The sequence below is a fragment of the Clostridium beijerinckii genome, assembly GCF_008705175.1.
GTDB lineage: Bacteria > Bacillota > Clostridia > Clostridiales > Clostridiaceae > Clostridium > Clostridium beijerinckii.
Genome location: NZ_CP043998.1, coordinates 145,001 through 202,671, shown reverse-complemented (window position 1 = coordinate 202,671; position 57,671 = coordinate 145,001). Strand labels below are relative to the sequence as shown.

Sequence of the window (57,671 nt, the reverse complement as noted above, 5' to 3'; positions counted from 1 at the left end):
CGGTATTATGCAAATTTATAACTAAGCAACACTCTTTATTCTACTTAATCAGTGTTAATATTTCAGGTCCATCTGATAAAATTGCAACTGTATTTTCATAATGTGCCGATAAAGAAGAATCCGCTGTTACAACTGTCCATCCATCTTTTAATGTCTTAACCTTATAAGTACCAGCGTTAACCATAGGTTCTATTGCTAACACCATACCCTCCAGTAATTTCGGACCTCTACCAGACTTTCCGAAATTAGGTACATTAGGATCCTCGTGAACTTTTCGCCCAATCCCATGACCTACAAAATCTCTTACAACTGAGAAACCTGCTGCTTCTACGTAGCTTTGTATCTCATGTGATATATCAGTTAATTTATTTCCTTGTTTGGCAAACTTTATACCTTGGAAAAAACTTTCTCTTGTTATATCAATTAATCTTTGAGCTTCTACTGAAACTTCCCCTACAGAGAAAGTTCTTGCAGCATCTCCATGGAATCCATCAAAAAACGCCCCACAGTCAATACTAACTATATCGCCTTCTTTAAGAACATATTCTCCTGGGAATCCATGTATTACTTGCTCATTTACTGAAATACATAGTGACGAAGGAAAACCATATAAGCCTTTAAATGAAGGTTTTGCTCCATGCTTAGTTATAAATTCTTCTGCTATTCTATCCAAATTTGCAGTTGTTACTCCGGGTTTTACCTCTTTTTCAAGCAATAGCAATGTTTCTCCTACTATTCTACCTGCTTTTCTCATTATGGCTATTTCATAATGATTCTTTACAGTAATCATTATTTGTTGTTCCCTAACAATTCACATATTCCTCTGAAAACTTCATTAATAGCTTTTGTGCCATCCACTTCTGAAAGCAAGCCTTTTTCACCGTAAAATTCAATTAGCGGTTGTGTTTCCTTTTGATATACATCAAGTCTTTCCTTTACAGTCTCAACTGTATCATCTTTTCTCTGTATAACTTCACTTCCACACAAATCACATTTTCCTTCATTTGTTGGAGGATTAAATTTAACATGATAACTTGCTCCGCATGATGGACATACTCTTCTACCAGTCATTCTTTCTAGAATAAATTCATTAGGTACCTTTATAAGCAATGCGGTATCTAATTGTTCATTCTTATCTACAAGAAAGTTGTTAAGAGCATCAGCTTGAGCCACAGTTCTAGGAAAACCATCTAATAAATATCCGACCTTACAATCGTCCTGTTGCAGTCTATCCTTAACCATATTAATTGTTACTTCATCAGGAACTAATTGTCCGTTATCAATATAACCCTTTGCTTCTATTCCTAAGGGAGTGTTTTCAGAAATATTCTTTCTGAAAATATCACCTGTAGAAATATGTGGTATTGAATATTTATTGCTAATTGATTTAGCCTGTGTTCCCTTTCCAGCTCCAGGAGGACCTAGTAATACTATCTTCACTGGCTTCATCTCCATTTATTCTAATCTATTTAAGAAATCCTTTATAGTGCCTAACTACCATTTGTGATTCTACTTTTCTAGTAAAATCTAACGCAACATTTATAACAATTAATAATCCAGTTCCTGAAAAAGCTATATTTTGAAATTGTGTATAGTTTTGTATTATAACTGGAGTTACAGCCAATACCGCTGCTAATATACCTCCAATAAAAGATAGTCTGTTTAAAACTCTTTCAAAATATGTTGTGGTTTCTTCACCTGGCCTTACTCCAGGCACAAATCCTGCCGATTTATGCAAATTCTCAGACATTTCATCTGGTTTAAATGTAATCTGAGTATAAAACCAATTAAAGAATATTGTCAGTACTGCATATAGTACCATATACATCCAACTCTTTTGATTAAAGACAGATGTAGGATTATTTAATACCCACTTTGCCCACTCTTTTTGACTTTCACCTACTCCACCAAATAATGTGGCAATAGTTTTTGGAAAATCCATTACGGACATAGAAAATATAATAGCAAGAACCGCTGATCCAATTATACTTAATGGTATATGTGTTGATTGTGATTTAACCATATTACTATTGCCTGATGCAAATTTACCAGCATACTGCACAGGTATCCTTCTTTCTGATAAAGAAAAATATAGTATAGTCGCAAGTAGAAATACGGTAAATACTCCAAATAGTACAATTTCCACAATACTTGCACTTCCTGCTTGCTGAAGTGTCATCATTGAAGCAATTGTTGCTGGAACTCTCGAAATTATATTAACGAATATTAGTATTGAAGTACCATTTCCAATGCCCTTAACTGTAAGTTGATCACCTAACCACATACAAAATGTTGTTCCAACCACTAGTGCAAAAACAACAATAGTCTTTTGGATTGCAGTTAATCCAACTGTAGCTCCACTACTTGAAATTGTTGCAAAAATTCCATAAGCTAAGATAAAAGCTATTCCAAGAGATACATAACGTGTTGCATTTTGTATCTTTTTTCTGCCAGTATCTCCTTCTTTTGATAGTTGCTCCAATTGTGGGATAGCAACAGTTAATAATTGAATTATTATTGATGCATTAATGTATGGCATAACTCCTAATGCTAATATACTGGATCTGCTAAAAGCTCCTCCAGAAAGCATATCATAAAATCCTAATAGTCCACCAGACTGAGATAGATTTTTTAAAAAATCAGAGTTAATTCCAGGAAGAGGAATATGACTTCCCATCCTGAAAACTGCAACTAATAATACTGTCCATAAAATCTTTTTTCTAAGTTCAGGAACTTTGAATGCATTGTTTAAAGTTTGAAGCACTTTACATCACCTCAACTTTTCCCCCAGCTGCTTCAATCTTTTCTATAGCAGACTTAGAGAACTTACATCCTTTAACCGTTAAGCTTTTTTCTAATGTTCCGTTTCCAAGAATCTTTACTCCATCCAAAACTTTACTTACAACTCTTCTTTCAAGTAATAATTCTGGAGTAACTTCAGTACCATTTTCAAAGATATTTAATCTGTCAAGATTTATGCTAACAATCTTCTTTGCAAAAATGTTTGTAAAACCTCTCTTAGGAAGTCTTCTATATAAAGGCATTTGACCGCCTTCAAAACCAGGTCTTACGCCACCACCTGATCTTGCATTTTGACCCTTTTCACCTTTACCAGCATTTCTTCCTAATCCAGAACCAGTACCTCTACCAATTCTTTTAGGTGCTTTCTTGCTACCTGCTGCTGGTTTTAATTCGTGAAGTTTCATATTCAGTGCACCTCCTTGTTTTTATACTTCTTCTACTTTTAATAGATATTCAATCTTTTTTATCATACCTTGAACTTGAGGTGTTGCCTCAGGTTCTACTGTTTTTCTTATCTTTGTTAGTCCAAGAGCATTTGCAGTAGCGATATGGTCTTTTTTTCTACCTATTAAGCTCTTAACTAATGTAATTCTTAATTTAGCCATTGCAATATCTCCTTAACCTAATATTTCTTCAACAGATTTGCCTCTTAATTTAGCTATATCTTCTACTGTTCTTAAGCTAGCTAATCCGTTTATTGTTGCATTTACCATGTTATTAGGATTATTTGAACCTAATGATTTAGCTCTAACATCCTTTAATCCTGCTAATTCAAGTACTGCTCTTGCTGGACCTCCAGCAATAACTCCTGTACCTTCTTTAGCTGGCATAATTAGAACATTTGCAGTTCCGAACTTACCATTAACTTGGTGAGGAATTGTTGTTCCTACCATTGCAACGCTTACTAAGTTCTTCTTAGCATCTTCTATTCCTTTTTTTATTGCTTCTGGGATTTCGATTGACTTACCCATTCCAACGCCAACGTGTCCGTTCTCGTCTCCGACAACAACTAGAGCGCTGAATCTGAAGTTTCTACCACCCTTAACAACCTTAGTAACTCTGTTTATGAAAACAACCTTTTCTTTAAGGTCTAGTGTACTAGGATCGATTCTCATTTATTTCCCTCCTTGTTTAATTAGAATTTCAAGCCAGCTTCTCTAGCTGCTTGTGCTAATTCTTGAATTCTTCCGTGATATATGTATCCGCCTCTATCAAATACCACTACGTCAATTCCTTTTTCTATAGCTTTTTTAGCTACTAATTCACCTACAAGTTTAGCACCTTCTTTGTTTCCGCCTTTTGCAGCAAAATCTTTTTCTAAACTTGAAGCAGCTACTAATGTAACACCATTTATATCATCAATAACTTGTGCATATATATTCTTTTCACTCTTAAATACTGAAAGTCTTGGTCTTTCCGCAGTTCCAAAAACTTTTTTACGAACTCTAAGGTGACGTTTTTCTCTGCTCGCCTTTTTGTCTACCTTTTTGAACATAAAACTCACTCCTTTCTATTATTTCTTACCAGTCTTACCTTCTTTACGTCTGATCACTTCATTTTCATACTTAATACCTTTACCCTTATATGGTTCTGGTACTCTCCATTTTCTTATATCCGCTGCAGCAAATCCAACTTTTTCTTTGTCGATTCCACTAACTATTACTCTAGTTGCAGCTGGAGTTTCAAATGTGATTCCGTCAATAGGTTCAATTTCAACTGGATGTGAATATCCAAGGTTCATTACAAGCTTTTTACCTTGTAATTGAGCTCTATAACCAACACCAACTAAATCTAAAGTTTTTTGGTAACCTTGTTTTACTCCAATTACCATATTATTAATTAATGCTCTTGTTAAACCGTGAAGAGCTCTGTGATCTTTTTGTTCACTATGTCTAGTAACAATTACTTCATTGTTTTCAACAGCTATGCTAATATCTTTATGCATAGTTTTAACTAATTCACCTTTTGGTCCCTTAACTGTAACTAAATTGTCTGGTGTTACAGTAACAGTTACATCAGCAGGAATAGCTATTGGTAATCTACCTACTCTTGACATAATTGCACCTCCTGTATTATTTTAAAATTGCATTTTACAATTTTATCTAGTTTAATTTATCTGAGATATTACCAAACGTAGCAGATTACTTCTCCACCTAATCCGTTCTTTCTAGCTTCTCTATCTACCATTATTCCATTTGAAGTTGAAACAACAGCGATACCTAATCCATTAAGAACTTTTGGTACCTCGTCTTTCTTACAATAAACTCTTAATCCTGGTTTAGAAATTCTCTTAATACCAGTTATAACTCTTTCTTTATTAGCTCCATACTTAAGAGATAATCTTAACATTGGAACAACTCCATCGTTATATTCATTTATTTCTTTTATATAACCCTCTTGTAATAATATATTTGCAATTTCCTTCTTTACGTTTGAAGAAGGTACTTCTACCACTTCATGTCTTACAGCATTAGCATTTCTTACACGAGTTAATAAATCTGCTATAGGATCTGTCATAACCATTTAATGTGCCTCCTTTCGTTACATCGTATATCTTACCAACTTGCTTTTCTACAACCTGGAATTTCGCCCTTATAAGCAAGTTCTCTAAAACAAATACGGCATACTCCATATTTTTTTAATACAGCATGTGGTCTTCCACATATTCTACATCTTGTATAAGCTCTTGTCTTGTATTTAGGAGTTTTGCTCCACTTTTCAATAATAGCCTTACGTGCCAATGTGTTTCCCTCCTTATTATTGAGCGAATGGCATTCCAAGGAATCTTAATAATTCCCTAGCTTCTTCGTCAGTGTTAGCTGAAGTAACGAAGATTATATCCATTCCTCTAACTTTATCTATCTTATCATATTCTATTTCTGGGAATATTAATTGTTCTTTAATTCCTAATGAATAATTTCCTCTACCATCAAAAGCTTTGCTAGAAACCCCTCTGAAATCTCTAACTCTTGGTAGTGCGATGCTCATTAGTTTATCAGCAAACTCAAACATGTTAGCTTTTCTTAGAGTAACTTTGCATCCTAATGGCATGTTTTCTCTAATTTTAAAGTTAGCTACAGACTTTTTAGCTCTTGTTAATACAGGCTTTTGACCTGCTATTAAAGTCAAATCATTAACTGCTGATTCTAGCACTTTTTGATTTTCCTTAGCTTCTCCAACTCCCATATTGATTACTATCTTCTCTAGCTTTGGTACTTCCATTATGTTTTTATATCCGAACTTTTCAATCATAGCTGGAACTACTTCTTTTTGATATTTTTCTTGAAGTCTTGTCATATTAGTTACCTCCTTTCAAAATCTAGAATGTTTCTCCGCATTTTTTACATACTCTAACCTTAGTACCATCATCTAAAACTTTGTTACTAATTCTAGTCGCATTCTTACATTTGTTACAATATAACATAACTTTTGAGCTGTTGATCGCTGCTTCTTTTTCAATTATAGCGCTTTCAACTTGACCCTTATTAGCTTTTTGATGTTTTTTAACTATATTAACTCCTTGAACAAGAACTTTTCCTGTCTTTGGATACGCTTTTAACACTTCACCAGTTTTGCCTTTATCTTTTCCAGATATAACAATAACTGTATCATTCTTTCTTACATGTATCTTCAAGTTGGCCACCTCCTCTTATAGAACTTCTGGTGCTAATGATAAAATTTTAGTGAATTCTTTATCTCTTAGCTCCCTAGCAACAGGTCCAAAGATACGAGTTCCTCTTGGTTGCTTATCATCTTTGATTATAACTGCTGCGTTTTCATCAAATTTAATATATGAACCATCAGCTCTTCTTACACCTTTTACTGATCTAACTACAACTGCCTTTACAACATCACCTTTTTTAACAACTCCACCTGGTGTTGCACTTTTAACGCTAGCAACTATAACATCGCCGATATTACCAAACTTTCTTTTAGATCCACCTAATACTCTGATACACATAATTTCTTTTGCACCTGAATTATCTGCAACCTTTAATAAGGTTTGTTGTTGTATCATTAAATTACCCTCCTTTCAGTTTTAAAGCTTATTTAGCCTTTTCAACTATTTCAACAAGTCTCCATCTCTTATCTTTAGATAAAGGTCTAGTTTCCATTATTGATACTCTATCATTAATTTTAGCTTCATTATTCTCATCATGTACTTTAAACTTTGTAGTTCTATTAACTGTCTTACCGTATAATGGGTGTCTAACCTTAGTTTCAACGGCAACTACAATAGTTTTTTCCATTTTATCAGAAACAACCCTACCAATTCTTTTCTTTCTTAATGATCTTTCCATTAGGGCTTACCTCCTTCCAACTTTTATTGTTCCAATGCTTTTAATTCTTCTTCTCTTAAGATGGTTTTTATTTGGGCTATAGATTTCTTAACTTCTCTTATTCTCATTGGATTTTCTAATTGTCCTGTAGCTAATTGAAATCTTAAATTAAATAACTCCGCTTTAAGATCGCCCAATTTAACTGTTAAATCTTGAGGATTGCTTGATTTCAATTCTTTTAATTCTCTAGCCTTCATTATTCTTCACCACCCATTTCCTCAAAATCTCTTTTTGAAACAAATTTTGTTTTTACAGGAAGTTTATGTGAAGCAAGTCTCATTGCTTCTCTTGCAGTTTCTTCTGGTACTCCTGATAATTCAAATAGTACTCTACCTGGTTTAACTACTGCAACCCAGTATTCTGGTGATCCTTTACCTGAACCCATTCTTGTTTCAGCTGGCTTTTCTGTAACTGGTTTATCTGGGAAAATCTTTATCCAAAGTTTTCCACCTCTTTTAATGTATCTATTGATAGCAATTCTGGCAGATTCAATTTGGTTACTTGTTATCCATCCACAAGTTAGCGCTTGGATTCCGTAATCACCATAAGCTAAGAAATTACCTCTTGTAGCTTTACCTTTCATTCTACCACGTTGCACCTTACGATGTTTTACCCTTTTAGGCATTAACATGATCTATTCCTCCTTTCCTATGCGTTAGCCTCTTCCTTTTCTACTTTCTTAGTTGGAAGAACTTCTCCATTATAAACCCAAACCTTAACTCCGATTTTTCCATATGTTGTATCTGCTTCAGCAAATCCATAATCGATATCAGCTCTTAATGTTTGTAGTGGAATTGTTCCTTCATGATAATGTTCAGTTCTTGCTATTTCTGCTCCACCTAATCTACCAGAACAAGCAGTTTTTACACCTTTTATTCCGTGTTTCATAGCTCTTTGCATTGTTTGCTTCATAGCTCTTCTGAATGAAATTCTTTTTTCTAATTGTGCAGCAATATTTTCAGCCATTAATTGTGCATCAGCTTCTGCACTTTTAACTTCAACTATGTTTATTAAAACATTCTTATTTTCAACGAATTGAGTTAATTTATTTTTTAAAGCCTCAATTCCAGATCCACCTTTACCTATTATAACACCAGGCTTTGCTGTATATATGTTTAATTTTACTCTTTTCGCAGCTCTTTCAATTTCAATTTTAGAAATACCTGCAGAAAAAAGTTCCTTTTTCACAAATTTTCTGATCTTGTTATCTTCTATAAGATTATCAGCAAAGTTTTTCTTGTTAGCATACCATTTTGCGTCCCATCCCTTGATAACACCTACTCTAAGGCCATGAGGATTTACTTTTTGACCCACTTGCTTTTCCCTCCTTTTATCTTATTAAGCTCTTTCTTTAACAACTACTGTTATATTGCTTGTTTTCTTTAATATTTTAAATGCTCTACCTTGAGCATGAGGTTGGAATCTCTTTAATGTTGATCCTTGACCAACGAAACACTCTGAAACATATAAGTTATCAGCATTCAATTCCAAATTGTTTTCTGCATTAGCAACAGCTGATTTTAAAACTTTATTTATAACTACCGCTGCTTCTCTTGGAGTATATTGTAAAATAGCAAAAGCTTCGTTAACTTGTTTTCCTCTTATTAAATCAAGAATTACTCCTACCTTTGTTGGAGACATTCTAATATATTTTGCTATAGCTCTAGCTTCCATTTATGATCCTCCTTTCCAGGCTATCTTTTTGATGTTTTATCGTCATGACCTTTATAAGTTCTAGTTAATACAAACTCACCTAATTTATGGCCAACCATATCTTCTGATATATATACTGGTACATGCTTTCTTCCATCATGAACAGCAATTGTATGACCTATGAATTGTGGAAAAATTGTTGAACTTCTTGACCAAGTCTTAACAACCTTTTTTTCTCCATTACCATTCATTTCTTCTATTTTCTTAAAAAGTCCCTCATGAACAAAAGGTGCTTTCTTTGTTGATCTACTCACTAATATGCCTCCCTTCATAAACACTAAGGTCTAAGTTGTGAAGAGAACTTACTATTCTCCTCAAACTACTTAGCTCTTCTATCTTTGATAATAAATTTATCTGAATATTTCTTAGTCTTTCTAGTTTTGTATCCAAGTGCTGGTTTACCCCATGGAGTAACTGGACTTGGTCTACCAACTGGAGACTTACCTTCACCACCACCATGAGGGTGATCATTAGGGTTCATTACAGATCCTCTAACTGTTGGTCTCCATCCCATATGTCTCTTTCTACCAGCTTTACCGATATTAACAATATCGTTTGTCGCATTAGAAAGTGTTCCTATTGTAGCTCTACATTCGATTCTTACATATCTCATTTCACCTGATGGTAATCTAAGAGTTGCATAATCTCCTTCTTTAGCCATTAATTGAGCTGATCCACCTGCTGCTCTAACTAATTGACCACCTTTACCTCTTTGTAACTCTATATTGTGAATAACTGTACCTACTGGTATGTTCTTTAATGGAAGTGCATTACCAGGTTTGATATCAGCATTAACTCCAGACTCTATTACATCTCCAACTTTTAATCCTGCAGGCGCAAGAATATATCTCTTTTCTCCATCGCTATATATAACAAGAGCAATATATGCTGATCTGTTTGGATCATATTCTATAGTTGCAACCTTTGCTGGGATTTCATCTTTATTTCTTTTAAAGTCTATTATTCTATATTTTCTCTTAACACCGCCGCCACGATGTCTAACAGTAATTTTACCTTGAGCATTTCTACCCGCTTTACTCTTTAATGCAACAAGAAGTGACTTTTCTGGTTCTTGTGAAGTTATTTCTTCAAAAGTTGGCATAGTCATTTGTCTTCTTGCTGGTGTAATAGGGTTAAACTTTTTAACTGCCATTTAAAATTCCCTCCTTCTTCAAGCTTCTCTGGTGTTGATCACCAATAATGGCTTTATTCTACTATTATTGCATTCCCTCGAAGAATTCAATTCCATTACTTTCTTCAGTTAATGTAACTATAGCTTTCTTGTAATCTGATCTCTTACCTACATGTACGCCCATTCTCTTAGTTTTACCTAAGCCGTTTATAGTGTTAACAGATTCAACTTTAACATTGAAAACTTCTTCCACAGCTCTCTTTATTTGAGATTTATTAGCATCAACATGAACTATGAAAGTGTACCTTTTTTCGGCCATAGACGCCATACTTTTTTCAGTTATGATTGGCTTTCTTATTATATCATGGCTTGTTAATTTCATTATGCGTACACCTCCTCAATTTTTGATACAGCATCTTTAGTTATGATTAATTTTTCATATTTTAATAAATCATATACATTGATGTTGTTTGCAGGAATAACACTTATTCCTTGAATGTTTCTTGCTGACTTATAAACAACTTCATTTGATTCAGCTGTTATAATTAATGCTTTATTAGCTTCTAAAGCCTTTAGCATTTCTATCATACTCTTAGTTTTTGGTGCTTCAAAATTTAACGAATCAAGAACTATCATTTGATTATCTTGAACCTTGCTAGTTAAAGCAGATTTCATAGCAACCTTTCTCATACTCTTTGGAACTGAAACTCTGTAGTCTCTTGGCTTTGGTGCGAATACAATTCCACCTTTGATCCATTGTGGTGATCTGATAGAACCTTGTCTTGCTCTTCCAGTACCCTTTTGTCTCCAAGGCTTGATTCCGCCTCCTCTAACTTCAGATCTAGTTTTAGTTGATTGAGTTCCTTGTCTTTTGTTAGCTAATAATGCAACTACTACTTGGTGCAATGCATATTCATTAATTTCTGCTGCAAATACATTTTCATTTAATTCCATATCTGCAACTTTATTTCCTTCTTTATTAAATACTCCTACTGTAGGCATTTTATTTCCTCCTTTCTTCAAAGAAATTAAGCTCTAACTGTATCTTTAATTACTACTGTACCTTTATTAGGTCCTGGGATTCCACCCTTAATTAGTATTAAATTCTTTTCAGCTATTACTTTAACAACTTCTAAATTAAGTACTGTTGTATTTACAGATCCCATATGTCCTGGCATTCTCTTGTTTTTGAATGTTCTAGATGGATCTGATGAAGCTCCCATTGAACCTGGCGCTCTATGGAACTTAGAACCATGAGTCATAGGTCCTCTTTGTTGATTCCATCTTTTAATTGATCCTTGGAAACCCTTTCCCTTAGATACTGCAGATACATCAACTTTATCTCCTGCTCCAAATACATCAGCTTTTATTTCATTTCCAACTTCGTATTGACTTATATCGTCAAGTCTAAATTCTTTAAGAGTTCTTCTTAAAGTAGCTCCAGCCTTAGCAAAGTGACCTTTTCTTGGCTTATTAGCTAATTTTTCTCTTATTTCATCGAAACCAACTTGTATTGCTTCATAACCATCATTTTCTAATGTTTTCTTTTGAACAACAACACATGGGCCAGCTTCTACTACAGTTACAGGAATCACTTTTCCTTTTTCATCAAAAATTTGTGTCATTCCAACTTTTCTTCCAATTATAGCTTTTTTCATGTATTTACACCTCCCAAACTAATTAGCGGACTGTTAACAATCATAACTAGCCGTTTTTATATTATTTCCAGTACTAAAGCTTGATTTCTATATCAACACCCGCTGGAAGATTTAATCTCATTAATGCATCAACAGTTTTAGGTGATGGATTAACAATATCGATTAATCTCTTATGAGTTCTTATCTCAAATTGTTCTCTTGAATCTTTGTACTTGTGAACCGCTCTTAATATTGTAACAACATCTTTTTCAGTTGGTAGTGGCACTGGTCCTACAACCTTAGCTCCTGATGTTTTTGCAGTTTCAACAATTTTTTCAGCTGATTGATCTAAAATTGTATGATCAAAAGCCTTTAATCTAATTCTTATTTTTTGCTTTGACATTTCATTTCCCTCCTTTTATGTACGTTTTACTTCTAACGCACAACAGCGGCTATTCTGTAAACTGTTCCAGGTGTTTCGTGATATCCAAACCTAATACAGAATCCCTGTCGTCGGATTCTAGATCCAAACTTACTCATCAAGAATTACCCGGAAGTCCGGCAACCTCTTGAATCCTCGCTGTATGCTATGCAACTTCTTAATTATACTATTGTTATATTGTCTTTTCAAGCTTTTTTTTACATTTTCCTATTTTTTTTTAATTCCTTATATTGGGTGATTTTTTAATTATCTTTACTAAAAATTTTATATCAGTTTGTTATGATTTATTTTGCGATAATAAATAAATATTTGTGATAACAATCCGATTTTATTATGAAATACTAACTAAATTATATAATTCATAAAATAAAAGCAAGGAAATTATACCTTGCTTTTACCGTCAAATATAAATGTATCTTATTCTACTATTTTAGTAACAACTCCAGAACCTACAGTTCTTCCGCCTTCTCTGATAGCAAATCTTAATCCTTCATCCATTGCGATTGGAGTGATTAATTCAACATTCATATCAATGTGATCTCCAGGCATTACCATTTCCATTCCGTCTGGTAATTTGATTGATCCTGTAACGTCTGTTGTTCTGAAGTAGAATTGTGGTCTGTATCCATCGAAGAATGGAGTATGTCTTCCACCTTCTTCTTTCTTAAGTACGTATACTTGACCTACAAATTTAGTATGAGGATGTACTGAATTTGGTTTTGATAAAACTTGACCTCTTTCAATATCAGTTCTTTGAACTCCTCTTAATAATGCTCCGATGTTATCTCCTGCTTGCGCTTCATCCAATAACTTTCTGAACATTTCGATTCCAGTTACTACAACTTTCTTCTTTTCTTCACTTAATCCAACGATTTCTACTTCATCTCCTACATGAAGTACTCCAGCTTCAACTCTTCCTGTTGCAACTGTTCCTCTTCCTGTAATTGTGAATACATCTTCGATTGGCATTAAGAACGGCTTATCTGTTGCTCTTTCTGGAGTTGGGATATAGCTATCTACTGCTTCCATTAAATCCATGATTGGCTTAATTGCTTCTTCATCTGTTGGATTTTCTAATGCTTTTAATGCTGATCCTGTTATTACTGGAATATCGTCTCCTGGGAAGTCATATTCACTTAATAATTCTCTTACTTCCATTTCTACTAATTCTAATAATTCTGGATCGTCTACCATATCTGCTTTATTTAAGAATACTACGATATATTGGATACCAACTCTTGATCCTAGTAGTATATGTTCTCTTGTTTGTGGCATTGGACCATCTGCTGCTGATACAACTAAGATAGCTCCATCCATTTGTGCTGCTCCTGTGATCATGTTCTTAACATAGTCAGCATGCCCTGGACAGTCAACGTGCGCATAGTGTCTGTTTTCTGTTTGGTACTCAACGTGTGCTGTATTGATTGTGATTCCTCTTTCTTTTTCTTCTGGAGCCTTATCAATATCTGCATAGTTAAATGCTTCTGCAAATCCTTTATTTGCTAATACTGTTGTGATTGCTGCTGTTAATGTTGTCTTACCATGGTCTACGTGACCTATTGTTCCAATATTAACGTGTGGCTTACTTCTTTCATACTTTGCTTTTGCCATTATAATTTTCCTCCCTTGATAGACATAATTTAAAGAATCTTTTCGTAAATATTATAACTTATAGATATTTTAATATCTATATTTATTATTCAAGTTTTTTACCATATTATATAAAAATTATTAAAACACATTATATGCTCCGTAAAATAATTTAATATACAATATGATAAAAACTTTATATTACTCTTTATTTAGCTCTGCTACCTGCAATTTGTTCTTGAATATTCTTTGGAACTTCATCATAGTGATCAAATACCATTGAGTAAACTCCTCTACCTTGAGTTCTAGATCTTAAAGTAGTAGCATATCCAAACATTTCTGATAATGGAACAAACGCTCTAATAACTTGCGCTCCATTAAGAGCTTCCATACCTTCCATTATACCTCTTCTTGAATTGATATCTCCGATAACATCTCCCATGTATTCTTCTGGAACTGTTACTTCAACTTTCATCATTGGTTCAAGAAGTACAGGGCTTGCTTTAGCCATTGCATTCTTAAATGCCATAGAACCTGCTATTTTAAATGCCATTTCAGATGAGTCAACTTCATGGTATGAACCGTGTACTAATTTAACTTTGAAGTTAATAACATTATAGCCTGCAATTATACCATTTTTAGATGCTTCTTGAATACCTGCATCAATAGCTGGTATGTATTCCTTAGGAATAGCTCCTCCAACAACAGCATTTTCAAATACATATTCGCCTTCAGTTGGTTCCATTTCAATTACAGCATGACCGTATTGTCCTTTACCACCTGATTGTTTAGCATATTTAGCTTCTGCTTTAACAGCTGATCTAATTGTTTCCTTATAAGCAACCTGAGGTGCTCCAACATTACATTCAACTTTAAATTCCCTTTGAAGTCTATCAACAATTATTTCTAAGTGAAGCTCTCCCATACCCGCAATAATTGTTTGACCTGTTTCTGTATCAGTCCAAGTCTTAAATGTAGGATCTTCTTCTGCTAATTTAGCTAATGCCATACCCATCTTTTCTTGAGCATCTTTTGTCTTTGGTTCAATAGCTACTCTTATAACTGGTTCTGGGAACTCCATAGCTTCAAGAATTATTGGACTATTTTCTGCACATAAAGTATCACCTGTTGTAGTGTTTTTTAATCCAATTACTGCACCAATTTCCCCTGCTTCTAATGATTCAACTTCTGATCTTGAATTTGAATGCATCTTAACAAGTCTACCGATTCTTTCTTTCTTACCTTTTGTTGAGTTAAGAACATATGAACCACTCTGCATTACGCCAGAATATATTCTTGTAAATGCCAATTTACCAACAAATGGATCAGTAGCTATTTTAAATGCTAAAGCTGATAATGGTTCAGAGTCTGAAGAATTTCTATGATCTTCTTCTCCATCTAATGTTGTTCCTTTTATTGCTGGAACATCTAATGGTGATGGTAAGTAATCTACAACTCCATCAATCATTTCTTGAACACCTTTGTTTTTGTATGAAGAACCACAAATACAAGGATATATTTCGTTAGCAATTGTAGCTTTTCTTAAAGCAGCTTTTAATTCTTCAATTGTAAGTTCTTCACCTTCTAAATACTTTTCCATTAATTCTTCATCTGTTTCAGCAATAGCTTCTATCATTGCTGCTCTGTATTCTTCAGCTTGATCAGCATATTCAGCTGGTATAGCTTCTTCTCTCATATCTTTTCCAAGATCATCATAGAATATAAAAGCAACATTCTTTATAAGGTCAACCATTCCTTTGAAGCCTTGTTCGCTACCTACTGGAATCTGAATCGGAACTGCGTTTGCTTTTAATCTATCTTTAACTGTTTGAATACATCTAAAGAAATCAGCACCTGTTGCATCCATTTTATTTACATAAATCATTCTTGGCACACCATACTTATCCGCCTGTCTCCAAACAGTTTCAGTTTGTGGTTCAACACCGCTCTTTGCATCAAGAACTGTAACAGCTCCATCAAGTACTCTTAATGATCTTTCAACTTCAACTGTGAAGTCTACGTGACCAGGAGTATCTATAATATTAAGTTCATGTTCTTTCCAGAAACATGAAGTTGCTGCTGAAGTAATTGTTATACCTCTTTCTTGTTCTTGAACCATCCAGTCCATTGTAGCTTCACCATCATGAACTTCCCCTATTTTGTGACTCACTCCTGTATAGAACAATATACGTTCAGTAGTTGTTGTCTTACCAGCATCTATATGAGCCATTATACCGAAGTTACGGAATTTATCTAAAGGATATTTTCTAGCCATTTATTTGTCCTCCTCTCAATGAGTAAAATATAATTTAATTTGACAAAACTGCCTTAGCATAAGCCAAAACAGTTTTATAGATATTAGTATCTGTAATGAGCAAATGCCTTATTAGCTTCTGCCATTTTATGAGTATCTTCTCTCTTCTTAACAGCTGCTCCTGTATTATTAGATGCATCTAATAATTCACCAGCAACTCTTTCACTCATTAGCTTTTCGCCTCTTTTTCTAGCTGCTATTAACATCCATCTTATTCCTAATGTCTGTCTTCTTTCTGGTCTAACTTCGATTGGAACTTGATAAGTAGCACCACCTATTCTTCTAGCTTTAACTTCTAGTAATGGCATTACATTGTTCATAGCTTCTTCAAATACTTCTAAAGCTTCTTTTCCACTTCTTTTTGCTATTAATTCAAATGCTTCATAGCATATCTTTTGGGCTACACCCTTCTTACCATCTTCCATTATACTATTTATAAATTTAGTAACAACCTTTGAATTGTATACTGGATCTGGTAATACGTCTCTTTTTGCGATATGTCCTTTTCTTGGCACTTTTCTTCCCTCCTTAACATTTTAAATTTAAGTTCATCGGTACTCGGTATTTTTCATACCGTAAAGTGCTACATCTTTTACATCTATATAAACTCAAAATAAAATCTATAATTTCTGTTGAAGATAAGCACTATTCTTTGTTAAAATTCCTATTTCTTCTTAGGTCTCTTAGCACCGTACTTTGATCTTCCTTGTAATCTGTTAGCTACTCCAGCGCAGTCTAGCGCACCTCTTACGATATGGTATCTAACACCAGGAAGGTCTTTAACTCTTCCACCTCTTATAAGAACAACACTATGTTCTTGTAAGTTGTGACCTACTCCACCAATATATGCAGTTACTTCAAATCCATTTGTTAATCTAACTCTGGCAATTTTTCTTAACGCTGAGTTAGGTTTTTTAGGAGTTGTTGTTTTAACTACTGTACATACACCTCTTTTTTGAGGACACTCTTTAAGTGCTGGTGCAGTTGATTTAACTACTGCTGTTTTTCTGCCTTTTCTTACTAATTGGCTAATAGTTGGCATTTTTTCACCTCCTGAAATTTATTTATCTATTTTAAAATTAAGATAAACACTAATTTATCAAGTTATATGAATTAGTATATCATACAACTTATCAAATATACCTAAATTTTACACAATAAATCAATATCCTATGTATTAAGCTATAAATTTACTTTTATAAAATGATATATTCACATTAATTTGTGTGATTTCACATTTAAAATCACACAAATTGTATTTTATCATTTAATTTTACACATGTCAATATAATACATGCTTATTCTTCAACAGTTTCTCCAATAGTTTCTTCAACCAATTCACTATCTGTTTCCACCTTTAAAGATCTATATCTCATCATTCCAGTACCAGCTGGAATAAGCTTACCAATTATTACATTTTCTTTTAATCCAACTAAAGGATCAACTTTTCCTTTAATTGCTGCTTCTGTTAGAACTCTTGTCGTTTCTTGGAACGAAGCTGCTGATAGAAAACTATCAGTTGCTAATGCTGCCTTAGTTATACCTAGTAGAGTTTGTTCTCCTTTTGCTTCTTCTCCACCAAATTCTCTTACTCTAGCATTTTCTTCATAGAAATCAAACATATCAATCATAGTTCCTGGTAATAATTCTGTATCTCCCGAGTCAACAATTTTTATCTTTCTAGTCATTTGTCTAACAACTACTTCTAAGTGTTTATCATTGATATCAACACCTTGTAGTCTATAAACCTTTTGAACCTCCGAAAGTAAATATCTTCTTGCTCCATCTATTCCTTTTATGCTCATTATATCATGAGGATTTACTGAACCTTCTGTAATTTCATCACCAGCTTCAATATAATCACTTTCATTGACTCTCAATCTTGATCCAAAAGGTATATCGTAACTACGTTCTTCTCCATCAGCACCCATAATTATTACTGTTCTCTTCTTCTTCGTCTCTTCTATTCTCGCAGTACCAGCAATTTCACTTACTATTGCAAGCCCTTTTGGCTTTCTAGCTTCAAATAGTTCTTCAACTCTAGGTAAACCTTGAGTGATATCTGCTCCTGCAACTCCACCGGTATGGAATGTTCTCATTGTAAGCTGTGTACCTGGTTCTCCAATTGATTGTGCTGCTATTATTCCAACAGCTTCTCCAATATCAATCTTTTTAGCTGTTGCCATATTCATACCATAACATCTAGCACACACACCAACTTTACATTTGCAAGTGAACACAGATCTAATTTTTACTTTCTTAATTCCTGCTGAAACTATCTTGTCAGCTGCATACGGATCCATATATTCATTTTTTGGATGTACTATATCACCAGTTTTTGGATCAACAATATCTTCTGCTGTATATCTACCAATTAATCTTTCTCTTAATTCTTCGATAACTTCATTACCTTCTTTAATTTCACTTACAAATATTCCTTCATCTGTACCACAATCTTCTTCTCTTACAATAACATCTTGAGAAACGTCAACAAGTCTTCTAGTTAAATATCCAGAATCCGCCGTCTTTAACGCTGTATCTGCATTACCTTTTCTAGCTCCATGAGTAGACAAGAAATATTCTATTACATCTAATCCTTCTTTAAATGATGCTCTTATAGGCAACTCTATAATCTTACCTGACGGACTGGCCATAAGACCTCTCATACCAGCTAATTGCTTAATCTGAGATTTTGATCCTCTGGCTCCAGAATCAGCCATCATATATATCGGATTAAATTTATCAAGACTATCCATTAATGCATTGGCTACATCTTCAGTTGTCTGAGTCCATTTTTCTATAACTCTTTCATATCTTTCTTCATCAGATATGAAACCTCTCTTATACATCTTTTCAATCTTTTCGATCGTTTCATCTGCTTCCTTAAGTAAATCATATTTCACTTTTGGAACTATTATATCTGATGAAGCAACTGTTACAGCGCCGATTGATGAATAATGATACCCTAATGCTTTAATATTATCAAGCATTATAGATGTTTTAACCGGACCATGCTTCATGTAACATTGATCGATTATCGTTCCTAATGACTTTTTCGTAGCTAAGAAATCAACTTCTAAATTGAACATATCTTCTTCATTTTCTCTATTGATTAATCCCAAGTTTTGCGGAATTGATTCATTAAATATAATCTTTCCAACTGTAGTTTTAATTATCTTAGACTTAACTACACCATCAATTTCTCTAAACATTCTAACATTTATTTGAGCATGTATATCAATTTCTTTAACTTCATATGCCATTATAGCTTCATCTTTGCTTGAGAATGTCATTCCATCCCCTTTTGCACCATTCTTATCCATGGTTAAATAGTATGATCCAAGAATCATATCTTGTGTTGGAACACAAACTGGTTTACCATCTGATGGCTTCAAAATATTTGTTGCAGCTAGCATTAAGAATCTAGCTTCTGCTTGAGCTTCTACTGACAATGGAAGATGGACAGCCATTTGGTCCCCATCAAAGTCAGCGTTATAAGCTGTACATGCTAACGGATGAAGTTTTATTGCTCTACCTTCTACTAATACAGGTTGGAATGCTTGAATACCAAGTCTGTGCAATGTAGGTGCACGGTTAAGTAATACTGGATGATCTGCAATTACCTCTTCCAATACATCCCATACTTGTGGTAATACTCTTTCAACCATTCTCTTGGCGCTCTTTATATTATGAGCTATTCCATCTTGTACAAGCTTTTTCATAACAAATGGTTTAAATAATTCTATTGCCATTTCCTTAGGAAGTCCGCATTGATACATTTTTAATTCTGGACCAACAACGATAACTGATCTACCTGAGTAGTCAACTCTCTTACCAAGTAAGTTTTGTCTAAATCTACCTTGTTTACCTTTTAACATATCTGAAAGAGATTTTAAAGGTCTATTTCCAGGTCCAGTTACTGGTCTTCCTCTTCTACCATTATCAATAAGTGCATCTACTGCCTCTTGAAGCATTCTTTTTTCATTTCTCACAATTATATCTGGAGCACCTAAATCTAATAACTTCTTTAATCTGTTATTTCTGTTTATTACTCTTCTATATAAATCATTTAAATCAGATGTCGCAAATCTTCCTCCATCTAATTGAACCATAGGTCTTAAATCTGGTGGTATTACTGGTATCACATTTATGACCATCCACTGTGGATCATTGCCTGATTTTCTAAACGATTCTACAACTTCTAGTCTTCTAATAATTCTAACTTTCTTTTGTCCCGAACTTTGCTTTAATTCTTCTTTAAGTTCTTTTGAAGAAGTTACTAAATCAATTTCATTTAGTAAATCTTGAATTGCTTCAGCTCCCATGCCTGCTACAAAGCTTTCATCTCCATATTTATCTACAGCTTCTCTATATTCCTTTTCATTAAGAAGCTGCTTCTTCAATAGTGGTGTTTCCTTCGGATCTATCACTATATAAGATGCAAAGTATAAAACTTTTTCCAAAGCTCTTGGCGACATATCTAAAATCAATCCCATTCTTGATGGAATTCCTTTAAAGTACCAAATATGAGATACTGGGGCAGCTAATTCTATATGCCCCATTCTTTCTCTTCTCACTTTAGCTTTTGTGACTTCAACTCCACATCTATCACAAACTATCCCTTTATATCTTACTCTTTTGTACTTTCCACAGTGACATTCCCAATCTTTCATTGGTCCAAAAATTCTTTCGCAGAATAAACCATCTCTCTCTGGTTTTAAAGTTCTATAGTTAATAGTTTCTGGTTTCTTAACTTCTCCTCTTGACCATTGTCTTATTTGTTCTGGAGATGCTAAGCCAATTTGTATTGCATCAAAATTATTTAATTCAAACAAGGGTAAATCCTCCCTTCAAAATTAGTGTTCATCATTAAAATCATCTAGTTCTAATTCAGTTTCAAGATCAGCTATATCGACACTCTCATCATAATCAATTTCATCTATGTCTTCATCAGTGTTTTGATCATAACTATCGTCCTCTAATACATCTGGTTCCGGCACCATGATCTCTTCACTGCCTTCTATATTAACTTCTAAATTTGCCATATCCTCATCCACAAATTCTTTTAAAGTAACTTCTTCATGTGCATCATTTAATACTTTAATATCCAGACACAATGCTTGTAACTCTTTAATAAGAACTTTGAACGATTCCGGTACTCCTGGTTCAGGTATATTTTCCCCTTTTACTATAGCCTCATATGTCTTCACTCTACCTACAACATCATCTGACTTAACAGTTAATATTTCCTGAAGTGTATGTGCCGCTCCATATGCTTCTAATGCCCAAACCTCCATTTCACCAAATCTTTGACCACCAAATTGAGCTTTACCTCCTAATGGTTGTTGAGTAACCAATGAATATGGTCCTGTAGATCTAGCGTGAATCTTATCATCTACTAAATGGTGAAGTTTTAAAATATACATTATACCAACAGTTACTGGATTATCAAACGGTTCTCCAGTTCTACCATCATATAATATAGTTTTAGCATCTTCTCTAAATCCTGCTTTTATCATGCATTCTGTGATTTCAGGTTGTGTTGCACCATCAAATACAGGTGTAGCTATATGCCATCCTAAATGGCTAGCTGCCCAACCCAAGTGAACTTCAAGTACCTGACCTATATTCATACGAGAAGGTACTCCTAATGGATTTAAGCATATTTGAAGAGGTCTACCGTCCGGTAAGAATGGCATATCTTCTTCTGGTAATATTCTAGAGATAACCCCCTTATTACCATGACGTCCTGCCATTTTATCCCCAACTGAAATTTTTCTTTTTTGTGCAATATAACATCTTACAAGTTCATTTACTCCTGGGTTTAATTCATCCCCATTTTCTCTTGTAAATACTTTTATATCAACTATTATTCCAGCTTCACCGTGAGGTACTCTTAATGAGGTATCTCTTACTTCTCTTGCCTTTTCACCAAAAATTGCTCTTAACAATCTTTCTTCTGCTGTAAGCTCAGTTTCACCTTTTGGCGTTACTTTTCCAACCAATATGTCTCCTGATCTCACTTCTGCACCGATTCGTATGATTCCTCTGTCATCTACATCCTTAAGTGCATCATCACTTACGTTTGGTATGTCTCTTGTAATTTCCTCTGGTCCTAGCTTCGTATCTCTAGCTTCACATTCATATTCTTCTATATGCATAGATGTAAAGACATCTTCTCTGACCAATTCTTCTGAAATTAACATAGCATCTTCGTAATTATAACCTTCCCAAGTTATGAATCCCATTCTGATGTTCTTACCTAATGCAATTTCACCTAAATCTGTAGATGGACCATCTGCAATAACTTGATTCTTGTATACTATTTCTCCCGTATCAACTATCGGTCTTTGATTAATACAAGTTCCTGAGTTACTTCTCTTAAACTTTAATAATTTATATACATCTGTGCCACCATCTGAGTCTCTCTTAACACGAATCTCACTACCCGAAACATAAGTAACTACTCCAGCATTCTTTGCCTTTGGTAATACCCCTGAGTCAACAGCAGCTTTAAATTCGATTCCTGTTCCAACTATTGGCGCTTGAGGACTTAATAATGGAACTGCTTGACGTTGCATGTTTGAACCCATAAGCGCTCTTGATGCATCATCATTTTCAAGGAATGGTATCATCGCAGTTGCAACAGATACAATTTGTCTTGCAGATACATCTATTAAATCAACGTCAGTTGTTGGAACAACTAATATATCCTCTAAATGTCTTACTCTGACCTTTTTATTTATAAAGTACCCATTTTCATCCATGGGCTCCTTTGCTTCAGCTATTAAACATTGATCTTCTTCATCAGCAGTGAAATATCTTATTTCATCTGTAGCTCTTCCATTTTCTTTGTCAACAATTCTATATGGCGTTTCAATAAATCCATACTCATTAACTTTTGCGAAAGTTGCTAACGAATTTATAAGACCTATATTAGGACCTTCTGGTGTCTCAATTGGACACATTCTACCATAATGTGAATGGTGAACGTCTCTTACTTCAAAACCAGCTCTTTCTCTTGAAAGTCCTCCTGGTCCTAATGCCGATAATCTTCTCTTATGCGTAAGTTCTGATAATGGATTTGTTTGATCCATGAACTGTGATAATTGTGAACTACCAAAAAATTCTTTGATAGCTGCTGCTACCGGCCTTATATTAATTAACATTTGAGGAGTTATAGCTTCTTGATCTTGAATAGTCATTCTTTCCTTAACTACTCTTTCCATTCTAGATAGACCAATTCTAAATTGGTTCTGCAATAATTCCCCTACAGATCTCAATCTTCTATTACCTAAATGATCTATATCATCAACATAACCTATTCCATAAGTTAATCCTAGTTCATAGCTTATAGTTGCAAATATATCATCTCTTATAATATGTTTAGGAATAAGTTTACTAATATTCTTCTTGATTTCCTCTTTAATACTTACTTCATCAGAAAAATTATCTAATATTTCCTTCAAAGTAGGATAATGAACTAATTCTTTTATCCCTAGGTCTGAAATATCAAAAGAAACTTGTTTCTTCAAATCTACAAAGTTATTACTAATTACTCTAATAACTTTATCTTCTATTAATACATCAACCGATTTAACACCTGCATTCTGAATCTCTTCAGCTACTAATCTACTTATTTTCTGACCCTTCTCCACCATTATTTCTCCAGTTTGTGGATTAACAATATCAGTGGCTGCTACTTGGTTAGCTATTCTTAGATTTAATGCAAGTTTTTTATTAAATTTATATCTTCCGACTCTAGATAAATCATATCTTTTTGCGTCAAAGAATAATGTATCAATTAAAGATATAGCACTATCTACTGTTGGTGGTTCACCAGGTCTCAATCTCTTATATATTTCAAGTAGTGCTTCCTCTTTAGTTTTAGTATTGTCTTTTTCTATTGAAGCTCTAAATCTTTCTTCTTCGCCGAAGAAATCTAGCAACTCCTGATCACTGCCTAATCCCATAGCTCTTGCTAATATACTAATTGACAATTTTCTAGTTTTATCAATTCTTACATAAATTACATCATTAGAATCTGTTTCGTATTCCAACCATGCTCCTCTATTAGGGATAACAGTTGATGAATATAACTTTTTACCACTCTTATCTATAGAGTAGTTATAATATACACCCGGTGATCTTACTAATTGACTAACTATAACTCTTTCAGCACCATTAATTACAAAGGTACCTTGCTCTGTCATTAATGGGAAGTCACCCATAAATACTTCTTGTTCTTTAATTTCACCAGTTTCATTATTCTGCAATCTGATTGAAACTTTTAATGGCGCAGCATAAGTCGCGTCTCTTTCCTTACATTCTTCGACAGAATACTTGATATTTTCCATATCAAGTTTATAGTCTACGAACTCAAGTACTAAATTCCCCGTGAAGTTTGTGATAGGATTAATATCATCAAAAACTTCATGCAGCCCTTCTCTTAAAAACCATTCATATGAATCTAATTGAACCTCAATTAAATTCGGCATTTCAGTAACATCATTAACCTTACCGAAACTCATTCTTGTTCTTTTTCCAACTTGGACAGGATGTACCATGAATTTTCACCCCTTGTATAAAATAAACTAAAATAGCCAAAAGCATACTTTCCCTAAGGACTTTGCTTTCGGACAGCGTCTTTCTATAGTATAACCATTATTCACCAGATTATACTCCTTATTTCCACTATAAATATATAGTATTCCATAGAGAATAATACATTATATTATAATATCATAGGATATTTTTCTTGTCAATAAATATTATTAAAGAATCCTTTTTAGTTATAAAGCTATATAAAATACCTATTTACCTAACAAGCATTTTATATAGCTTTATAAATTTAGTTTAAAAAAGGTGCTATAAAGCACCTTTTTCTTTAAAACAAACTACTTAACTTCTGCAGTAGCTCCTACTTCAGCTAATTTAGCTTTCATATCTTCAGCTTCGTCTTTAGAAACGCCTTCTTTTAATGTCTTAGGAGCTCCATCAACTATTTCCTTAGCTTCTTTTAATCCTAATCCTGTTATTTCTCTAACTACTTTGATAACTTTAATCTTGTTATCTCCTGCGCTTGCTAATACTACGTCGAATTCAGTTTTTTCTTCAGCAGCAGCTCCACCAGCTACAGCTCCACCAGCTACAACAGCAGCAGCAGCACTTACTCCAAATTCTTCTTCACAAGCCTTTACTAATTCATTTAAATCTAAAACGCTCATTTCTTTTATTGCTTGAATTATTTCTTCTCTTGTCATTTTTAATAGCACCTCCGAATTTTTTCTTAAAATTTTAATTAATCTTTAAATTATTCTGCAGATTCAGTTCCCTTGCTATCAGCAATAGCACTTAATACACGTGCAAAGCTTGATATTGGAGACTTGATACTTCCAAGAAGTTTTGCAATAAGAACTTCTTTTGATGGTATTGTTGCAAGCTGTTTAATTTTAGCTTCATCATAGATTTCTCCTTCTATGATACCAGCTTTTAATTCCAACTTCTTATGATCTTTAGCAAAGTCATTTAAAAGTCTTGCAGCTAATGTTACATCTTCATAACTAAATGCAACAGATACTGGTCCTTCTAAATATTCTGCTATACCATCTAAGCCTAATTCTTTAGCTGCTAAAGCTACTAAAGTATTTTTATATACTTTGTATTCAACTCCAGCGTCTCTTAAACTTTTTCTAAGAGCTGTATCTTCTTCAACATTTAGACCTTGATACTTACTAAGAACAACAGCTTTTGATTTTTCTAATTTTTCCTTAATTTCAGCAACTTTTGCTTCTTTAAGTTGTCTGTTTTTATTCATTACTGTAGTCCACCTCCTCACAGTTATAAACTGCTTCTTTTATTAAAAAAGACCTTCCGCAGACATGGAAGGCCTATAATATAATCTATTATATACACCTAGGCGGGCAGTTATCTTTACGCTTTCGCACCCACTGTCTACGGAAAAAATATTTTCTTTTTACAACATTTGAAATTATACTACATAATTTCACTCAAGTCAATACTAATCTAAAGCTCTTGTAGGATTAACTTTTGCACTTGGCCCCATTGTACTTGAAACAGATACTGATTTTAAGTATTGCCCTTTTGCTGCTGCTGGTTTAGCTTTAACTAAAGCTTCCATTAATGCAGTAAAGTTTTCTTTTAATTTTTCAGTTCCAAATGATTTTTTTCCAATTGGACAGTGAACTATTGCTGTTTTATCTACTCTATATTCAACTTTACCAGCTTTAATTTCTTCAATTGCCTTAGCAACATCAAATGTTACTGTTCCCGACTTTGGATTTGGCATTAGTCCTTTAGGTCCTAACACTCTACCAATTCTACCTACAACTCCCATCATATCTGGTGTTGCAACAACTACGTCATAATCAAACCAGTTTTCGCTTTGGATTTTTTGAACTAGTTCATCTGCTCCAACGAAATCTGCTCCTGCTTGTTGTGCTTCTGCAGCCTTATCTCCTTTAGCAAAAACAAGTACTCTAACTGTTTTACCTGTTCCGTTTGGTAATACAACTGCACCTCTAACTTGTTGATCTGCATGTCTTGGATCTACTCCAAGTCTTACATGTAATTCGATAGTTTCATCGAAGTTTGCCTTTGCAGTCTTTAATGTAAGATCTAATGCTTCTACTGGATTATATAATGCACTCTTATCTATAAGCTTTGCACTTTCAATGTATTTTTTTCCCATAATTTGCCTCCTCTGTGGTGTTAACGGTTTTGACCTCCCACTTATTTTTACGAATTACTCTTCAATAGTTACGCCCATACTTCTAGCTGTTCCTGCTATCATTCTCATAGCTGATTCAACATTTGCAGCATTTAAGTCTGGCATCTTAGTTTCAGCAATCTTTCTAAGTTGATCTTGAGTTAATTTACCAACCTTTGTTTTATTAGGTACTCCAGAACCACTTTCTAATCCTATTTCTTTCTTAATTAGAACTGCAGCTGGAGGAGTCTTTAATATAAAACTAAAAGATCTGTCTTGGTAAACTGTAATAACTACTGGTATTATATACCCAGCTTGATTTGCAGTTTTTGCATTAAACTCCTTACAGAATCCCATTATATTTACACCGTGTTGACCTAAAGCTGGACCTACAGGTGGAGCTGGTGTCGCCTTACCTGCTTGAAGTTGAAGTTTAATCATTCCAGTTACTTTCTTAGCCATTTTTGTTATTCCTCCTATTACTGTGGTATAACGAACTCTTTTTAGTTCTCCCACTTAATTAAAATTAGTTCATTATAGTTAAACTAATTTTTCAACTTGATTAAAGTCTAATTCGGCAAGTGTTTCTCTGCCAAACATCTCCACTAAAGCTTTCACTTTGCGTTTATCCGGAATTATCTCTTGTATTGTGGCTACTGAATCTCTCAATGGCCCAGAGATAATTCTTATACTTTCCCCTACCTCTAAGTCAATCTCAACAGGAACTTCTAACACTCCCATTGATTCCACTTCTTCATCAGAAAGAGGAACTGGTTTAGATCCTGGGCCTACAAATCCTGTTACGCCTCTAGTATTTCTAACAACGTACCAAGCTTCATCTCCCATTAACATTTTTACAAGCACATATCCAGGAAATTTCTTCTTTAATGAGACTTTTTGCTTTCCATCTTTTTCTTCAACCACTTCTTCCATGGGTACTTGTATATCATGGATTAATGCTTCAAGATTTCTATTTTCAATTGCTTTTTCTAAGTTTGCTTTTACTTTATTTTCATATCCTGAGTATGTATGAACTACATACCATCGTGCTCTATCACTCATATTCGTCAGGCGATATAAAATCGCCCAAACCTCCCTTTTACTTGAAATTTAAAATCATTTTAAAGAGGTTATTGAAAATAGAATCCAATCCACCAACTAATATAGTATACATTAGTGTGAACACAATAACTGCAACAAATGCTTTCTTTGTCTCATCTTTTGAAGGCCAAGTTATCTTCTTAACCTCTACCTTAACCTCTCGAAAAAAACCAAACAAACCATTACTTTTAATAGCTTTTTCAGTTTTCACACTGTTCTTTGCTGACATATCTTCACATCCTTAAATTTAATAACTATATGTCATTACTTCGGCTAATTACTTTGTTTCTCTATGAAGAGTGTGCTTTTTACAGAATTTACAATACTTTTTCATTTCTAATCTATCTGGATCATTCTTTTTGTTTTTCATTGAATCATAATTTCTTTGTTTACACTCTGTGCATGCTAAAGTTACTTTTGTTCTCATGACTGCACCTCCAGTTTTCTTATATATTAAATAGGAATCTTGAGTTCCTATTCACTTCTAAAATTTACGTTGCTTAAAATGTCACTTTTATACAATATCATAGAATATTTGACTTGTCAATCATCCTTTAAATAGGACTAAGTTATACAACTTAGTCCTATTAGTAATAAATGTATCTTATTCTACTATTTTAGTAACAACTCCAGAACCTACAGTTCTTCCGCCTTCTCTGATAGCAAATCTTAATCCTTCATCCATTGCGATTGGAGTGATTAATTCAACATTCATATCAATGTGATCTCCAGGCATTACCATTTCCATTCCGTCTGGTAATTTGATTGATCCTGTAACGTCTGTTGTTCTGAAGTAGAATTGTGGTCTGTATCCATCGAAGAATGGAGTATGTCTTCCACCTTCTTCTTTCTTAAGTACGTATACTTGACCTACAAATTTAGTATGAGGATGTACTGAATTTGGTTTTGATAAAACTTGACCTCTTTCAATATCAGTTCTTTGAACTCCTCTTAATAATGCTCCGATGTTATCTCCTGCTTGCGCTTCATCCAATAACTTTCTGAACATTTCGATTCCAGTTACTACAACTTTCTTCTTTTCTTCACTTAATCCAACGATTTCTACTTCATCTCCTACATGAAGTACTCCAGCTTCAACTCTTCCTGTTGCAACTGTTCCTCTTCCTGTAATTGTGAATACATCTTCGATTGGCATTAAGAACGGCTTATCTGTTGCTCTTTCTGGAGTTGGGATATAGCTATCTACTGCTTCCATTAAATCCATGATTGGCTTAATTGCTTCTTCATCTGTTGGATTTTCTAATGCTTTTAATGCTGATCCTGTTATTACTGGAATATCGTCTCCTGGGAAGTCATATTCACTTAATAATTCTCTTACTTCCATTTCTACTAATTCTAATAATTCTGGATCGTCTACCATATCTGCTTTATTTAAGAATACTACGATATATTGGATACCAACTCTTGATCCTAGTAGTATATGTTCTCTTGTTTGTGGCATTGGACCATCTGCTGCTGATACAACTAAGATAGCTCCATCCATTTGTGCTGCTCCTGTGATCATGTTCTTAACATAGTCAGCATGCCCTGGACAGTCAACGTGCGCATAGTGTCTGTTTTCTGTTTGGTACTCAACGTGTGCTGTATTGATTGTGATTCCTCTTTCTTTTTCTTCTGGAGCCTTATCAATATCTGCATAGTTAAATGCTTCTGCAAATCCTTTATTTGCTAATACTGTTGTGATTGCTGCTGTTAATGTTGTCTTACCATGGTCTACGTGACCTATTGTTCCAATATTAACGTGTGGCTTACTTCTTTCATACTTTGCTTTTGCCATTATAATTTTCCTCCCTTATTATCTTCTAATAAACTTGGCCTAGTGTTTTTTTATTTTTTATTATTTGGAGCTCACAATCGGAATCGAACCGACGACCTCCACCTTACCAAGGTGACGCTCTGCCGACTGAGCTATGTGAGCGTTCAAAATTGCTATCTTCTTTGATATACCAATTATAAAGTTTACTATTATTCTTTTTATTTGTCAATATAAATTATCACTTTAAATCTAAGCATTTTTCTAATTTTCTCTTTACTCTTTGTAATGCATTATCTATCGACTTCGAATGTCGTTCTAAATCACTTGCAATCTCCTGATAAGATTTTCCATCTAGGTATGAAGTAAGAACCTCTAATTCCAAATCTGATAACACTTTCGAAATCTTTTTCTCGATATAATCCATTTGTTCCTTACTAATCATTAGCTCTTCAGGATCTGAAATTTTCAATCCTGCCAAAACATCAAGGAGAGTTCTCTCTGATTCCTCTTCATATATTGGCTTATTTAAAGAGACATAAGTATTTAACGGAATATGTTTCTGCCTAGTAGCTGTTTTTATTGCAGTTATTATTTGTCTGATTACACATATTTCTGCAAAGGCTTTAAATGATGTTGATTTTTCTGCATTAAAATCTCTGATAGCCTTATATAAACCTATCATCCCTTCTTGATAAATGTCTTCCTTGTCGGCTCCAATTAAAAAATATGATTTAGCCTTCGACTTCACAAAGTTCTCATATTTTGAAATCAAATATTCTTGCGCCCTACTATTACCACTCTTAGCTTTCGCAACAATTTCTTCGTCTGATTTATCTTTGAAATCTAAAAAACCTTTCAACTGCTTATTCTCAACTCTCTTCTGCATTAAACTAACCACTCGTTTAGACAATTATACCCCAGTAAAATTATGTTAGTCAACTGAATTTACTTACTTCTTCTGATTTCTTCTAATATTTTGACTATCCTATCATCTATATTATCACTTATTATATTTTTCTGTGAAATTCTGTTCTTATCTGCTTTATTTTTTATAGACTTCTCTATCCTTAGAACCTCATTATAAAATTCTAAAGATGACATTCTAACTGCACCTCTTTGAAAAATTGTTTGCTGCTCTAAGCTATCAGATGTTACAACAACTATTTCATGTTTCCTTCCTAGAGCATTTACTTGTTTCTCAATATAACTATCCGCAGTTTCTCCATCCTTTGTAAATACTACTGATATATTTCTATTTACCTCTTCTTTCTTTTCAATACTCCCAGTAACTTTATGAGCATCAAATACTAATATTATTCTACAAGCATTAAAAACTCCATAATTATGTAAAGTATCTATAAGAGTTTGTCTTGCACCCTCAAAGCTAGAATATTTTTTTTGTTTTAAATTAGGCCAACTATTTATAACATTATATCCATCTACAAAAATAGTTTTCACGATATACCTCTCTCTATTTCAATCGTCCTTTTAAAACTTCATACATAATTATACCACCAGCTACAGATGCGTTTAAAGAATTAATCTTTCCGACCATTGGTATTTTTATTAGCTTATCACACTTTTCCACCGTTAATTTTGAAATACCTCTCCCTTCATTTCCAATTATAACCGCACAAGGTCCTCCAAAATCTACTTGGTAGCTATATTCTTCTGCTCTTATGTCCGCCCCATAAATCCAGATCCCCTTTTCTTTTAGTTCCTCTATTGTCGAATTTAAATTTGTTACTTTGGCTATTTTTACATGTTCTATTGCTCCAACCGAAGATTTATAAACGGTTGTACTTACAGATGCACTTCTTCTCTTTGGGAGTATAATTCCATGAACTCCAAATAATTCTGCAGTTCTTACTATTGATCCTAAATTATGCGGATCTTCAACCTCATCCAATATAACTATGAACGGAGCTTCCCCTCTTTTCTCTGCTAAATCCAATATATCCGATACTTCTGAATATTTATATGGAGTTACTTTTGCTATTACCCCTTGATGTACTTCTCCACCACACATTGAATCAAGTTTTCTTTTATCCACTTCTTTTATTAATATTTTATTTTCTTTTGCCAAACCAACAATAGTTTTTATTGAACCTTCTAATTTACTATTAGATATATATAGTGTTTCGATCGTTCTTTCTCCTCTTAGAGCTTCAATTACAGCATTTCTTCCAATAACTATATCTTCTCTCTCTTCAATAGCGCTTGTTGATTTATCATTTCCTACCATATTATCTTTCTTAGTTTTATTTTTTACCTGATTATAGCTTTTAGCTTTACCTTTTGATTCAGTTACAGATTTATCTTTATCTTCCATAAACTTGCCATTTGAAATATTTTTTTTCAGTTTACTATTCATTATAAACCCTCCTTTTTTTAATTTTATACACTAATTAATAATTTCAATACTTCTATCAAATATAAATTCTAATCTTTCCTTATCCCCCACTAGGTATAGATAACCAATTAATGCTTCAAACCCAGTCGCCATTCTATAATCCCTTATCTCTGCATTCTTAGGTACAGTAGGTGATTTCGCATTTCTTCCTCTTTTATAAACCGCTTCTTCCTCCTCATTTAGGAGATTCTCAATTTCATGCATTATACACGCCTGACTTTTTGCTTTTACATATCCAATTGCCTTCACATGTATCTTATTTGCAGATAACGCTGTATTTTGAGTCAAAATATAATTTCTAATAAAAACTTCAAACACACCATCACCTATTAATGCCAATTGTAATGAATTCAACATTCTTACTTCATCTTTTGAAAATTTTCTAATTCTTAAGTCATCTAACATTATAATTCTCCTTTAAATAAGGGTTGCAAAAATGCAACCCTTCCTTTAATTAATCAATCTTTTTCCATCTAACACCCTGTGGTGTATCTTCCAAAATTATATTTCTGCTTTTTAAATCATCTCTTATTTTATCCGCAAGTGCAAAATCTTTATTTTTTCTGGCTTGCTGTCTCTTTTCAATAAGCTCCTGAATTTCTGTTTCCAAATCCTTCTCAATACGATCTTGAAGTATACCTAGCGGATTTCCTAGTTCTCTAACCATTGATTCTGCTTTCTCACATAATTCAGAGGATGAACTAATATTCACATTATTGTTAATATCTTTAGTCAAATCAAACAATACTGAAATAGCATCTGCTGTATTAAAATCATCATCCATCTTCTCAATAAATTTTTCTCTATATTTATCTAAAGACTTTAGATATTTTTCTTCCGCTTCATCCATTAATTTTTTAGTCACTTCATCTTTTAAATTTTCAAGATTATTTATGCAATTATATAATCTTTCTATTGATGATTTTGCTGAATCTAAAAGTTCCTTAGTAAAATTTATTTGTATTCTATAGTGTCCAGACAACATCAAAAACCTTATTGCATCCGAACTATATTCCTCAAGAACTTCTCTTGCGGTAAAGAAGTTATTTAATGATTTTGACATTTTCTTATTATCTACATTAACAAATGCTGCATGGAGCCAATAATTTGCAAATGGTTTTCCTGTTAGAGCTTCACTTTGAGCTATTTCATTTTCATGATGCGGGAATCTTAAATCCATACCACCTGCATGAATATCTATTGTATCTCCCAACAATTTCTTCGCCATGCACGAACACTCTATATGCCACCCAGGCCTTCCAGGTCCCCAAGGGCTTTCCCAAGCAGGTTCACCTGGCTTTTGTGCTTTCCACACTGCAAAATCCATAGGATCTTTCTTTCTTTCATCAACAGATATTCTTGCACCAACCTGCAAATCATCTAAGTTCTGTCCTACCAATTTTCCATAATTATCAAATTTTTTTGTGCTATAGTAAACATCACCATCAACTTCATAAGCAAATCCTGCTTCAATCAACTCTTCAACAAATTTGATTATATCATGAATATATTCTGTTGCTCTAGGATTTACAGTAGCTCTTTCAATCTTTAACGAATCGGCATCTTGGTAGTATTCTTTTATATATTTATCTCCAAGCTCTTTTACTGTAATTCCCTCATCATTAGCTTTATTAATCATTTTATCGTCTATGTCAGTAAAGTTTTGGACAAATCTAACCTTGTATCCTCTATACTCCAAATATCTCCTTATAGTATCAAAGACAATAAATGTTCTTCCATTACCTATGTGAAAAAAATTATATACAGTTGGCCCACAGACGTACATTTTAACTTCGCCAGGAATAATAGGGATAAACTCTTCTTTTTGTCTTGTTAAAGTATTAAATACCCTCATTAATTTACCTCCTAAAATTATTTTAGTTTTATTTTGTTTTTCTCAAATTCACCTTTTATTATATTATAAACATCTTCTATTTTGATTACTTCCATTTCTCCATCTCTAAGTTTAAATTCAATTTCTCCCTCATTAATCTTTTTACCTACTGTTATTCTCATTGGTATTCCCATTAATTCTGAATCTTTGAATTTCACTCCTGCTCTTTCATTTCTATCATCTAAAAGAGCTTCTATTCCAGCACTTGTTAATTTTTCATAAATTTCATTTGCAATTCTAGCTTGTTCCTCATCTTTTACATTAACAGGAATTACAGAAACATGGTATGGTGCAACAGACAATGGCCATACTATACCATTCTCATCATGATGTTGCTCAATTATAGATGCCATTGTTCTTGTAACTCCAATTCCATAGCATCCCATTATAAATGGCTTTTCTTTTCCATCTTCATCTATAAACTTAGCATTCATGGCTTCCGAATATTTAGTACCAAGTTTAAATATATGCCCTACTTCTGTTCCTCTTGCAATAGTAACCTTACCACCGCAAACTGGGCACTTTTCACCTTCAGTTACGTTTCTATAATCTCCTATTACACCTTCAAAGTCTCTTCCATAATTCACATTATTAATATGGTAACCTGTTTCATTAGCACCCACAATAAAGTTATACATATTAGCTACTTCTTCATCAACTAATAGCATATCTACTTTTATCCCCATTGGTCCCGCGAATCCTATTTCTGCTCCCGTTGCCTTTTTTACATCTTCTGAACTAGCAAGATCTAGATTAATCACTTCACCAATTGCATTGCTAACCTTAACCTCATTAATTTCTCTATCACCCCTAACCATAACTGCTACTATTTTGCCATCTGCATTAAACAAGATAGTCTTTGCGAATTTTTTTTCATTAGTACCGAAAAACTTAACCAATTCATCTATAGTTTTTGTATTAGGTGTCTCAACTTTATTTATTTCCTTAAATTCTTGTTTTAACTCTTTCTCTGCTGGTGATGAAGCTTTCTCGATATTTGCTGCATAGTTACATTCACCACAAAATACCACATCATCCTCTCCAACTTCCGATTTAACCATAAACTCTGCTGAATTTGAACCACCAATAGCACCAGAATCAGCAGCAACACATTTTGCATCCAAACCACATCTATTAAATATTTTTACATATGCATCATGCATTTTATCATAAGCTAAATCTAGCCCACCTTGATCTTTATCAAAGCTATAAGCATCCTTCATTACAAATTCCCTAGATCTCATCACCCCAAACCTAGGTCTACGCTCATCTCTATACTTTGTTTGGATCTGATATAAATTAAGAGGTAATTGCTTGTAAGACTTAATTTCATTTCTCGCTATATCTGTAAATACTTCTTCATGAGTTGGCCCTAAACAGAAATCTCTATCACCTCTATCTTTTAATCTAAACATTTCTGCTCCATATGCATCCCATCTACCAGATTCCTGCCATAATTCAGCTGGAATAATAGCTGATGCTAGAAATTCCTGCGCACCTGCTGCATTCATTTCTTCCCTAATTATATCCTCAACTTTTTTTAAAACTTTTAATCCAAGAGGCATATAATTATATACTCCTGCAGCCATTTTTCTTATCATTCCAGCTCTTAACATAAGCTTATGGCTATCAATCTCTGCTTCCGCTGGTACTTCTCTTAATGTTGATATTAACATACTAGACATTTTCATTTGGTGTTCCTCCTAAAATAATATTGGTTAAATTGCGAATAATATTTTATATATGATGTAATAAAATCTGAATATCAGATTTTACAAATAATTAATAGGTTAAAAATATATAATTAGATAAATAAAAAAGCCCCCCTAATAATATATATTAGGGCGAACTTTATATCGCGGTACCACCTAAATTTGTTCTCTAACAATGATAACGGTTTTAGACCGATAGTTTTTCCCTATACTCAAAAGCTGGTTCAAAGCCTGTTTAAAAGTCTTTCAGCCCACGGACTTTTTCTCTTATATAATCGGCTTCTACTATTCTTCATCAACGTTTTACAATCTTAATTAAATTTTATTTTAATATATTATAACTTCCTGAATTTAGCCTGTCAATACATTATCACTATACTATATCTTTTACAAAATACTCTGCAAGTATTAAATCTTCCGGTGTAGTTATTTTTATATTTTTATAATCACCCTCATAAATATAAACTTTATGCCCAAAAAGTTCTACCACACTAGTATCATCAGTAACTGATATACATCTTTTCTTTATCTCTTTATGGCATTCATATATCAGGTTAAAATCAAAAGCTTGTGGCGTTTGAATTGCAACAAGTTCACTTCTAACTAAAGTATCGACTGAAAAATTATTACCATCTTTAATTTTTATAGTATCTTTCGGCATAACTCCAGGTGCTGCAGCTTTATAGTGCTTAGCATATTCAACCGCATCATTTATTATTTTCTGAGATGCAAATGGCCTAGCTCCATCATGAATTAATACTATATCAGATTTTTCTAATTTCTCCAAGGCGTTATATACTGATTCTTGTCTTTCGCTCCCACCAGATACTAAATCATCTATTTTTAATCCATATTTATTTAATACTTCTCTTTTACAATAATCTTTTTCATCTTCAGGCACTACTAAAATGATCTTATCTATTAAATCATTTTCTATAAACTGTTTTAACGTGTAATAAAGAATGGGCGCACCATTCAAATCAATATATTGCTTGCTTTGAATATAACCCATTCTCTTACCTCTGCCTCCAGCTAATACTATCGCACTAACCATACAGAAAACTCTCCTTAACTTTTAATTATCTTTTGGTTTTGCAAAAATCATTCGTCCAGCTGCTGTCTGAAGAACTGATGTAACTATAACACTTGTTGTTTGTCCTATGTATTTTCTTCCACCTTCAACAACAATCATAGTTCCATCTTCTAAATACGCAACACCTTGGCTTGATTCTTTCCCATCCTTTACTATATCAATTGTCATTTCTTCACCAGGTAATACTACTGGTTTTATTGCATTTGATAATTCATTTATATTTAATACCGGTACTCCTTGAAACTCAGCCACTTTATTTAGATTATAATCATTAGTTATAACCTTTCCTTCCATCTTTTGTGCAAGTTTAAGCAACTTTGCATCAACTTCTGCAATTTTAGGAAAATCATCTTCTACAATTTGAGTTTCTATGGCTAGCTCTTTTTGTATTTTATTTAATATATCTAGACCTCTTCTTCCTCTATTTCTTTTTAGTGAATCAGAAGAATCGGATATATGCCTTAATTCATCCAATACAAAGTTAGGTATAACCAGTGGTCCTTCAACAAATCCAGTCTCACAAATATCAAATATTCTTCCATCAATTATAACTGATGTATCTAATACTTTCGGAATTCCTTTTATAGACTCTTTTATTACCTCTTTAACTTTTTTCTCTTTAATTACAGGCTTTTTCATATTAACAAGAAGAGCTGTTATATCTTCCTTTTTTTTAATCATTATTTCTGCACCTATTATAGCAGCTAACACATTTAATAAAATTAATAAAATTGGCCCAATTATATTTATATCATTTATTGGTTTTGCAATAAATGTCATAAGAATTAAAGCAATTACAGCTCCAAAAGTTCCATAAATGATTTCAGTTATGCTCATTTTTTGCATACTCTTTTCAATATACTCAATTAAATTAGAAATTCCTTTGTATATAATAGGAGAAATAATATAAAATATAAGTCCAAAGATAAAAGATATAATAATAATAAATAAAACTCTAGTAATAGTGGTTGAAATGTAAGTCAAATTATCAACCTGAGGGATTGTAAGTAATATTTCAGATATGAAATATCCTAGTATCAATCCAATTACAGAAAAAATTCCCCTTAATAGTCTTTTTAACACATACTTCACCTCCTTCTAATTATTTACAATTAGATAGTATTTTAATCATTTTTTCAACATTTCTCTAAGTCATATTAATTATATCATACAATAAGTACCTCTAAAATGAATAAATTATTAAGTTTACTAATAATTTCATTCTACTTTGAAGAATCAAATTAAATCTTAGATTAATAAATCTAAATAAATAGTATTTTCTTTGTAAAAACTAAATCCTATTTAATTTAACACAAATTTAATTATCATATTTCCTTTTTTAATGAAACTTGCTCTTTTATACGTTTCAATCCATCTTTAATGGCAGTAGCTCTCGCTTCTCCTATTCCTTCAACATTATCTAAGTCATTTATATCAGCATCAATTATATTACTTAATTCTTCAAATTCTTTTATAAGATTATCAATAACATTAGATGGTATTCTTGGCACCTTACTCAACATTCTATATCCCTTTGGAGATATTAATGTATCCATAAGTGGAATTCCTCCACGACCTAATGTTCTTGCAACTGCGTCTAATTCTAATAATTCTGAAGAATTTAATTTTTGAATGTGCTCATATACCTCGTTATATTGAAGTCCATCTTTACAGTAATCCCTAATTAGCAATATTCCATCTCTTTCTATATGCTTAACTAATTCATTTAATTGCATTGATATTAATCGTCCTTCATTCCCCAACTCTAGTATATACATATTAATTTCTTCCACTATTCTCATTACCATTTCAGTTCTTTGAATTGCTGTAACTACATCGAATAGTGTTGTTAAGTCTTGAAACTCCAATAAATTCAAGTTATTAATAACACGTTCAAGTACTGCAACATATTTTTCTAGTGTTTGAAGCGCTTGATTTGCCTTTCCAAGAATTACACTACTTTCTCTTAATACATACTTTATATCACCCTTGTACATAGTTATTATATTTCTTCTTTGAGAAATTGCAATTACTATGTTATTCGTTTGCTTAGCTACTCTATGCGCCGTTCTATGCCTAGTTCCTGTTTCATATGTTGGAATAGATGAATCAGGTATTAATTGCGCATTAGCACAAACGATTTTCTTTAAGTCTCCAGTTATGACTATAGCTCCATCCATTTTAGCTAATTCGTATGCATATGATGGTGTATACTCTGAATTAATATAAAAACCGCCATCAACGAGTTTCATAACTTCTTCATCGTCACCAATCACTAATAATCCACCTGTTTTAGCTCTTAATATATTTTCAAGACCTTCCCTTAGTTGAGTGCCTGGGCACATTATCTTTAAGACATTCTTTATTCCTATTCCCTTTTCTATTCTCATACACTCACCCATTTTCTTTAAAAATCATTTTAATACTTTTCTAGATTTATTTAAAATCAAATATTAAACATTTTGACTGATATTATTTTCCGAGTAAATTTAACCTAGGCTCTAGAAACTATAATACTATAATAAATATAATCCCTCAACAACATTTGTTAAATTTAAGTTATAATATATTTATTTGTAAGAAATAGCTCTATCCTCTTCATATTTAATATGGAATTTCTATAATGTTCTAGCTTCTATAAATATTATTTATTACATCCATCAAGGTCTTTAATTCAATTATATCTATTTTCTTTAAGTTACTGCTTTTTCCTATAGAATCCTTTGGAACATAAACCTTTTTAAATCCCATTCTCTCAAGTTCCCTAATCCTACTTTCTAATGATGGTACTTTTTTAAGTTCCCCAGTCAGTCCTACATCTGCTATAAACGCTATATTTGATTCTATCCCCTGCTGCTTTACTGAGGATACTATACTCATTATTACAGCTAAATTAATGCCCTGTTCTCTTATTTTTATACCACCTGTAGTTTTAATAATTACATTCTTATCGTATAAATTAATTCCTCCACGTTGTTCAAGTATAGATATCAAAGTGTTTAATTTATCCTTTCCTAATGTTTCCCCTATTCTTGTAGGATACGGAGTAAAACTCTTCGACACTAAACTTTCTATTTCAGTTATTATTGCTCTTGTTCCTTCTTTAATTACTGTTAATGCACTTCCTGATACAATTTCTCCTTCTTCACGCTTTGTCATGAAGAATTCTGAGGGGTTATCTATTGAAATAATCCCTCTCTCCCCCATTTGAAAGAAGCCATTTTCAATACCGCCAAATCTATTTTTAGAACTTACAAGTACTCTTAACTCTTCATCACTATCATCTTCTATTATAAGCACCGTATCAACTAAATGTTCTAAGGCTCTTAGCCCTGCAAGTTCATCACTTTTAGTCATCTGCCCAACTATTATAACCGCTCTTGGCCTTCTACCGTTTTTAGCCATTTGGAGCAATGCATTAGCACATTCCATAGTTTGTGTAGGTGACCCTGCTCTCGCTGGCAAAGATGATTCCATAGTAAATGTTTGTATACTATCTATTATTATAATATCCGGATCTATTTCTTCAACTGCATCTAAAACATTATCAAGACTTGTTTCTTGTAGTACCCATATATCTTCGTGGATTTTATTAAGAATTCTGTCTGCTCTGTTTTTTATCTGACTATCACTTTCTTCCCCTGACGCATAAATTACTTTATATCCTTTTTGGGCGACAGCATCGGAAATTTCAAGAAGAAGTGTTGATTTTCCTGCTCCCGGTCTTGCTGTTATAATTGAAATTGAATCCTTTACGATTCCTCCACCCATAACCCTATCAAATTCATTTATCCCTGTTACTATTCTATCGCTTTTGTTGGAAACTATCTCAAAAAGTTTTTTTAACGGTTTTTTTGCTACTTGTCTGGATCTAGTCTCTAAATTTTTTGCTTCAATAGTAATTTCCTCTAATGTATTCCAATTATTGCATGTTGGACATTTACCAAGCCACTTTATACTTTCAAAACCGCAACTATTGCATCTATATAATGTTTTTTTCTTCATAAACCTCTCCCTTCGTTTCTAGATCTTTATTACATCTTACTTTTTTAATAATAATATTAATTATATTATAGCATATTACTTTCTTACTCATATATTTTGAATTAAATATAGCTAGTGCTTAGCCTTCAATCAATTATTATATATAATACTTTATAACTATTTTATTTTTTGTTCTTAGAATATTTAATAAATTATTGCAAAAGCTATTATAAAATAGATTAGTAAAGAACAAATATATAATAATATAGAAATTATAATATTAATATCAACACTAGAAAATAAACATAATATATAATTCACCAGTTATGTATTAACTAAATTACTCTATAATGATTATTCTAATAATGAGACAACGATATATAACCAAGTTATAATTTAATTGATAGTAAACATCATTATTTTATAGCTATATTGAATGATTATAAAATCTATATTATAATATTAATTACAATATAATAACTATTATTAAGGAGGCGTATTCATTTATGGTAAAAGTATATACTACCAATACTTGTCCTTGGTGCGTTAAAGCAAAAACTTTTCTTAAATCAGAGAACATTGAATTTCAAGAATTAAATGTTCAAGATGATATGGAAGCTAGAGAAGAAATGATAAAAAAGTCTAATCAGATGGGTGTCCCAGTATTAGATATTAATGATAATATTATTATAGGCTTTGATAAGCCTGCTATTCTAAAGGCTTTAGGTAAATAATTAAGAGGCGTATATCCGCCTCTTTTATTTTGGCTTATATCAATTAATATCTGATTTATATTCTCATCTTTAATGCTATTTTCTTTTTCGTAATATATATTTTTCTGCATTTAAAAGCGCAATCGTACCATCTGATACAGCAGTTGTTATTTGCCTATACTTCTTTTGTCTTACGTCCCCTGCTGCATATACTCCTTGAATATTTGTTTGTAAATCTTCATCGGTAATTATATATCCTTGTTCATTCAATTTTATATAATCCTTTACTTCTTTTGTTCTAGGCTCTGTTCCTATATATCCAAAAACTGCATTAACATCTAAGCTACTACTTTCTTGAGTCTTAGTGTCTTTTATAATAACTGATTCCAAAAATTCCTTACCATTGGCTTGAGTCAAATCCTTATTTAATAGAACTTCTATTTTAGGATTATTGAAAACTTCATCAATTAATGACTGTTCTCCTTTAAAATAATCATACCTTCTTATTAAGTACACTTTTTCAGCAAACCTAGTTAAAAATATAGACTCCTCTAGTGCAGAATTTCCGCCGCCTACAACAGCAACTTTTTTGCCTTGATAAAGTGCTCCATCACAAATAGCACAGTAATGAATTCCTCTTCCTGAAAATTGTTCTTCTTGAGGAAGAGGCAGTTTTCTTGGTGCAGCTCCTGTAGCAATTATTACAGCTTTAGGTTGGTATACATATGATTCAGTTTCTATAATCTTTTCATCATCTGATATATATATCTTTTCAATTGAATCAAATTCATCAATATTTGCTCCAAGATCTCTAGCTTGTTCTTGAAATATGTCAGCTAAATCTCCTCCACCTATACTTTTAAATCCCGGGTAATTCTCTATAGTATAACTATTTCTAACTTGACCTCCCACAAGTTCATTTTCTAACAACAATGTATCCAACTTTGCCCTTCCTGCATACATTGCTGCTGTAAGACCTGCTGGTCCACCACCAATTATAATTAAATCCAATTCTTTCTTTTCTTTACTCATATCTATTTTCTCCTAATATTTAATACATTTTAAACTACTCAATACCCAAATATTATATTAATCTTTAAACTAAACAGACTATTTCAATGTATAAATAATTTATAGCGTTGAAATAGCCCATTAACATAAATTAATTCTTATTGAGCTCCAAATTGCTTTCAGCCAATCTTCTGAAAATAAGTTTGTTTTCTAACTCACTTACCTTTACCCTATCTCCAATTCTTATATTTCCTTGTAATATTTCCTCACTTAATTTATCTTCTACCTCTTTTATTATTAATCTTCTAAGTGGCCTTGCACCATAATCAAGGTCAATTCCTTTGTTTAGCAGGAACCTTTTACTATTATCTTCAAAGTTTAAGTATATATCTCTGTCTTCAAGCCTTTTTCTTATTGATGCAAGCATTAAATCTATAATTTGATTTAAATCTTCATCACTCAACTTATGGAATACTATTGTATCATCTATTCTATTTAAAAATTCTGGCCTAAATTTTTGCTTTAATTCTCCTAATATATTTTCCTTCATCTTTTCATATTCAGTTTCATTTTCGTTTTTAGAACTAACACTACTAAATCCTATGCTTTTTTGTTTTTTAATTTGATGAGCCCCAACATTTGAAGTCATTATAATTATTGTATTCTTAAAATTAACTATTTTTCCTTTACCATCAGTAAGCCTTCCATCTTCCATAATTTGAAGCAATATATTGAATACCTCTGGATTTGCCTTTTCTATCTCATCTAAAAGAACTATTGAATAAGGTTTTCTTCTAACAGCTTCTGTAAGTTGACCACCTTCTTCATGTCCTACATATCCTGGAGGCGATCCTATTAATCTAGATACCGAATGACCTTCCATGTATTCTGACATATCAATTCTTATAATATTATTTTCATCACCAAACATAGCTTCTGCAAGTGCTTTAGAAAGCTCAGTCTTTCCAACTCCAGTTGGTCCCAAAAATATAAAGCTTCCTATTGGTCTATTAGGATCCTTTATTCCAACTCTTGCCCTTCTCACAGCCCTTGCTATAGATTTAACCGCCTCATTTTGTCCAACAACTCTCTTGTGTAGTATTTCCTCTAATCTTAATAACCTTTCACTTTCCGATTCAGTTAATTTTTGAATTGGAATCTTAGTCCAAGATGATACTACACTCGCTATCTTTTCTGCATCTACAACTAGTGTCTTTATAGAATTCTGAGTATCCCAACTATCTTTCATATTACCTAACTGCTCTTTTAAAATTCTCTCTTTATCCCTTAAATTCGCAGCTCTCTCAAAGTCTTGAACTCGTATAGCTTCTTCCTTTTCTTTACCTATATTTTCAATTTTTTCTTCTAAATCTTTTAAATCCGGAGGGGCTGTTAAACTTTGGATTCTCACTTTAGCAGCTCCTTCATCAATCAAATCAATGGCTTTGTCTGGCATAAATCTATCTGTTATATACCTATCTGCCAAATTAACGGCCGCTTCTAAAGCTTCATCTGTTATTTCAACTCTGTGATGAGCTTCATACTTATCTCTTAATCCTTTAAGAATTTTTAGCGTTTCTTCCTTTGAAGGCTCTCCCACTGTTACAGGTTGAAATCTTCTTTCTAATGCAGAATCCTTTTCAATATACTTTCTATATTCATCTATAGTTGTGGCTCCTATACATTGAATCTCTCCTCTTGCTAAAGCAGGCTTTAATATATTAGATGCATCGATAGCACCTTCTGCTCCTCCTGCTCCTATAATAGTGTGAATCTCATCTATAAAAATAATTATATCTTTATCTTTAATTATTTCATCCATAGTTTTCTTAAGTCTTTCCTCAAATTCACCTCTATACTTAGCTCCTGCAATCATAGATGTTAAATCTAAAGAAACAACTCTTTTATTTCTAAGTATCTCTGGAATATTTCCCTCAACTATTCTCTGTGCTAGTCCTTCAACTACAGCAGTTTTACCAACGCCTGGTTCCCCAATCAGACACGGGTTATTTTTAATTCTCCTACAAAGAATTTCTAATAACCTTTGAGTTTCATTATCCCTTCCAATTACAGGATCTAGTCCTTGTTCCTTAGATAGTACTGTTAAATCCCTTCCATACTTATCAAGCATTGGAGTATTAGCTTTCTTATTATCAATTATATTTTTATCGCTAGCTTTATCTTCATAAGTACCGGATAAGAATACAAGTAATTCTTCACTTATAATGGTAAAGTTAAGATTCAAGCTTTTTAAGATAGTGTATGCCATTCCTTCTTCTTGGTTAAGTAAGGCTAATAAAATATGTTCAGGGCTAACATATTTATGATTTAATCTTTTTGCTGCTGCAAAACTTTCATCTATTAACCTTTTGGTACGAGGGGTAAGTAAAATATTATCGTCTGTTTTCTTGATATCCCCATAACCCAAGTATCTTTGTATCATATTTCTAATATTCTCACTATTAACCCCATATTTTTTTAATAACTTAGCAGAATATCCATCTTCTTTTAATATGCCAAGTAATATATGCTCAGTTCCAACATACCCATGTTTAAATTTTTCTGATTCATTTTCAGCTTCTAAAATTACTGCTTGTGCCCTTTCTGTTAATTTATTATATTCCATATACTTTAAACCTCCTATCTTCTCCTTAGGTTAACATTTCTTTCACTAATTTAGCTCTTTCATACTTAATTTCCTTATCATCTAGTGATTTTTTCAAATAATTTTGAAGGGATGAATTAGTAATTAGAATAAATAGTTTATCTAACTTACCCTTATCAATATTTATAATTGATAATTCCGCTCCTAATCTAACATTTGATAATAGTTCAATAGACTCTTTAAAATCCAAAATCATTGCATATTTCAGTATTCCATATGCTCTATATATCTTATCCTCTAATTCATGTCTACATTTACTAAGTAATATTTCTCGGAATTTATTTTCCTCTATTATTATGCTCCAAACTGCTTCTTTTAATTTATTTATAATATTCTCCTCTGTCAAACCTAATGACACTTTATTAAATATTCTGTATAAATTTCCAAAAACTTTTGTACCATCTAGATGAACTCCCTTTATAGCAATTCCTAACTTACCAAGCCTTTTGGATATATTATTAATTTCTTCACTCATACTAAGAGCTGGCAAATGTAATACTACTGAGGCCTTCATTCCTGTTCCGATATTCTCTGGTGATGCTGTTAAATAACCTAATGTTTCATCAAAAGCATAGTCAAAATTTTCTTCTATCTTATCATCAATAACCGTTGCTCTCTCAAAAATTTCTTCTAATTTCAATCCATCACTTACACATTGAAGATTTATATGATCTTTTTCATTTATCATAATGCTAAGATCTTCTTCTTTATTCAATATAAATGAGCCCTTATCAGAATTTTTCAAAAGCTCTTTGCTGATTAGATCCCTTTCTAAATATTGTTTACTAAATTCCTCTTTTGTATTCCAAATCTCATATAACGTAATTTCTTCATTATCTAATTCATTTTTAAGAACGTTATATACTTCTTTGCCATTTTCTCTACCCTTAATATAGTTTAGTTTATTAGGAAAAGGTAAATTACTAAAGTTTCTAGCTAACAACACTTTGCTACTTAATACTGCTCCAAGTCCTTCCTTATCATCTTCCCAGCTATTCATCACAATTTCCCTCCTTTCTATTTATAATTTCCTTAGTGTTACTTTCTAATATATATAATTCTAGTTTTTTAATTTCATCTCTTACTATTGCTGCTCTCTCATATTCCTCAGCTACTATCAATTTTTGCATCTCTTCTTTTAAATCCTTAAGGTTTTTTCTTTGAACCAATTCCTTTCCCTTTACCTTAGGAATCTTACCAATATGTTTACTTCCAACTTGTAAGCTCTTTATCCTTGGCTCAAGTACAATATTAAATTCTTTATAACAATCAGTACATCCCAATCTTCCTGATTTCTTAAATTCCTGATAAGTTAACCCACAATTTGGACAGATAATTTCCTTTACTTTATTATTATCTATATTTGATTTACCATTATCTACATTAGATAATATTTCTGTAAGTATTCCTTGAAATGGAACATTTATATTTTGCATTATTGGATTAAAGAACGGAATATTAGCTATATCTTTTGCACAATTTTCACATAACCAAATTTCTTGTTTCTGACCATTCATCACTGTAATTAAATTTATCTTTGCTTCATTTTTTTTACATTTTTCACATAACATATATATCCCCACCTTTAAGATAAAATTATCATAATCATAGCTTTTAAAATATCAGCTCTTACTTTATTTTTATTATCTGCTGAAGTTAAACTTCTATCATTTATTGCTATTTTCATTATTTCACATTCTCTTTCTTCAATAACTCCAGATTCTAATAAGTGATTAAGCAATGCGTTTGCATTATGATATGTTATTGTTTCTCCTATGCTTTGGTTAATTAATTCTTCTCTTCTATTGGAGTTGTCATCATCCAACTGCTTGATCGCTATATGACCTCCGCCGCCTCTCTTGCTCTCAATTAAATATCCTCTTTCATAGGTAAATCGAGTTGTTAATACATAGTTTATTTGGGACGGCGCGCATCTAAATTGATCTGCTAACTCATTTCTTTGTATAAAAATCACATTATCTCTATTCTCATTAAACATTTGTTTTATAAACTCTTCTATTATATCTGAAAGTCTTGCCATAACATCACCTGCTTAAACCTTTATTTAATTATTTGTTTTTGACTTACTTTGACTTTATAATATTATACTATACTTCTTCTACTTTTTGAAGTATCAATATAAATTTATGATTATTTATATTACTGTATGTTAATAATATCTAATATATTTCAATTTATGGAGGTTTTATATGCAAATTATTTGGTATGGACATTCTTGTTTCCTTATGAAAACATCCATTGGTAAAAGAATTCTAATTGATCCATTTAGCAACAATTTAGGTTATGATAATAATTTCCCTAAATCTGATTTAATTACCATTAGTCATAACCATTTTGATAGTTCATATATTAATGATATAAATAATACAACCAAGATTATTAATGAGAGCGGAAACTTTAACTTAAGCTTCCTTAATATAGAAGGGTTTGACTCCTTTCATGATAAGTGCAATGGACTAAAAAGAGGCTCAAATATTATTTATATATTTAAGGATGATAAACTTTCCATATGCCATTTAGGACATTTAGGCCATATACCTTGTTCATTGATTTTAGAAAAGCTTAAAAATATTGATATTTTACTTATCCCTATTGGTGGACATTTCACTCTCAACGGTTTTGAGTCTGCGAAACTTTGTAACCTTATTTCCCCCAAATACATAGTTCCTATGCATTATAAAACTAATACAACAACTTTATACTTAGACGACCCTAAGAATTTTATAATATCTATGAAGAGCGTAAAAAAAATAAATTCTAATATATTAGATACTTCTGACTTGTATATAAATTCTAACCTTAAGTCTGAATGTATCTTGTTAACACCTCCATATAAATAGTGAAAATAACTATTTCAACTATTTTTAAATAAAAAAAAGACCGCCTAAAGACGATCTCTCTTTTATTACTCTTGGTTTGGAGCTCCCACTGGGCAAACATTAGCACAGTTTCCGCAATCGATACAAGTATCTGCATCAATAACGAATTGAGTATCTCCTTGAGTTATAGCACTAACTGGACATTCTCCAGCGCATGCTCCACAGCTAACACATGAATCATTAATAACAAATGCCATCTAGAACACCTCCTAATAAATTGTGGTAATTAACCTCTTACATTTTAACACGTATTCGTATGTTTTAAAAGTGTTTTGTATTCTAGACTTCTTATTTTTTAATATTGTTATATCATTTACGATTACAAAACAACATATCCTAAATCCTCTATGGAATTTATAATCCTTTCGAGTTTTAAAAAGATATCATTATATATCACTGTTATCTCCCTTTTTGCAAGCGAAATTTCAGTAGCTATTACTCCCGAATTCTTAACAACTGTATCTTGAATTATCTTGGCATCGTCATTAGACTCCATATTACAAATCTTAATAACAGATTTCATAGAAATTCCTCCTATTTTTCATTAATAAGATTTTTTATTAATGTTTTATCTTCCTCTGACTCAACAATCAATTTTATATTATTTTCATCAATTGTGTCTTCATATTTTCCTGAAACGAGCTCTACATCAGTTATTTTGAATTCCTCAACAACTTCCTCGTCTCCTCTTCTAACCTTAACCTTTACCATCTCTTTAACTATTGAATTACCAACAACTTCTCCATTCCCAGCCTCTGTCTTAACAATAGAACCAATCTTAGGCAATCTCTTTCTTATACCTTCATATGTAGTTTGCTCATAGTTCAAACAGCACATCAATCTTCCACATATTCCAGATATCTTGGTTGGATTCAAAGAAAGATTCTGTTCCTTTGCCATTTTTATTGACACAGATGCAAAGTCTCCTAAGAATGTAGAGCAGCACATAGGCCTACCACATGGTCCAAGTCCTCCAACCATTTTAGCCTCATCTCTTACTCCTATTTGTCTTAATTCTATTCTGGTTTTAAATATAGTAGCTAAATCCTTAACTAATTCTCTAAAATCTACTCTACCATCTGCTGTAAAGTAGAATATAACCTTATGATTATCAAATGTATATTCTACATCTATTAATTTCATATTTAATTTATGTTCTTGAATTTTAGCTAAACATATATCTAATGCTTCTTTTTCTTTATCCTTATTTTCTTTATGTTTTCTAATATCATCCTCATCAGCAATTCTAATAACATTCTTTAAAGGTGATACTATATCTTCCTCTTTTATCTCCTTAATTCCTATAACGCATTCACCAAATTCTATACCTCTAGCTGTCTCTACTATTACATAATTGCCCTTTTTTATATCCAATTCTAATGGACTAAAGTAGTAAATCTTTCCTGCCTTCTTGAATCTTACGCCTATAACTTTTATCATTAATTATACCTCCGCAAAGCCCATAAGCAAAACACTTATGACCATTGAATAGTTCGTATTACTATTAAAATTTATTCTAGCTTCTTTTATGTATTCTAACATACTATTTAATTTCTTATAAGATATTCCTCTTGATATATTTTTTATCTTATATATTTTATCAAAATTAACAACGAGTTCACTATCATTAAGTTCTTTAAGAAGTAAGATATCTCTTATATATGATAGAAGTATATTTAGTAACTCTAATTTATCTTCTTTTGCACTTTTTAATAATTCTTCATACTTTAATATAATACCTTTTTGTCTACTTACGATATCTTCAAATAATTCTATACATATATCTCTCAAATTTCTCAACTTATCATCGCTAAAAAATCTATCTACATTTCCAGGTATTCCAGCACTATAAGCTAATGCAGCTTTTTTATCATCTTCACTTAAATTATTATATTTTTCCTCAAGGTAACTCAAAATTTCTTCTTTATTTAATGGTGTTAACCTATATATTTGGCAACGCGATTTTATTGTATCTAAAATTACTTCTAAAGAATCACTTAGTAATATTAAATGTACACCTCTTGGTGGTTCTTCAATAGTTTTTAATAATGCATTTTGAGCTTGAACTGTTAGCTTGTCACATTTATATAATATTAATACCTTTTTATCACCTTCATAAGGCTTTTTATTGACTTCACTTATAATGCTTCTCACATCATCAACACCAAATGAATTGGAATTAGGAGAATACCTTACAATATCAACACTCTCTACACCATTTCTCTCTTTAATAATCTGGTTTGAAAGATACTTAGCTACTATACTTTTTCCTATTCCATCATTACCAATTATTAGATTTGCATGAGAAAATGAATCCTTTTGTCTTCTATTATTTATATTATCGATAATATTTTTATGTCCAATTATCTTTCTCAATGCTTATCTCTCCTTGATATCATATTTTTACGAACTTATCCACATCAATTACGAATACAGTAGCACCTCCCACGCTAATTTGCACTGGGTATTGTTGCATATATCCACTTTCACTTCCCCCAAGGGTAGTTGGTGTAACTACTGTCTCATTTCGCTTTCTACATACATTCCTAATAACATCAATAACAAGTTCGACTTTTTCCTCTTCAATTCCTACCAATAATGTAGTATTACCAGATTTAAGAAATCCTCCTGTAGTTGCTAATTTTGTAACTCTATAATCCTCTTCTGTTAAAGCCTCTATGACATCTGCTGAATCTTCATCCTGAACAATTGCAATTATCAATTTCATTTTAATTCCCACCCTTAAACTAATAATAATTTACTACATATTATTTTACCACAAATAGGTGGCTTTTTATTACTTAGTTTATATTTGTCCATATTTTAGGTCTTAGTATATTTTTTATTTGATTAATTACATTTTCTTTCGTATTATTTGCATCTATCTTAACAATTCTATGATTATTATTTTTATAAACAATATCATATCCTTCTCTAACTCTTTCATGAAACTCTAACTTTTCTATATCTAATCTATTTACTTCTCTGCAATCATTATTAGCTATTCTAGCCAATCCTATTTTAGGATCAAGATCAAATAGCACTGATATATCCGGCATATACTCACCAATAGCAAATTTATTTATACTTAAAACTTCTTCTATTCCTAAATTTCTCGCATAACCCTGATACGCCAAAGAAGAATCTATAAACCTATCACAAAGAACTATTACACCTTGATTCAATGCTGGTATCACTTTTTCTACAAGGTGTTGTCTTCTCGCCGCTGCATATAATAGTGCTTCTGTTTTAGCATCCATCTCCTTGTTATCTTTGCTTAAAATAACTTGTCTTATTTGCTCTGATATTTTAATTCCGCCTGGCTCCCTCGTCTTTATACATTCAAAATTATTTTCTGTAATCCAATCATATATTGCGTCAATCGCCGTTGTTTTTCCGGTTCCCTCGCCACCTTCAAAAACTATAAATAAACCTTTTTTCATCTTAAAGTACCCCTCTGTATATTAGCGTTTAAATGTAAGAATTTAATTTCTAAGCATGTTCGCTAAATAAGATTATCCTAACATTATCCTTATAATAATCATAATCTGGATCCTCTACATTTGTATTAACAATTTTCTCTTCACATGCTTTACAAATCTTTTCTCCATTTAATATTATACCATCGCAATCACTTGCTCCACATAAAAAACATGATTTATTTGTATCCTCCATTAGTAATTCCCCCTTAATTTTATGATTCTTATAAAATTATTACCAATTATGTAGACTTTATACACCTTGTGGATGTTAATAACTTCTATATAGATATTTTTTTAATTTATGGTAATACTAATAAAGAGCAATATATATTTACACAATTACTACTGAATTTAATACAAATTACATAATGTAAATATAGCTTGCAAAAATAGCTTATATTATTAAATTTTCAAACAATAATTTGCTCATAATATTTAAAATAATAGCTATATTAAGCTTATATTTAATACAGCTATTATCATGTTAACAATAAAAACATTAATATGAAAGGAGAACTTACTGTAAAACAAAGCAAAACCTGTACTATATACAAGATCTAGTAATTTATTTTGCAAGTTTTAAGTAAGGAATTGCGCTTATGAAAAACAAAATTATTTCATTTTTATCTACTTGTGCTGACGATATTAAAAATCTCTGTACCTATTTATATGAGAATCCCGAAAAAAGTTATAGTGAAGTTAACGCGTCTAATTGCATATGCAATTTATTAAATAAATACAAATTTGAAGTTGATAGAAATTTTTTAAACATTAACAATTCATTTATAGCAAAGAAAGGCCAGGGTCATCCTAAAATATGTTATCTATGTGAATATGACGCTATCGAAAATGAAGGTCATATTACCGGGCATAATATGGTTACTGCAATGTCAGTATCCGCTACATTAGCTTTAGGAAGTGTTATAGATGACATCGGAGGTTCTGTAATACTGGTAGGTTGCCCCGGTGAATACTTTGGCGGGACTAAAGGGACAATGGTAAAACAAGGACTATTTGATGACATAGATGTTGTAATGGTAGCACACCCTGACACATGTACATGTGAAAGTGGCTCTTCATCAGCAATTATCCCATTAGGACTTAAGTTTGAAAGCGAAAGCAAGTTAAGTTTTTTAAATCGGAATTCTTATACATCATTAGATGCCGTTTTACTAACTCTTAATATTTTAAACTCTATAAAAAAAGGATTTCCAGATAATTTAGAAATAAATTCGGTTATATCTAATGGTGGGTATACAACATTGCTATTACCAGCAGATTCTGAAATTAAATTTTGCATTCGTGCATCTAACACGAAAACTGCTAACGAAGCTTATGATAAAATAAGAAAAATTGCACATAATGTGACAGCATTAATAGATATTCCTAATAAATTTTTCTTATATGAGTCTCCTAATAAGGAGTTAATAACCAATAGAACACTAAATAGGCTATTTAGTCATAACCTTAAAGAAAGTGGAATAATAAATATTAATCCACCAAAAGATATATATGCTGGATTAAGCATTGGAGATGTAAGTCATAAGGTTCCTTGCATACATCCATATATATCTATAATAGATGATGAAAATATTAAATATGGAAGCCTAGATTTCGCAAAAGCAACTACATCTGAATTTGCTTTAAAACAATGCAATATAGCAGCTACAGCTCTTGCATTAACTGCTATTGACTTGATACAAAACGAAACTTTACTCTCTGAAGTTAAGTCTGAATTCTTTAATAATAGAAATTGCTAATAAAAAAATTTTAAGATATGGTATCTTAAAAATAATATAATATATGCTTTTGATAATAATAAACTCCATATATTATATCGATTTATATTTTAAGATACCATATTTCACTTCATAGATTCTGGCATAATAAAAAATCAAACGTAAAATCCTTTGATGTATTTTCATATTAAACTTACAGAATAATAAAAATAATAGTATATTACAAGAAATGCTATGTGTTTACAAACCATCTTATAATAGTATAATATTAGTTGTACTGCTTAGGAGGTGTTATAAATTGATTCAAATCTATAAAAGCGAAAGTGAATTTGATCCTTCCCTAAAATTAATAGATACAATAGAAAATGGTGCTTGGATAAATCTTATTGCTCCATCTGCTGAGGAACTAATATTAATATCAAAGAAAACAGGTGTCCCTTTGGAATTCTTAAAAGCAGCTTTAGATGATGAAGAAACCTCACGTATCGATATTGAAGAGGATTCATTATTAATAATAGTGGATATACCGTTTACCGAAATGGAAGATAACTCTCTTACTTATGATACATACCCATTATCAATAATACATACTAATAAACAATTGATAACTGTATGCTTAAAAAACAGTAAAATCCTAACGGATTTTGCTAATAACAAAATTAAATCTTTTTATACATTTAAAAAATCAAGATTTACATTACAAATACTAAATAGAATATCAACATACTATTTACTTTATTTGCGTCAAATAGATAAAAAAAGTTTAATGATTGAAAAAAGGCTTCATAAATCTATGAAAAATAGAGAGCTTATACAATTACATTCTCTGGAAAAATCACTTGTTTATTTTTCAACTTCACTAAAGGCTAATGAAATTACTTTAGAGAAAATGCTGAAATTAGAGCTTATGCAAAAATATGAAGAAGATAAAGATGTTTTAGAAGATGTAATTATAGAAAATAAACAAGCTATAGAAATGACTGAAATCTATAGTAATATATTAGCTAGTACAATGGACTTTTTTGCTTCTGTAATATCAAATAACTTAAATATTGTCATGAAAGTACTTGCATCAGTTACAATTCTTATGGCAATACCGACTATAATAGGTGGAATATTTGGTATGAATATAGCATTACCATTATCTGCGGATAATCCACATGCATTCTCCATAGTTATGGGCGTAACTATTGGCATTTGTGGACTTGTTGCCTTTATATTATATAAAAAAGATATGTTTAACTAACATATCTTTTTTATAATATCTTATAACTACTCTTATCCCCTAAGCCTTAGTTGTAGCATCTTGTGTGCAGATATCCTTTTGGAGTTTTTCTACTCCTTTATATGATCTAAGTTCAGCTTCTATATCTTCAAGTGAACGATTACGAGTTTCAAATACTTTAAATTGAACAAACCAAATTGCCGCAAAACAGATTATACCATAACCTATAAATAAACTACCTGTACCAAAGTAATTCAATAATGCTGGAAATGTCAATGATACCATCATATTAGCACTCCAATTAATTACACTACTAAATGAATTGCCTAAGCCACGAATATTTAGTGGAAATACTTCTCCTACCATAACCCACATTACAGGTCCCCAAGTAGCTGAGAAAAAGGCAATGTAGATAGTTAATGCGATAACACATATAATCGAAGCAACAGATGAACCATTAGAAAATTTCATTGAGATGCTCATAATCAATAGCGAAACTCCCATCCCAATAGCTCCATAAATAAGCATTTTTTTACGGTCAATCTTATCCATAATGGCTACAGCTATAGCAGTAATTATTATATTAAAGACTCCAATTCCAATATGGGCAAGCAAAGCTGCTTGTACACCAAATCCGACATCTGTAAATATAGTTGGTGCATAATAAAGAACTGTATTGCATCCCATAATTTGTTGAAAAATAGCTAGACCAAAGCCTATAACTAATGCCGGGCGTACAAATTCGCTAAATAGCTCTTTAACTCCACCACTTTTAATCTCGGCTTGTTTTTTTATTTGAGCTAATTCATAATTAACAGCACTTTTATCATGTTTATTCATATGTTCTAATATACTTCTTGCTTCGTCTACTCGTCCATCTTTTACTAAAAATCTAGGACTTTCTGGTAACACAAGTGCGCCTATTAAAAGAACTGCTGCTGGAATAGCTGCGAACCCTAACATCACTCTCCAACCAGTATATAAATCTGAAAATGCATAATTCGTAATATAAGCCAATAAAATTCCGCTCATAACCATTAGCTGAAACAAACTTGATATGGTTCCACGTTTTTCAGATGGTGATAGTTCAGCTAAATAAGTTGGAATTAGAGCTGAAGATGCACCAACTGCGACACCAAGAATGATTCTAAATATAATTAATGACCAAATTTCTGGAGCAAATGCTGATCCAAGTGCGCCGACAAAGAATATAACAGCCGATGTAAGAATTAGCTTTATACGGCCATATTTATCAGACATAGGACCAATGATTGCAGCCCCAAGAATAGCTCCTAATAATACAGAACTTACAACCCATCCTTGCTGCCATGAATCAAGGTGCATTTGTTCTTGAATAAATAAAATAGCTCCTGAAATAACTCCAGTATCATAACCAAACAAAAGCCCACTAAGTGCAGCGAAAATATATATTACAGAGTTACTAATTTTTATTTTCATTAAAATCATCTCCCATTTTTTATTTCATTTGATTTAAATTCGTATATTCCTAGTGCGTTTATAATATTCCTAAAATTTCTTCGTTCGGAAGACTATTTTTATCGTTTACAAAAGATACATTAATTGCCTAGTATATTTATAATTTGACTTCCATGAAACTTGGTAAAAATAACTAGCAAGGCCAATTTTCTCTTACATTCTTTAAATAATGCTGTACTAGTTTTTATTCATATTTATCATATCGATAAATATACCTTCTATTAATAATCTAATAATGCATGCATATCTATTAGCTTTTAGAAAAATAGGTACCCAATATTTATTTTCCTTAAATTTAGTATAGCACTCTTTGAAACCTTTTTCAATAAACTTTAAAAAGTAATTTAAAAAGTAATTTAAAAATTTATTTAATATATATTTATGATAATATCCTACCTTTGCAATTATAGTAAACCAATTTAACCAATGTAATGCCATTAAATATATAAATTCAATCGCTGCAACACATGTCATGTGATATATAATTCATTAATTCACTCTATTAGTGACTCATTAACTTATAATATTTCTATGTAATTAATTCAATTTTAAATTATAGATTTCCATAAAGCTTATTATATACATAAAAAATAGCCTATGCATCAACTATTTAGTTAATACATAAGCTATCTTAAATAAATTGGAGGCGCCACCCAGATTTGAACTGGGGAATAAAGGTTTTGCAGACCTCTGCCTTACCACTTGGCTATAGCGCCATTATGGTGGCTCGAACTGGAATCGAACCAGTGACACGAGGATTTTCAGTCCTCTGCTCTACCGACTGAGCTATCGAGCCATCTTACCTCGCAACTTCCTACTCTCCCACATAGTCTCCCATGCAGTACCATCAGCGTAATAGACCTTAACTTTCCTGTTCGGAATGGGAAGGAGTGTTACCTCTATGCCATCATCACGAGATTTTCTTTTGAAAGAAATACTGTTCTTTCAAAATTGCATATAATTTTAATGTATATTACAACTTGATTATATTGGTCAAGCCCTCGACCTATTAGTATCAGTCAGCTAAATACGTTGCCGCACTTACACCTCTGACCTATCAACCTTGTAGTCTTCAAGGGGTCTTACTAGCTTATGCTATGGGAAATCTCATCTTGAGGTGGGCTTCACACTTAGATGCTTTCAGCGTTTATCCCTTCCCGACTTAGCTACCCAGCTATGCTTCTGGCGAAACAACTGGTACACCATAGGTCAGTCCATCCCGGTCCTCTCGTACTAAGGACAGCTCCTCTCAAATTTCCTACGCCCGCGACGGATAGGGACCGAACTGTCTCACGACGTTCTGAACCCAGCTCGCGTGCCGCTTTAATGGGCGAACAGCCCAACCCTTGGGACCTACTTCAGCCCCAGGATGCGACGAGCCGACATCGAGGTGCCAAACCTCCCCGTCGATGTGAACTCTTGGGGGAGATCAGCCTGTTATCCCCGAGGTAGCTTTTATCCGTTGAGCGATGGCCCTCCCACGAGGTACCACCGGATCACTAAGCCCGACTTTCGTCCCTGCTCCACTTGTAGGTGTCGCAGTCAGGCTCCCTTCTGCCTTTACACTCTTCGAACGATTTCCGACCGTTCTGAGGGAACCTTTGGGCGCCTCCGTTACATTTTAGGAGGCGACCGCCCCAGTCAAACTGCCCACCTAACAATGTCCTGTCACCAGTTTCATGGCATCCAGTTAGAACTTCAATACTATCAGGGTGGTATCCCAACAACGACTCCACCAAGGCTGACGCCCTAGTTTCCAAGTCTCC

At 32.4% G+C, this 57,671-nt stretch carries 65 protein-coding genes, 3 tRNA genes, 2 rRNA genes and 1 other annotated feature (1 of these 71 cut by a window edge); of the genes, 4 read left to right on the top strand and 66 right to left on the bottom strand.

Annotation, left to right across the window (positions count from 1 at the left end):
- Positions 1 to 40 precede the first annotated feature (40 nt).
- The 49 genes from map to radA form a co-directional block, all read right to left on the bottom strand.
- Complete coding sequence (map, locus tag F3K33_RS01030) at positions 41 to 790, bottom strand: type I methionyl aminopeptidase (protein ID WP_039772814.1); 750 nt, start codon at positions 788 to 790, stop codon at positions 41 to 43.
- A complete protein-coding gene (locus F3K33_RS01025; RefSeq protein WP_011967527.1) occupies positions 790 to 1,440 on the bottom strand; it encodes an adenylate kinase in 651 nt (216 codons plus the stop codon). Before F3K33_RS01025 ends, map begins: the two co-directional genes overlap by 1 nt.
- A gap of 25 nt (positions 1,441 to 1,465) precedes the next feature.
- A complete protein-coding gene (gene secY / locus F3K33_RS01020; RefSeq protein WP_039772816.1) occupies positions 1,466 to 2,764 on the bottom strand; it encodes a preprotein translocase subunit SecY in 1,299 nt (432 codons plus the stop codon).
- A gap of 1 nt (position 2,765) precedes the next feature.
- Positions 2,766 to 3,206: a 50S ribosomal protein L15 gene (rplO, locus tag F3K33_RS01015; protein ID WP_011967525.1), complete on the bottom strand. Its 441-nt coding sequence runs from the start codon at positions 3,204 to 3,206 to the stop codon at positions 2,766 to 2,768.
- 21 nt (positions 3,207 to 3,227) lie between these two features.
- Positions 3,228 to 3,407 (bottom strand): 50S ribosomal protein L30, encoded by a 180-nt coding sequence (gene rpmD, locus F3K33_RS01010; protein WP_011967524.1) that lies wholly within the window; start codon positions 3,405 to 3,407, stop codon positions 3,228 to 3,230.
- A 12-nt stretch (positions 3,408 to 3,419) separates the two neighbouring features.
- Positions 3,420 to 3,917, bottom strand: coding sequence for a 30S ribosomal protein S5 (gene rpsE, locus F3K33_RS01005; protein WP_011967523.1), 498 nt, complete (start codon positions 3,915 to 3,917; stop codon positions 3,420 to 3,422).
- A 20-nt stretch (positions 3,918 to 3,937) separates the two neighbouring features.
- Positions 3,938 to 4,297, bottom strand: coding sequence for a 50S ribosomal protein L18 (rplR, locus tag F3K33_RS01000; protein WP_011967522.1), 360 nt, complete (start codon positions 4,295 to 4,297; stop codon positions 3,938 to 3,940).
- An 18-nt stretch (positions 4,298 to 4,315) separates the two neighbouring features.
- Positions 4,316 to 4,858, bottom strand: a complete 543-nt coding sequence (gene rplF, locus F3K33_RS00995) for a 50S ribosomal protein L6 (protein WP_011967521.1) — start codon at positions 4,856 to 4,858, stop codon at positions 4,316 to 4,318.
- A 68-nt stretch (positions 4,859 to 4,926) separates the two neighbouring features.
- A complete protein-coding gene (gene rpsH / locus F3K33_RS00990; protein ID WP_008426597.1) occupies positions 4,927 to 5,325 on the bottom strand; it encodes a 30S ribosomal protein S8 in 399 nt (132 codons plus the stop codon).
- A gap of 32 nt (positions 5,326 to 5,357) precedes the next feature.
- Positions 5,358 to 5,543: a type Z 30S ribosomal protein S14 gene (locus F3K33_RS00985; protein WP_009167825.1), complete on the bottom strand. Its 186-nt coding sequence runs from the start codon at positions 5,541 to 5,543 to the stop codon at positions 5,358 to 5,360.
- 16 nt (positions 5,544 to 5,559) lie between these two features.
- Positions 5,560 to 6,099 carry a 50S ribosomal protein L5 gene (gene rplE, locus F3K33_RS00980; protein WP_023974819.1) on the bottom strand — a complete coding sequence of 180 codons (540 nt, stop codon included), beginning with the start codon at positions 6,097 to 6,099 and terminating at the stop codon, positions 5,560 to 5,562.
- Positions 6,100 to 6,121: 22 nt separating this feature from the next.
- Positions 6,122 to 6,436, bottom strand: a complete 315-nt coding sequence (gene rplX, locus F3K33_RS00975; protein WP_011967519.1) for a 50S ribosomal protein L24 — start codon at positions 6,434 to 6,436, stop codon at positions 6,122 to 6,124.
- 15 nt (positions 6,437 to 6,451) lie between these two features.
- Positions 6,452 to 6,820 carry a 50S ribosomal protein L14 gene (gene rplN, locus F3K33_RS00970; protein ID WP_011967518.1) on the bottom strand — a complete coding sequence of 123 codons (369 nt, stop codon included), beginning with the start codon at positions 6,818 to 6,820 and terminating at the stop codon, positions 6,452 to 6,454.
- A gap of 28 nt (positions 6,821 to 6,848) precedes the next feature.
- Positions 6,849 to 7,103 carry a 30S ribosomal protein S17 gene (gene rpsQ, locus F3K33_RS00965; protein ID WP_011967517.1) on the bottom strand — a complete coding sequence of 85 codons (255 nt, stop codon included), beginning with the start codon at positions 7,101 to 7,103 and terminating at the stop codon, positions 6,849 to 6,851.
- A 23-nt stretch (positions 7,104 to 7,126) separates the two neighbouring features.
- Entirely contained in the window at positions 7,127 to 7,339 is a 213-nt protein-coding gene (gene rpmC, locus F3K33_RS00960; protein WP_009167820.1) for a 50S ribosomal protein L29, read from the bottom strand.
- On the bottom strand, positions 7,339 to 7,773 hold the full coding sequence (rplP, locus tag F3K33_RS00955) for a 50S ribosomal protein L16 (protein ID WP_008426579.1): 435 nt from the start codon (positions 7,771 to 7,773) through the stop codon (positions 7,339 to 7,341). The genes rpmC and rplP overlap by 1 nt, the downstream gene beginning before the upstream one ends.
- 17 nt (positions 7,774 to 7,790) lie before the next feature.
- Positions 7,791 to 8,456 carry a 30S ribosomal protein S3 gene (gene rpsC, locus F3K33_RS00950; RefSeq protein ID WP_011967516.1) on the bottom strand — a complete coding sequence of 222 codons (666 nt, stop codon included), beginning with the start codon at positions 8,454 to 8,456 and terminating at the stop codon, positions 7,791 to 7,793.
- Between the two features lie 24 nt (positions 8,457 to 8,480).
- Positions 8,481 to 8,816, bottom strand: coding sequence for a 50S ribosomal protein L22 (rplV, locus tag F3K33_RS00945; protein ID WP_009167817.1), 336 nt, complete (start codon positions 8,814 to 8,816; stop codon positions 8,481 to 8,483).
- A gap of 20 nt (positions 8,817 to 8,836) precedes the next feature.
- On the bottom strand, positions 8,837 to 9,109 hold the full coding sequence (gene rpsS / locus F3K33_RS00940) for a 30S ribosomal protein S19 (protein WP_023974821.1): 273 nt from the start codon (positions 9,107 to 9,109) through the stop codon (positions 8,837 to 8,839).
- A gap of 65 nt (positions 9,110 to 9,174) precedes the next feature.
- Entirely contained in the window at positions 9,175 to 10,008 is an 834-nt protein-coding gene (gene rplB / locus F3K33_RS00935; protein WP_017209698.1) for a 50S ribosomal protein L2, read from the bottom strand.
- A 64-nt stretch (positions 10,009 to 10,072) separates the two neighbouring features.
- Positions 10,073 to 10,369, bottom strand: coding sequence for a 50S ribosomal protein L23 (gene rplW / locus F3K33_RS00930; RefSeq protein WP_011967513.1), 297 nt, complete (start codon positions 10,367 to 10,369; stop codon positions 10,073 to 10,075).
- On the bottom strand, positions 10,369 to 10,989 hold the full coding sequence (gene rplD / locus F3K33_RS00925) for a 50S ribosomal protein L4 (protein ID WP_011967512.1): 621 nt from the start codon (positions 10,987 to 10,989) through the stop codon (positions 10,369 to 10,371). Before rplD ends, rplW begins: the two co-directional genes overlap by 1 nt.
- Before the next feature lie 26 nt (positions 10,990 to 11,015).
- Positions 11,016 to 11,645, bottom strand: a complete 630-nt coding sequence (gene rplC / locus F3K33_RS00920) for a 50S ribosomal protein L3 (RefSeq protein WP_011967511.1) — start codon at positions 11,643 to 11,645, stop codon at positions 11,016 to 11,018.
- 73 nt (positions 11,646 to 11,718) lie between these two features.
- Entirely contained in the window at positions 11,719 to 12,027 is a 309-nt protein-coding gene (rpsJ, locus tag F3K33_RS00915; protein WP_002582605.1) for a 30S ribosomal protein S10, read from the bottom strand.
- Between the two features lie 456 nt (positions 12,028 to 12,483).
- On the bottom strand, positions 12,484 to 13,677 hold the full coding sequence (gene tuf, locus F3K33_RS00910; RefSeq protein WP_031276475.1) for an elongation factor Tu: 1,194 nt from the start codon (positions 13,675 to 13,677) through the stop codon (positions 12,484 to 12,486).
- A gap of 187 nt (positions 13,678 to 13,864) precedes the next feature.
- Positions 13,865 to 15,931, bottom strand: coding sequence for an elongation factor G (gene fusA, locus F3K33_RS00905; protein WP_023976906.1), 2,067 nt, complete (start codon positions 15,929 to 15,931; stop codon positions 13,865 to 13,867).
- An 83-nt stretch (positions 15,932 to 16,014) separates the two neighbouring features.
- Entirely contained in the window at positions 16,015 to 16,485 is a 471-nt protein-coding gene (gene rpsG / locus F3K33_RS00900; protein WP_017210137.1) for a 30S ribosomal protein S7, read from the bottom strand.
- Positions 16,486 to 16,634: 149 nt separating this feature from the next.
- Positions 16,635 to 17,012, bottom strand: a complete 378-nt coding sequence (rpsL, locus tag F3K33_RS00895; RefSeq protein WP_011967508.1) for a 30S ribosomal protein S12 — start codon at positions 17,010 to 17,012, stop codon at positions 16,635 to 16,637.
- Positions 17,013 to 17,268: 256 nt separating this feature from the next.
- A complete protein-coding gene (gene rpoC, locus F3K33_RS00890) occupies positions 17,269 to 20,805 on the bottom strand; it encodes a DNA-directed RNA polymerase subunit beta' (protein ID WP_023976907.1) in 3,537 nt (1,178 codons plus the stop codon).
- A gap of 21 nt (positions 20,806 to 20,826) precedes the next feature.
- Positions 20,827 to 24,537, bottom strand: coding sequence for a DNA-directed RNA polymerase subunit beta (gene rpoB, locus F3K33_RS00885; RefSeq protein WP_039772555.1), 3,711 nt, complete (start codon positions 24,535 to 24,537; stop codon positions 20,827 to 20,829).
- Positions 24,538 to 24,867: 330 nt separating this feature from the next.
- Entirely contained in the window at positions 24,868 to 25,233 is a 366-nt protein-coding gene (gene rplL, locus F3K33_RS00880; RefSeq protein WP_011967505.1) for a 50S ribosomal protein L7/L12, read from the bottom strand.
- Between the two features lie 50 nt (positions 25,234 to 25,283).
- Positions 25,284 to 25,787, bottom strand: a complete 504-nt coding sequence (gene rplJ, locus F3K33_RS00875; RefSeq protein ID WP_023976909.1) for a 50S ribosomal protein L10 — start codon at positions 25,785 to 25,787, stop codon at positions 25,284 to 25,286.
- A gap of 35 nt (positions 25,788 to 25,822) precedes the next feature.
- Positions 25,823 to 25,948: a sequence feature (ribosomal protein L10 leader region), on the bottom strand.
- Positions 25,949 to 25,991: 43 nt separating this feature from the next.
- Complete coding sequence (gene rplA / locus F3K33_RS00870; protein WP_023976910.1) at positions 25,992 to 26,681, bottom strand: 50S ribosomal protein L1; 690 nt, start codon at positions 26,679 to 26,681, stop codon at positions 25,992 to 25,994.
- A 54-nt stretch (positions 26,682 to 26,735) separates the two neighbouring features.
- Positions 26,736 to 27,161, bottom strand: a complete 426-nt coding sequence (gene rplK / locus F3K33_RS00865; RefSeq protein ID WP_008419834.1) for a 50S ribosomal protein L11 — start codon at positions 27,159 to 27,161, stop codon at positions 26,736 to 26,738.
- Between the two features lie 78 nt (positions 27,162 to 27,239).
- A complete protein-coding gene (gene nusG, locus F3K33_RS00860) occupies positions 27,240 to 27,761 on the bottom strand; it encodes a transcription termination/antitermination protein NusG (RefSeq protein WP_023976911.1) in 522 nt (173 codons plus the stop codon).
- A gap of 37 nt (positions 27,762 to 27,798) precedes the next feature.
- Positions 27,799 to 28,029 carry a preprotein translocase subunit SecE gene (gene secE / locus F3K33_RS00855; RefSeq protein ID WP_023976912.1) on the bottom strand — a complete coding sequence of 77 codons (231 nt, stop codon included), beginning with the start codon at positions 28,027 to 28,029 and terminating at the stop codon, positions 27,799 to 27,801.
- Positions 28,030 to 28,077: 48 nt separating this feature from the next.
- On the bottom strand, positions 28,078 to 28,227 hold the full coding sequence (gene rpmG, locus F3K33_RS00850) for a 50S ribosomal protein L33 (protein ID WP_002583138.1): 150 nt from the start codon (positions 28,225 to 28,227) through the stop codon (positions 28,078 to 28,080).
- Between the two features lie 177 nt (positions 28,228 to 28,404).
- Positions 28,405 to 29,598 carry an elongation factor Tu gene (tuf, locus tag F3K33_RS00845; RefSeq protein WP_031276475.1) on the bottom strand — a complete coding sequence of 398 codons (1,194 nt, stop codon included), beginning with the start codon at positions 29,596 to 29,598 and terminating at the stop codon, positions 28,405 to 28,407.
- A 65-nt stretch (positions 29,599 to 29,663) separates the two neighbouring features.
- A tRNA-Thr gene (locus F3K33_RS00840) sits at positions 29,664 to 29,739 on the bottom strand.
- 76 nt (positions 29,740 to 29,815) lie between these two features.
- On the bottom strand, positions 29,816 to 30,463 hold the full coding sequence (gene sigH / locus F3K33_RS00835) for an RNA polymerase sporulation sigma factor SigH (protein WP_023976573.1): 648 nt from the start codon (positions 30,461 to 30,463) through the stop codon (positions 29,816 to 29,818).
- A gap of 59 nt (positions 30,464 to 30,522) precedes the next feature.
- Positions 30,523 to 31,035: an NYN domain-containing protein gene (locus tag F3K33_RS00830; protein ID WP_039772851.1), complete on the bottom strand. Its 513-nt coding sequence runs from the start codon at positions 31,033 to 31,035 to the stop codon at positions 30,523 to 30,525.
- Between the two features lie 13 nt (positions 31,036 to 31,048).
- On the bottom strand, positions 31,049 to 31,822 hold the full coding sequence (rlmB, locus tag F3K33_RS00825; protein WP_236886761.1) for a 23S rRNA (guanosine(2251)-2'-O)-methyltransferase RlmB: 774 nt from the start codon (positions 31,820 to 31,822) through the stop codon (positions 31,049 to 31,051).
- A 159-nt stretch (positions 31,823 to 31,981) separates the two neighbouring features.
- Positions 31,982 to 32,395 (bottom strand): Mini-ribonuclease 3, encoded by a 414-nt coding sequence (locus tag F3K33_RS00820; protein WP_023976575.1) that lies wholly within the window; start codon positions 32,393 to 32,395, stop codon positions 31,982 to 31,984.
- 49 nt (positions 32,396 to 32,444) lie between these two features.
- Positions 32,445 to 33,845, bottom strand: coding sequence for a cysteine--tRNA ligase (cysS, locus tag F3K33_RS00815; protein ID WP_023976576.1), 1,401 nt, complete (start codon positions 33,843 to 33,845; stop codon positions 32,445 to 32,447).
- Positions 33,846 to 33,862: 17 nt separating this feature from the next.
- On the bottom strand, positions 33,863 to 35,575 hold the full coding sequence (locus tag F3K33_RS00810; RefSeq protein WP_039772853.1) for a proline--tRNA ligase: 1,713 nt from the start codon (positions 35,573 to 35,575) through the stop codon (positions 33,863 to 33,865).
- Positions 35,576 to 35,969: 394 nt separating this feature from the next.
- On the bottom strand, positions 35,970 to 36,650 hold the full coding sequence (ispD, locus tag F3K33_RS00805) for a 2-C-methyl-D-erythritol 4-phosphate cytidylyltransferase (RefSeq protein ID WP_039772856.1): 681 nt from the start codon (positions 36,648 to 36,650) through the stop codon (positions 35,970 to 35,972).
- Positions 36,651 to 36,671: 21 nt separating this feature from the next.
- Entirely contained in the window at positions 36,672 to 37,772 is a 1,101-nt protein-coding gene (locus F3K33_RS00800) for a PIN/TRAM domain-containing protein (RefSeq protein ID WP_011967491.1), read from the bottom strand.
- 242 nt (positions 37,773 to 38,014) lie between these two features.
- Positions 38,015 to 39,079, bottom strand: a complete 1,065-nt coding sequence (gene disA / locus F3K33_RS00795; RefSeq protein WP_011967490.1) for a DNA integrity scanning diadenylate cyclase DisA — start codon at positions 39,077 to 39,079, stop codon at positions 38,015 to 38,017.
- A gap of 238 nt (positions 39,080 to 39,317) precedes the next feature.
- On the bottom strand, positions 39,318 to 40,694 hold the full coding sequence (gene radA / locus F3K33_RS00790; RefSeq protein WP_039772858.1) for a DNA repair protein RadA: 1,377 nt from the start codon (positions 40,692 to 40,694) through the stop codon (positions 39,318 to 39,320).
- A gap of 485 nt (positions 40,695 to 41,179) precedes the next feature.
- On the opposite strand from radA, the gene F3K33_RS00785 reads away from it, so the two are divergent.
- A complete protein-coding gene (locus F3K33_RS00785; protein ID WP_011967488.1) occupies positions 41,180 to 41,407 on the top strand; it encodes a glutaredoxin family protein in 228 nt (75 codons plus the stop codon).
- A gap of 75 nt (positions 41,408 to 41,482) precedes the next feature.
- On the opposite strand, the gene trxB is transcribed toward F3K33_RS00785, so the two are convergent.
- From trxB to F3K33_RS00760, 5 genes are all read right to left on the bottom strand, one after another.
- The gene (gene trxB, locus F3K33_RS00780) at positions 41,483 to 42,418 is read right to left on the bottom strand and encodes a thioredoxin-disulfide reductase (protein WP_039769019.1); all 936 of its coding nucleotides are present in this window, start codon (positions 42,416 to 42,418) and stop codon (positions 41,483 to 41,485) included.
- Between the two features lie 130 nt (positions 42,419 to 42,548).
- Positions 42,549 to 45,023, bottom strand: a complete 2,475-nt coding sequence (locus F3K33_RS00775) for an ATP-dependent Clp protease ATP-binding subunit (protein WP_039769017.1) — start codon at positions 45,021 to 45,023, stop codon at positions 42,549 to 42,551.
- Positions 45,024 to 45,048: 25 nt separating this feature from the next.
- A complete protein-coding gene (locus F3K33_RS00770; RefSeq protein ID WP_023976582.1) occupies positions 45,049 to 46,062 on the bottom strand; it encodes a protein arginine kinase in 1,014 nt (337 codons plus the stop codon).
- A complete protein-coding gene (locus tag F3K33_RS00765) occupies positions 46,055 to 46,633 on the bottom strand; it encodes a UvrB/UvrC motif-containing protein (RefSeq protein ID WP_011967484.1) in 579 nt (192 codons plus the stop codon). Before F3K33_RS00765 ends, F3K33_RS00770 begins: the two co-directional genes overlap by 8 nt.
- 14 nt (positions 46,634 to 46,647) lie before the next feature.
- Positions 46,648 to 47,103 (bottom strand): CtsR family transcriptional regulator, encoded by a 456-nt coding sequence (locus tag F3K33_RS00760; RefSeq protein ID WP_011967483.1) that lies wholly within the window; start codon positions 47,101 to 47,103, stop codon positions 46,648 to 46,650.
- A gap of 169 nt (positions 47,104 to 47,272) precedes the next feature.
- Between F3K33_RS00760 and F3K33_RS00755 the strand changes: the two genes are divergently transcribed.
- Positions 47,273 to 47,923, top strand: coding sequence for an MBL fold metallo-hydrolase (locus F3K33_RS00755; RefSeq protein WP_023976583.1), 651 nt, complete (start codon positions 47,273 to 47,275; stop codon positions 47,921 to 47,923).
- A gap of 65 nt (positions 47,924 to 47,988) precedes the next feature.
- Here F3K33_RS00755 and F3K33_RS00750 read toward each other — a convergent pair whose 3' ends face one another.
- From F3K33_RS00750 to F3K33_RS00720, 7 genes are all read right to left on the bottom strand, one after another.
- Entirely contained in the window at positions 47,989 to 48,159 is a 171-nt protein-coding gene (locus F3K33_RS00750; protein ID WP_008426524.1) for a 4Fe-4S ferredoxin, read from the bottom strand.
- A 122-nt stretch (positions 48,160 to 48,281) separates the two neighbouring features.
- A complete protein-coding gene (locus F3K33_RS00745) occupies positions 48,282 to 48,485 on the bottom strand; it encodes a heavy-metal-associated domain-containing protein (RefSeq protein WP_011967481.1) in 204 nt (67 codons plus the stop codon).
- 11 nt (positions 48,486 to 48,496) lie between these two features.
- Complete coding sequence (locus F3K33_RS00740) at positions 48,497 to 49,402, bottom strand: PSP1 domain-containing protein (RefSeq protein ID WP_023976584.1); 906 nt, start codon at positions 49,400 to 49,402, stop codon at positions 48,497 to 48,499.
- A 3-nt stretch (positions 49,403 to 49,405) separates the two neighbouring features.
- Positions 49,406 to 50,338, bottom strand: coding sequence for a DNA polymerase III subunit delta' (locus tag F3K33_RS00735; RefSeq protein WP_023976585.1), 933 nt, complete (start codon positions 50,336 to 50,338; stop codon positions 49,406 to 49,408).
- Positions 50,339 to 50,357: 19 nt separating this feature from the next.
- Positions 50,358 to 50,690 carry a cyclic di-AMP receptor DarA gene (locus F3K33_RS00730; RefSeq protein ID WP_011967478.1) on the bottom strand — a complete coding sequence of 111 codons (333 nt, stop codon included), beginning with the start codon at positions 50,688 to 50,690 and terminating at the stop codon, positions 50,358 to 50,360.
- A 73-nt stretch (positions 50,691 to 50,763) separates the two neighbouring features.
- A complete protein-coding gene (gene tmk / locus F3K33_RS00725) occupies positions 50,764 to 51,405 on the bottom strand; it encodes a dTMP kinase (RefSeq protein WP_023976586.1) in 642 nt (213 codons plus the stop codon).
- Positions 51,406 to 51,454: 49 nt separating this feature from the next.
- The gene (locus tag F3K33_RS00720) at positions 51,455 to 51,637 is read right to left on the bottom strand and encodes a sigma factor G inhibitor Gin (protein ID WP_011967476.1); all 183 of its coding nucleotides are present in this window, start codon (positions 51,635 to 51,637) and stop codon (positions 51,455 to 51,457) included.
- A gap of 406 nt (positions 51,638 to 52,043) precedes the next feature.
- Between F3K33_RS00720 and F3K33_RS00715 the strand changes: the two genes are divergently transcribed.
- Both F3K33_RS00715 and F3K33_RS00710 read left to right on the top strand, forming a co-directional pair.
- On the top strand, positions 52,044 to 53,204 hold the full coding sequence (locus F3K33_RS00715) for a zinc-binding metallopeptidase family protein (protein ID WP_023976587.1): 1,161 nt from the start codon (positions 52,044 to 52,046) through the stop codon (positions 53,202 to 53,204).
- Positions 53,205 to 53,481: 277 nt separating this feature from the next.
- The gene (locus F3K33_RS00710; protein WP_039769009.1) at positions 53,482 to 54,429 is read left to right on the top strand and encodes a magnesium transporter CorA family protein; all 948 of its coding nucleotides are present in this window, start codon (positions 53,482 to 53,484) and stop codon (positions 54,427 to 54,429) included.
- Between the two features lie 39 nt (positions 54,430 to 54,468).
- Here F3K33_RS00710 and F3K33_RS00705 read toward each other — a convergent pair whose 3' ends face one another.
- From F3K33_RS00705 to F3K33_RS00680, 5 genes are all read right to left on the bottom strand, one after another.
- Entirely contained in the window at positions 54,469 to 55,866 is a 1,398-nt protein-coding gene (locus F3K33_RS00705; RefSeq protein WP_039769007.1) for a sugar porter family MFS transporter, read from the bottom strand.
- Positions 55,867 to 56,546: 680 nt separating this feature from the next.
- Positions 56,547 to 56,621, bottom strand: a tRNA-Cys gene (locus tag F3K33_RS00695).
- 4 nt (positions 56,622 to 56,625) lie between these two features.
- A tRNA-Phe gene (locus tag F3K33_RS00690) sits at positions 56,626 to 56,701 on the bottom strand.
- 5 nt (positions 56,702 to 56,706) lie between these two features.
- A 5S ribosomal RNA gene (gene rrf, locus F3K33_RS00685) occupies positions 56,707 to 56,823 on the bottom strand.
- A 71-nt stretch (positions 56,824 to 56,894) separates the two neighbouring features.
- Positions 56,895 to 57,671, bottom strand: a 23S ribosomal RNA gene (locus F3K33_RS00680) (it continues 2,132 nt past the right edge of the window).

Bases quoted from the DNA above. Each gene is read 5' to 3' on its own strand.
- radA (WP_039772858.1), bottom strand. From the start codon at position 40,694: ATGAAGAAAAAAACATTATATAGATGCAATAGTTGCGGTTTTGAAAGT.
- F3K33_RS00720 (WP_011967476.1), bottom strand. From the start codon at position 51,637: ATGGAGGATACAAATAAATCATGTTTTTTATGTGGAGCAAGTGATTGC.
- F3K33_RS00705 (WP_039769007.1), bottom strand. From the start codon at position 55,866: ATGAAAATAAAAATTAGTAACTCTGTAATATATATTTTCGCTGCACTT.
- trxB (WP_039769019.1), bottom strand. From the start codon at position 42,418: ATGAGTAAAGAAAAGAAAGAATTGGATTTAATTATAATTGGTGGTGGA.
- rplW (WP_011967513.1), bottom strand. From the start codon at position 10,369: ATGAAATTAACAAGCCATGATATAATAAGAAAGCCAATCATAACTGAA.
- F3K33_RS00740 (WP_023976584.1), bottom strand. From the start codon at position 49,402: ATGATAAAAGTTATAGGCGTAAGATTCAAGAAGGCAGGAAAGATTTAC.
- F3K33_RS00715 (WP_023976587.1), top strand. From the start codon at position 52,044: ATGAAAAACAAAATTATTTCATTTTTATCTACTTGTGCTGACGATATT.
- rpmG (WP_002583138.1), bottom strand. From the start codon at position 28,227: ATGAGAACAAAAGTAACTTTAGCATGCACAGAGTGTAAACAAAGAAAT.
- F3K33_RS00745 (WP_011967481.1), bottom strand. From the start codon at position 48,485: ATGAAATCTGTTATTAAGATTTGTAATATGGAGTCTAATGACGATGCC.
- nusG (WP_023976911.1), bottom strand. From the start codon at position 27,761: ATGAGTGATAGAGCACGATGGTATGTAGTTCATACATACTCAGGATAT.
- disA (WP_011967490.1), bottom strand. From the start codon at position 39,079: ATGAGAATAGAAAAGGGAATAGGAATAAAGAATGTCTTAAAGATAATG.
- rplN (WP_011967518.1), bottom strand. From the start codon at position 6,820: ATGATACAACAACAAACCTTATTAAAGGTTGCAGATAATTCAGGTGCA.
- rpoB (WP_039772555.1), bottom strand. From the start codon at position 24,537: ATGGTACATCCTGTCCAAGTTGGAAAAAGAACAAGAATGAGTTTCGGT.
- tuf (WP_031276475.1), bottom strand. From the start codon at position 29,598: ATGGCAAAAGCAAAGTATGAAAGAAGTAAGCCACACGTTAATATTGGA.
- tmk (WP_023976586.1), bottom strand. From the start codon at position 51,405: ATGAAAAAAGGTTTATTTATAGTTTTTGAAGGTGGCGAGGGAACCGGA.
- rplO (WP_011967525.1), bottom strand. From the start codon at position 3,206: ATGAAACTTCACGAATTAAAACCAGCAGCAGGTAGCAAGAAAGCACCT.
- ispD (WP_039772856.1), bottom strand. From the start codon at position 36,650: ATGGTTAGTGCGATAGTATTAGCTGGAGGCAGAGGTAAGAGAATGGGT.
- F3K33_RS00820 (WP_023976575.1), bottom strand. From the start codon at position 32,395: ATGTTAGATGACTTAAGAATTAGAAAATTTTCAAAAGATGAAGTAAGA.
- F3K33_RS00765 (WP_011967484.1), bottom strand. From the start codon at position 46,633: ATGTTATGTGAAAAATGTAAAAAAAATGAAGCAAAGATAAATTTAATT.
- F3K33_RS00810 (WP_039772853.1), bottom strand. From the start codon at position 35,575: ATGAAAATGTCTAGTATGTTAATATCAACATTAAGAGAAGTACCAGCG.
- secE (WP_023976912.1), bottom strand. From the start codon at position 28,029: ATGTCAGCAAAGAACAGTGTGAAAACTGAAAAAGCTATTAAAAGTAAT.
- tuf (WP_031276475.1), bottom strand. From the start codon at position 13,677: ATGGCAAAAGCAAAGTATGAAAGAAGTAAGCCACACGTTAATATTGGA.
- F3K33_RS00730 (WP_011967478.1), bottom strand. From the start codon at position 50,690: ATGAAATTGATAATTGCAATTGTTCAGGATGAAGATTCAGCAGATGTC.
- rpsL (WP_011967508.1), bottom strand. From the start codon at position 17,012: ATGCCAACTATTAGCCAATTAGTAAGAAAAGGCAGAAAAACAGCAGTA.
- rplA (WP_023976910.1), bottom strand. From the start codon at position 26,681: ATGGGAAAAAAATACATTGAAAGTGCAAAGCTTATAGATAAGAGTGCA.
- F3K33_RS00770 (WP_023976582.1), bottom strand. From the start codon at position 46,062: ATGAATAGCTGGGAAGATGATAAGGAAGGACTTGGAGCAGTATTAAGT.
- fusA (WP_023976906.1), bottom strand. From the start codon at position 15,931: ATGGCTAGAAAATATCCTTTAGATAAATTCCGTAACTTCGGTATAATG.
- rplB (WP_017209698.1), bottom strand. From the start codon at position 10,008: ATGGCAGTTAAAAAGTTTAACCCTATTACACCAGCAAGAAGACAAATG.
- F3K33_RS00760 (WP_011967483.1), bottom strand. From the start codon at position 47,103: ATGGCAAGACTTTCAGATATAATAGAAGAGTTTATAAAACAAATGTTT.
- cysS (WP_023976576.1), bottom strand. From the start codon at position 33,845: ATGAGGGTATTTAATACTTTAACAAGACAAAAAGAAGAGTTTATCCCT.
- rpsE (WP_011967523.1), bottom strand. From the start codon at position 3,917: ATGAGAATCGATCCTAGTACACTAGACCTTAAAGAAAAGGTTGTTTTC.
- rpmD (WP_011967524.1), bottom strand. From the start codon at position 3,407: ATGGCTAAATTAAGAATTACATTAGTTAAGAGCTTAATAGGTAGAAAA.
- rlmB (WP_236886761.1), bottom strand. From the start codon at position 31,822: ATGGTAGGAAATGATAAATCAACAAGCGCTATTGAAGAGAGAGAAGAT.
- rpmC (WP_009167820.1), bottom strand. From the start codon at position 7,339: ATGAAGGCTAGAGAATTAAAAGAATTGAAATCAAGCAATCCTCAAGAT.
- rplF (WP_011967521.1), bottom strand. From the start codon at position 4,858: ATGTCAAGAGTAGGTAGATTACCAATAGCTATTCCTGCTGATGTAACT.
- F3K33_RS00785 (WP_011967488.1), top strand. From the start codon at position 41,180: ATGGTAAAAGTATATACTACCAATACTTGTCCTTGGTGCGTTAAAGCA.
- rplR (WP_011967522.1), bottom strand. From the start codon at position 4,297: ATGTTCAAAAAGGTAGACAAAAAGGCGAGCAGAGAAAAACGTCACCTT.
- rplJ (WP_023976909.1), bottom strand. From the start codon at position 25,787: ATGAATAAAAACAGACAACTTAAAGAAGCAAAAGTTGCTGAAATTAAG.
- rplE (WP_023974819.1), bottom strand. From the start codon at position 6,099: ATGACAAGACTTCAAGAAAAATATCAAAAAGAAGTAGTTCCAGCTATG.
- rpsQ (WP_011967517.1), bottom strand. From the start codon at position 7,103: ATGGAAAGATCATTAAGAAAGAAAAGAATTGGTAGGGTTGTTTCTGAT.
- rpsJ (WP_002582605.1), bottom strand. From the start codon at position 12,027: ATGTCAAAGCAAAAAATAAGAATTAGATTAAAGGCTTTTGATCATACA.
- F3K33_RS00775 (WP_039769017.1), bottom strand. From the start codon at position 45,023: ATGGAATATAATAAATTAACAGAAAGGGCACAAGCAGTAATTTTAGAA.
- rpsH (WP_008426597.1), bottom strand. From the start codon at position 5,325: ATGGTTATGACAGATCCTATAGCAGATTTATTAACTCGTGTAAGAAAT.
- rplK (WP_008419834.1), bottom strand. From the start codon at position 27,161: ATGGCTAAGAAAGTAACTGGAATGATTAAACTTCAACTTCAAGCAGGT.
- map (WP_039772814.1), bottom strand. From the start codon at position 790: ATGATTACTGTAAAGAATCATTATGAAATAGCCATAATGAGAAAAGCA.
- F3K33_RS00750 (WP_008426524.1), bottom strand. From the start codon at position 48,159: ATGGCATTTGTTATTAATGATTCATGTGTTAGCTGTGGAGCATGCGCT.
- rplC (WP_011967511.1), bottom strand. From the start codon at position 11,645: ATGAAAAAAGCTATAATTGGAAGAAAAGTTGGAATGACACAAATTTTT.
- rplD (WP_011967512.1), bottom strand. From the start codon at position 10,989: ATGCCTACAGTAGGAGTATTTAATAAAGAAGGAAATAAAGTTGCAGAT.
- rplP (WP_008426579.1), bottom strand. From the start codon at position 7,773: ATGTTAATGCCTAAAAGGGTAAAACATCGTAAGGTGCAACGTGGTAGA.
- F3K33_RS00755 (WP_023976583.1), top strand. From the start codon at position 47,273: ATGCAAATTATTTGGTATGGACATTCTTGTTTCCTTATGAAAACATCC.
- sigH (WP_023976573.1), bottom strand. From the start codon at position 30,463: ATGCAGAAGAGAGTTGAGAATAAGCAGTTGAAAGGTTTTTTAGATTTC.
- rplV (WP_009167817.1), bottom strand. From the start codon at position 8,816: ATGGAAGCTAGAGCTATAGCAAAATATATTAGAATGTCTCCAACAAAG.
- rplL (WP_011967505.1), bottom strand. From the start codon at position 25,233: ATGACAAGAGAAGAAATAATTCAAGCAATAAAAGAAATGAGCGTTTTA.